54 protein-coding genes and 6 pseudogenes (1 of these 60 running past the window's edge) are annotated in these 57,671 nt (G+C 56.9%); 28 read left to right on the forward strand and 32 right to left on the reverse strand.

From position 1 onward, the window contains the following. The 18 genes and pseudogenes from AC56LV_RS22165 to AC56LV_RS22250 all read right to left on the reverse strand — a co-directional run. Positions 1-151, reverse strand: a 151-nt coding sequence (locus AC56LV_RS22165; protein ID WP_499561097.1) for a helix-turn-helix domain-containing protein, incomplete at its 3' end; no start/stop codon positions are given. A 123-nt stretch (positions 152-274) separates the two neighbouring features. Then, positions 275-430 carry a hypothetical protein gene (locus AC56LV_RS22170; protein ID WP_499560820.1) on the reverse strand — a complete coding sequence of 52 codons (156 nt, stop codon included), beginning with the start codon at positions 428-430 and terminating at the stop codon, positions 275-277. An 861-nt stretch (positions 431-1,291) separates the two neighbouring features. Next, positions 1,292-2,686 (reverse strand): hypothetical protein, encoded by a 1,395-nt coding sequence (locus AC56LV_RS22175; protein ID WP_258836733.1) that lies wholly within the window; start codon positions 2,684-2,686, stop codon positions 1,292-1,294. A 7-nt stretch (positions 2,687-2,693) separates the two neighbouring features. Then, positions 2,694-5,114, reverse strand: coding sequence for a heavy metal translocating P-type ATPase (locus AC56LV_RS22180; RefSeq protein ID WP_499560822.1), 2,421 nt, complete (start codon positions 5,112-5,114; stop codon positions 2,694-2,696). A gap of 186 nt (positions 5,115-5,300) precedes the next feature. Beyond that, positions 5,301-6,200 carry a CopD family protein gene (locus AC56LV_RS22185; RefSeq protein WP_499560824.1) on the reverse strand — a complete coding sequence of 300 codons (900 nt, stop codon included), beginning with the start codon at positions 6,198-6,200 and terminating at the stop codon, positions 5,301-5,303. Next, positions 6,201-6,569 carry a copper homeostasis periplasmic binding protein CopC gene (gene copC, locus AC56LV_RS22190; protein ID WP_499560826.1) on the reverse strand — a complete coding sequence of 123 codons (369 nt, stop codon included), beginning with the start codon at positions 6,567-6,569 and terminating at the stop codon, positions 6,201-6,203. A gap of 23 nt (positions 6,570-6,592) precedes the next feature. Then, entirely contained in the window at positions 6,593-7,021 is a 429-nt protein-coding gene (locus AC56LV_RS22195) for a YybH family protein (protein ID WP_258836737.1), read from the reverse strand. A gap of 91 nt (positions 7,022-7,112) precedes the next feature. Next, complete coding sequence (locus AC56LV_RS22200; RefSeq protein WP_499560828.1) at positions 7,113-7,733, reverse strand: DUF305 domain-containing protein; 621 nt, start codon at positions 7,731-7,733, stop codon at positions 7,113-7,115. Between the two features lie 96 nt (positions 7,734-7,829). Then, a complete protein-coding gene (locus tag AC56LV_RS22205) occupies positions 7,830-8,180 on the reverse strand; it encodes a copper-binding protein (RefSeq protein ID WP_307732431.1) in 351 nt (116 codons plus the stop codon). A gap of 96 nt (positions 8,181-8,276) precedes the next feature. Next, positions 8,277-9,668, reverse strand: coding sequence for a multicopper oxidase family protein (locus AC56LV_RS22210; RefSeq protein ID WP_343828450.1), 1,392 nt, complete (start codon positions 9,666-9,668; stop codon positions 8,277-8,279). Positions 9,669-9,681: 13 nt separating this feature from the next. Beyond that, the gene (locus AC56LV_RS22215) at positions 9,682-11,100 is read right to left on the reverse strand and encodes a TolC family protein (protein ID WP_343829148.1); all 1,419 of its coding nucleotides are present in this window, start codon (positions 11,098-11,100) and stop codon (positions 9,682-9,684) included. Next, complete coding sequence (locus AC56LV_RS22220; RefSeq protein ID WP_343829150.1) at positions 11,012-11,521, reverse strand: hypothetical protein; 510 nt, start codon at positions 11,519-11,521, stop codon at positions 11,012-11,014. The genes AC56LV_RS22215 and AC56LV_RS22220 overlap by 89 nt, the downstream gene beginning before the upstream one ends. 323 nt (positions 11,522-11,844) lie before the next feature. Further along, positions 11,845-12,282 carry a hypothetical protein gene (locus AC56LV_RS22225; RefSeq protein ID WP_499560830.1) on the reverse strand — a complete coding sequence of 146 codons (438 nt, stop codon included), beginning with the start codon at positions 12,280-12,282 and terminating at the stop codon, positions 11,845-11,847. Between the two features lie 1,665 nt (positions 12,283-13,947). Beyond that, positions 13,948-14,357, reverse strand: a pseudogene (locus tag AC56LV_RS22230) (transposase); the annotation flags it as partial. A gap of 233 nt (positions 14,358-14,590) precedes the next feature. Continuing rightward, entirely contained in the window at positions 14,591-15,019 is a 429-nt protein-coding gene (locus AC56LV_RS22235) for a type II toxin-antitoxin system VapC family toxin (protein WP_499560832.1), read from the reverse strand. Then, on the reverse strand, positions 15,016-15,270 hold the full coding sequence (locus tag AC56LV_RS22240) for a type II toxin-antitoxin system Phd/YefM family antitoxin (RefSeq protein WP_499560833.1): 255 nt from the start codon (positions 15,268-15,270) through the stop codon (positions 15,016-15,018). Before AC56LV_RS22240 ends, AC56LV_RS22235 begins: the two co-directional genes overlap by 4 nt. 261 nt (positions 15,271-15,531) lie before the next feature. Then, entirely contained in the window at positions 15,532-15,732 is a 201-nt protein-coding gene (locus AC56LV_RS22245) for a hypothetical protein (RefSeq protein ID WP_499560835.1), read from the reverse strand. A gap of 60 nt (positions 15,733-15,792) precedes the next feature. Beyond that, positions 15,793-15,959: pseudogene (locus tag AC56LV_RS22250) on the reverse strand (IS6 family transposase); the annotation flags it as partial. A gap of 220 nt (positions 15,960-16,179) precedes the next feature. On the opposite strand from AC56LV_RS22250, the gene AC56LV_RS22255 reads away from it, so the two are divergent. Beyond that, the gene (locus tag AC56LV_RS22255) at positions 16,180-16,353 is read left to right on the forward strand and encodes a hypothetical protein (RefSeq protein ID WP_258838181.1); all 174 of its coding nucleotides are present in this window, start codon (positions 16,180-16,182) and stop codon (positions 16,351-16,353) included. A 169-nt stretch (positions 16,354-16,522) separates the two neighbouring features. After that, positions 16,523-16,750 (forward strand): hypothetical protein, encoded by a 228-nt coding sequence (locus AC56LV_RS22260; RefSeq protein WP_499560837.1) that lies wholly within the window; start codon positions 16,523-16,525, stop codon positions 16,748-16,750. Positions 16,751-16,992: 242 nt separating this feature from the next. Here the strand turns inward: AC56LV_RS22260 and AC56LV_RS22265 are convergent, their stop codons facing one another. Continuing rightward, positions 16,993-17,616: a hypothetical protein gene (locus AC56LV_RS22265; RefSeq protein WP_499560839.1), complete on the reverse strand. Its 624-nt coding sequence runs from the start codon at positions 17,614-17,616 to the stop codon at positions 16,993-16,995. Between the two features lie 257 nt (positions 17,617-17,873). Here AC56LV_RS22265 and AC56LV_RS22270 point away from each other — a divergent pair. The 4 genes and pseudogenes from AC56LV_RS22270 (at position 17,874) to AC56LV_RS22285 (ending at position 20,557) form a co-directional block, all read left to right on the forward strand. Further along, a pseudogene (locus AC56LV_RS22270) lies at positions 17,874-19,050 on the forward strand (IS3 family transposase). Positions 19,051-19,120: 70 nt separating this feature from the next. Further along, positions 19,121-19,336: a hypothetical protein gene (locus AC56LV_RS22275; protein ID WP_499560841.1), complete on the forward strand. Its 216-nt coding sequence runs from the start codon at positions 19,121-19,123 to the stop codon at positions 19,334-19,336. A gap of 287 nt (positions 19,337-19,623) precedes the next feature. Further along, a complete protein-coding gene (locus AC56LV_RS22280; RefSeq protein WP_499560843.1) occupies positions 19,624-19,764 on the forward strand; it encodes a hypothetical protein in 141 nt (46 codons plus the stop codon). A gap of 211 nt (positions 19,765-19,975) precedes the next feature. After that, positions 19,976-20,557 (forward strand): hypothetical protein, encoded by a 582-nt coding sequence (locus AC56LV_RS22285; protein ID WP_499560845.1) that lies wholly within the window; start codon positions 19,976-19,978, stop codon positions 20,555-20,557. A 96-nt stretch (positions 20,558-20,653) separates the two neighbouring features. On the opposite strand, the gene AC56LV_RS22290 is transcribed toward AC56LV_RS22285, so the two are convergent. Together AC56LV_RS22290 and AC56LV_RS22295 are read right to left on the reverse strand one after the other, a co-directional pair. Beyond that, on the reverse strand, positions 20,654-20,878 hold the full coding sequence (locus AC56LV_RS22290; protein WP_499561098.1) for a YcbK family protein: 225 nt from the start codon (positions 20,876-20,878) through the stop codon (positions 20,654-20,656). A gap of 147 nt (positions 20,879-21,025) precedes the next feature. Further along, on the reverse strand, positions 21,026-21,433 hold the full coding sequence (locus tag AC56LV_RS22295) for a thioredoxin fold domain-containing protein (RefSeq protein ID WP_499560847.1): 408 nt from the start codon (positions 21,431-21,433) through the stop codon (positions 21,026-21,028). Positions 21,434-21,501: 68 nt separating this feature from the next. Here AC56LV_RS22295 and AC56LV_RS22300 point away from each other — a divergent pair, with 68 nt between their 5' ends. Beyond that, the gene (locus AC56LV_RS22300; RefSeq protein ID WP_499560849.1) at positions 21,502-21,681 is read left to right on the forward strand and encodes a hypothetical protein; all 180 of its coding nucleotides are present in this window, start codon (positions 21,502-21,504) and stop codon (positions 21,679-21,681) included. Between the two features lie 224 nt (positions 21,682-21,905). Here AC56LV_RS22300 and AC56LV_RS22305 read toward each other — a convergent pair whose 3' ends face one another. Continuing rightward, positions 21,906-22,712, reverse strand: a complete 807-nt coding sequence (locus AC56LV_RS22305; protein WP_499560851.1) for a DUF1173 family protein — start codon at positions 22,710-22,712, stop codon at positions 21,906-21,908. A 401-nt stretch (positions 22,713-23,113) separates the two neighbouring features. Between AC56LV_RS22305 and AC56LV_RS22310 the strand changes: the two genes are divergently transcribed. Further along, on the forward strand, positions 23,114-23,455 hold the full coding sequence (locus AC56LV_RS22310) for a TraR/DksA C4-type zinc finger protein (RefSeq protein ID WP_499561100.1): 342 nt from the start codon (positions 23,114-23,116) through the stop codon (positions 23,453-23,455). A 573-nt stretch (positions 23,456-24,028) separates the two neighbouring features. Here the strand turns inward: AC56LV_RS22310 and AC56LV_RS22315 are convergent. Then, positions 24,029-25,255: an integrase domain-containing protein gene (locus AC56LV_RS22315; RefSeq protein ID WP_499560853.1), complete on the reverse strand. Its 1,227-nt coding sequence runs from the start codon at positions 25,253-25,255 to the stop codon at positions 24,029-24,031. A 1,406-nt stretch (positions 25,256-26,661) separates the two neighbouring features. Here AC56LV_RS22315 and AC56LV_RS22320 point away from each other — a divergent pair. From AC56LV_RS22320 to AC56LV_RS22330, 3 genes are all read left to right on the forward strand, one after another. Continuing rightward, the gene (locus AC56LV_RS22320) at positions 26,662-27,381 is read left to right on the forward strand and encodes a nucleotide-binding protein (protein ID WP_499560855.1); all 720 of its coding nucleotides are present in this window, start codon (positions 26,662-26,664) and stop codon (positions 27,379-27,381) included. A 2-nt stretch (positions 27,382-27,383) separates the two neighbouring features. Next, positions 27,384-27,995, forward strand: a complete 612-nt coding sequence (locus AC56LV_RS22325) for a hypothetical protein (RefSeq protein WP_499560857.1) — start codon at positions 27,384-27,386, stop codon at positions 27,993-27,995. Between the two features lie 75 nt (positions 27,996-28,070). Further along, on the forward strand, positions 28,071-28,487 hold the full coding sequence (locus tag AC56LV_RS22330; protein ID WP_499560859.1) for a hypothetical protein: 417 nt from the start codon (positions 28,071-28,073) through the stop codon (positions 28,485-28,487). A 63-nt stretch (positions 28,488-28,550) separates the two neighbouring features. On the opposite strand, the gene AC56LV_RS22335 is transcribed toward AC56LV_RS22330, so the two are convergent. From AC56LV_RS22335 to AC56LV_RS22350, 4 genes are all read right to left on the reverse strand, one after another. Further along, the gene (locus AC56LV_RS22335) at positions 28,551-29,021 is read right to left on the reverse strand and encodes a lytic transglycosylase domain-containing protein (RefSeq protein WP_499560861.1); all 471 of its coding nucleotides are present in this window, start codon (positions 29,019-29,021) and stop codon (positions 28,551-28,553) included. 44 nt (positions 29,022-29,065) lie between these two features. Further along, positions 29,066-29,443: a DsbC family protein gene (locus tag AC56LV_RS22340; RefSeq protein WP_499561102.1), complete on the reverse strand. Its 378-nt coding sequence runs from the start codon at positions 29,441-29,443 to the stop codon at positions 29,066-29,068. Next, entirely contained in the window at positions 29,407-29,781 is a 375-nt protein-coding gene (locus tag AC56LV_RS22345; RefSeq protein ID WP_499560863.1) for a disulfide isomerase DsbC N-terminal domain-containing protein, read from the reverse strand. Before AC56LV_RS22345 ends, AC56LV_RS22340 begins: the two co-directional genes overlap by 37 nt. 62 nt (positions 29,782-29,843) lie before the next feature. After that, positions 29,844-30,047 (reverse strand): hypothetical protein, encoded by a 204-nt coding sequence (locus AC56LV_RS22350; RefSeq protein WP_499560865.1) that lies wholly within the window; start codon positions 30,045-30,047, stop codon positions 29,844-29,846. 255 nt (positions 30,048-30,302) lie between these two features. On the opposite strand from AC56LV_RS22350, the gene AC56LV_RS22355 reads away from it, so the two are divergent. Beyond that, on the forward strand, positions 30,303-31,358 hold the full coding sequence (locus AC56LV_RS22355; protein ID WP_499560867.1) for a CAP domain-containing protein: 1,056 nt from the start codon (positions 30,303-30,305) through the stop codon (positions 31,356-31,358). A gap of 88 nt (positions 31,359-31,446) precedes the next feature. On the opposite strand, the pseudogene AC56LV_RS22360 reads toward AC56LV_RS22355, so the two are convergent. Next, positions 31,447-31,767 (reverse strand): annotated as a pseudogene (locus AC56LV_RS22360) (transposase); the annotation flags it as partial. A 1,232-nt stretch (positions 31,768-32,999) separates the two neighbouring features. On the opposite strand from AC56LV_RS22360, the gene AC56LV_RS22365 reads away from it, so the two are divergent. After that, on the forward strand, positions 33,000-34,079 hold the full coding sequence (locus AC56LV_RS22365) for a tyrosine-type recombinase/integrase (protein WP_499560869.1): 1,080 nt from the start codon (positions 33,000-33,002) through the stop codon (positions 34,077-34,079). Then, positions 34,076-34,939, forward strand: a complete 864-nt coding sequence (locus tag AC56LV_RS22370) for a hypothetical protein (RefSeq protein WP_499560871.1) — start codon at positions 34,076-34,078, stop codon at positions 34,937-34,939. Before AC56LV_RS22365 ends, AC56LV_RS22370 begins: the two co-directional genes overlap by 4 nt. A gap of 71 nt (positions 34,940-35,010) precedes the next feature. Here AC56LV_RS22370 and AC56LV_RS22375 read toward each other — a convergent pair whose 3' ends face one another. Further along, the gene (locus AC56LV_RS22375) at positions 35,011-36,363 is read right to left on the reverse strand and encodes a replication initiation protein (protein WP_499560873.1); all 1,353 of its coding nucleotides are present in this window, start codon (positions 36,361-36,363) and stop codon (positions 35,011-35,013) included. A gap of 1,297 nt (positions 36,364-37,660) precedes the next feature. On the opposite strand from AC56LV_RS22375, the gene AC56LV_RS22380 reads away from it, so the two are divergent. From AC56LV_RS22380 to AC56LV_RS22395, 4 genes and pseudogenes are all read left to right on the forward strand, one after another. After that, a complete protein-coding gene (locus AC56LV_RS22380) occupies positions 37,661-38,866 on the forward strand; it encodes a ParA family protein (protein WP_499560875.1) in 1,206 nt (401 codons plus the stop codon). Further along, a complete protein-coding gene (locus AC56LV_RS22385; protein WP_499560877.1) occupies positions 38,866-39,927 on the forward strand; it encodes a ParB/RepB/Spo0J family partition protein in 1,062 nt (353 codons plus the stop codon). The genes AC56LV_RS22380 and AC56LV_RS22385 overlap by 1 nt, the downstream gene beginning before the upstream one ends. 448 nt (positions 39,928-40,375) lie before the next feature. Next, positions 40,376-40,837, forward strand: coding sequence for a hypothetical protein (locus tag AC56LV_RS22390; protein ID WP_499560879.1), 462 nt, complete (start codon positions 40,376-40,378; stop codon positions 40,835-40,837). 876 nt (positions 40,838-41,713) lie between these two features. Beyond that, positions 41,714-42,775, forward strand: a pseudogene (locus tag AC56LV_RS22395) (IS3 family transposase). Between the two features lie 1,481 nt (positions 42,776-44,256). On the opposite strand, the pseudogene AC56LV_RS22400 reads toward AC56LV_RS22395, so the two are convergent. Next, a pseudogene (locus AC56LV_RS22400) lies at positions 44,257-45,221 on the reverse strand (IS5 family transposase). Positions 45,222-45,539: 318 nt separating this feature from the next. On the opposite strand from AC56LV_RS22400, the gene AC56LV_RS22405 reads away from it, so the two are divergent. After that, positions 45,540-46,232, forward strand: a complete 693-nt coding sequence (locus tag AC56LV_RS22405) for an IS6 family transposase (protein WP_499560881.1) — start codon at positions 45,540-45,542, stop codon at positions 46,230-46,232. A 144-nt stretch (positions 46,233-46,376) separates the two neighbouring features. Here AC56LV_RS22405 and AC56LV_RS22410 read toward each other — a convergent pair whose 3' ends face one another. Both AC56LV_RS22410 and AC56LV_RS22415 read right to left on the reverse strand, forming a co-directional pair. After that, a complete protein-coding gene (locus AC56LV_RS22410) occupies positions 46,377-46,760 on the reverse strand; it encodes a VOC family protein (protein WP_499560883.1) in 384 nt (127 codons plus the stop codon). Positions 46,761-46,797: 37 nt separating this feature from the next. Continuing rightward, on the reverse strand, positions 46,798-48,429 hold the full coding sequence (locus AC56LV_RS22415; RefSeq protein WP_499560885.1) for an ATP-dependent acyl-CoA ligase: 1,632 nt from the start codon (positions 48,427-48,429) through the stop codon (positions 46,798-46,800). Positions 48,430-48,622: 193 nt separating this feature from the next. Between AC56LV_RS22415 and AC56LV_RS22420 the strand changes: the two genes are divergently transcribed. From AC56LV_RS22420 to AC56LV_RS22460, 9 genes are all read left to right on the forward strand, one after another. Beyond that, positions 48,623-49,534: a TetR/AcrR family transcriptional regulator gene (locus AC56LV_RS22420; RefSeq protein WP_499560887.1), complete on the forward strand. Its 912-nt coding sequence runs from the start codon at positions 48,623-48,625 to the stop codon at positions 49,532-49,534. A gap of 377 nt (positions 49,535-49,911) precedes the next feature. After that, positions 49,912-50,346: a carboxymuconolactone decarboxylase family protein gene (locus tag AC56LV_RS22425; protein ID WP_499560889.1), complete on the forward strand. Its 435-nt coding sequence runs from the start codon at positions 49,912-49,914 to the stop codon at positions 50,344-50,346. Positions 50,347-50,394: 48 nt separating this feature from the next. Then, the gene (locus tag AC56LV_RS22430; RefSeq protein ID WP_499560891.1) at positions 50,395-51,576 is read left to right on the forward strand and encodes an MFS transporter; all 1,182 of its coding nucleotides are present in this window, start codon (positions 50,395-50,397) and stop codon (positions 51,574-51,576) included. Between the two features lie 114 nt (positions 51,577-51,690). Next, entirely contained in the window at positions 51,691-52,977 is a 1,287-nt protein-coding gene (locus AC56LV_RS22435; protein WP_499560893.1) for a cytochrome P450, read from the forward strand. A 122-nt stretch (positions 52,978-53,099) separates the two neighbouring features. After that, a complete protein-coding gene (locus AC56LV_RS22440; protein WP_499560895.1) occupies positions 53,100-54,407 on the forward strand; it encodes an amidohydrolase family protein in 1,308 nt (435 codons plus the stop codon). A gap of 120 nt (positions 54,408-54,527) precedes the next feature. After that, on the forward strand, positions 54,528-55,673 hold the full coding sequence (locus tag AC56LV_RS22445; RefSeq protein ID WP_499560897.1) for an acyl-CoA dehydrogenase family protein: 1,146 nt from the start codon (positions 54,528-54,530) through the stop codon (positions 55,671-55,673). Positions 55,674-55,684: 11 nt separating this feature from the next. Then, positions 55,685-56,731, forward strand: coding sequence for an acyl-CoA dehydrogenase family protein (locus AC56LV_RS22450; protein ID WP_499560899.1), 1,047 nt, complete (start codon positions 55,685-55,687; stop codon positions 56,729-56,731). After that, the gene (locus tag AC56LV_RS22455; protein WP_499560901.1) at positions 56,728-57,528 is read left to right on the forward strand and encodes a crotonase/enoyl-CoA hydratase family protein; all 801 of its coding nucleotides are present in this window, start codon (positions 56,728-56,730) and stop codon (positions 57,526-57,528) included. The genes AC56LV_RS22450 and AC56LV_RS22455 overlap by 4 nt, the downstream gene beginning before the upstream one ends. Positions 57,529-57,557: 29 nt before the next feature. Beyond that, positions 57,558-57,671, forward strand: partial view of an acyl-CoA dehydrogenase family protein gene (locus tag AC56LV_RS22460; RefSeq protein WP_499560903.1) — the beginning only. The gene runs 1,011 nt beyond the window's last position; only the first 114 of its 1,125 coding nucleotides appear in the window; it begins with the start codon at positions 57,558-57,560; the stop codon falls past the right edge of the window.

Genomic DNA, 57,671 nt, shown 5'->3' on the forward strand with positions numbered 1-57,671 from the left:
TGCCACCAGACTCGGCAAGGATTCGCTGTACAGATGAGTGATTTCGGTCGAACAACTGGGCAATTTGCTGGAGTGATTCGCCCTTTTTCCAGTGCTCCCACATCAACGCCTTCTGGGCTTCCGTATAGTAAATCCTTGCTCTCTGCTTCATCCATAACACTCCTTCTGCTTATCCAGAGTTTAGTGTGTTGCGTCGATCGGTTGAATCCAAGACCCAAAGCCGACATCCGGTCTTGAAGCTAAGTCATTTGAGCACGTTTCACTGTTTCAGGTTTTAGTGTGTGAAATAATAAAACGCGCGTCCAACTGTTTCGCCAACTTTGACTGCCAAATTTAGCACTACAACGATGATTGTGGCGTGGACCAGCACGCGGCCGGACAGCGGGAGTGTCTTGTAATACAGCGTTGCTTCTTGAACGATCTTGTTCACAACTAGGCTTTCCTAAAGAGTGGAAAATGGCGTAACAGCCAATAAGACTGACATAGGTATTTCATCTTTGCAACATACAGGATCAAGGCTGTGGGTCGGGGCTGCGAGAGGCCGGTACCGACCCAAAGCGGTCTTCGCACTAACAACCTGCTGGGCGAATTGCCCGGCTCTCCCGGGTGGGATCGTGCGACCGGCAATAGCCAGCGTGATTCACGATACCCGCAGCTCTACCTTCTGCGTTAATGGTCACGGTCACGGTGAACTGATCACCCCATTGCGGCTTGTAGTAGATGATCCTAGGCCAAGGTGGAGGTGCGAAGTCGAGTGTGATGTGTGCTGACGTGATCTCCTCAAATGGAACATGCGAGAGGTCTGTCAACTTTGCAAGGAGGCCGCGATAGTGAGCCAATACAGGCGCGAGCTCAGACGACGACGGCTGAGTGGATGATGCCAACAAGTCGAGTAATACCGTGGTCTGACCATTCCGTTCGGCCAGCGAACGTAGCTTGCCGATTGCCCAGTAACCATCCAGATCGTTGTTCCGGCTAGCGAATGAGCCGCACAAATTACTGGCGACGTTTGTCAGGTGCGCCCCTCTAGGCATGTGTCATCCCTTGTTCAATTAGTTTGGTACACAACGTCGAGCCGTGACCGAGCTATTTTTGCCAACCTAGGCCGTTCGCGTCAGCTTGGCAGGGTTCCCGGCCTGAAGAGTCACTGACTGTTTCGACCGGCAGCTGTCGACCAGAACCTGACGTCTAGCAGATTAAGCTAACAGAGCGCTACGCTGGTCTCTAGCGCTTCACTTTTTGCTCAGATATTTGGCAATCCATTTTTGCTTCAACAGACGGGTACGCTCAGTCATTTGCAGTCATTAGCGCAGCAGCTCCTGCTGCTTGTTGCCTCACTGATGGCCTTCAACTCGGCAGTCACTTCTTCATCCCCCAGACTGTACACGGGTGCGAATCCGCCGCCTGGAGTCCTGAAGTTCGTGGTCTGACCTTGATAGACGCGCGCGGCTGTCCACTGGACTCGGCTGTTGTATACGTAGCTGCGCAAGTCAAACTTCAAAGTTTCAGGACTGTCAGCCGTACCGGAAACCCGAACGCCAGGAGCGACAACTCGCTGAGCGATGTATTCGCCCAACAAGATTTCTTGCCAAACCCGCTTCGTTACCTTGTCGCCCCGGTAGGCCGCTCTGCCTCCGTATCCAGCGACAGGCTTGAAAAACAGATTGCCTCGCTCGTTCCACAATCGTTCCGCGTTATTGGTCGTGACGCTCTCGGTGAAAGGCACGTTGGCAACCAATATGTCGATAGTAGCTTGGGGGACTCCCAACCCTTTGAGCGCTGTGGCGTCACTTAGTATGGTGAGATTGTGCTTGTTCGCGTAAAGCGCATGAGCTTGAGGATGCGGGGTGAGTACAAACGCGTCTTCGCAGTACGCGTCGTGCAGAGCGCGCGACTCAGGCGCCTCAAGCATGAAGTCGGTAAGCCGATTGTAGACCAAGTCAATCTTAAGCTTAGCAAACCACAGCGCGCCGTCTCTAAAAGTAAGTTCCCTCGGGTCTGCGATGATGGCGTTGATGTCGTTCTTGGCGAACAGCCGCTGAAACAGGAGGAATTCAGGGTAGAGGAACTGTTGCTGAGGTTGCGTGTCGACTATTGCTATCGTCCGCAGAGGCGCAGTTTGTCCTGCTGCTGCCCATTCTGCCCAGAACATCTGCACTATCTCGTCCTCGAACATAGCGCCGGAAAGGACAGCTTGTGCCAGCTGGTTATCGTCCAGACAACAGGTTCGATGTGCCCTTGCCATAGCAGCGTTAAGCATCGCACCTCCAGCGTTTGTGTTTATTTCGATGAGGCCGAGATTCTCGCCGTCCGGGTGGAAGTCATATCCGAAAAACACACCTCGCGCACCGCCGGCTCCACTCTTGGCAATATCGGGCGCATCGGCCAGTACAAGCTCTCGGTATGAGGGGAGCTCAATGACAGACTCTAGTGCACGTACCACCTCCTCGATTCTGTCCGCCTGCGTACTGGAGATGAAAACGGGCCGTGCAGAGAACAGGTATGGGCATCGTTCCTCTATCAGTTCAAATAGCATATCGTCATGCACTTCACCGGACAGCGCCGACTTCAAGGCAGTCTTGTCCAAGCTGCTGCAAAAGCAGGAACTGTTGAGCTGTTCTGCTGGCAACCTGGTCGAGTCATAGTTGCTTGCCGGGTTGTCAGTAACGATGTCGGAATTTCGCATACGGTTCCTATCCTTGGTGCGAGCTTATGGCTCGGGTACTCCGCGCCGCCTGCCCGCGAAGGCGTAACGCGTTAGTAATTACGGAGACGGAGCTAAGGCTCATGGCAAGGGCGGCAACCATGGGAGACAGGAGCTGTCCTGTGAAGGGATACAGCACCCCGGCCGCCAGGGGTATCCCAAGCGCGTTGTAGACAAATGCAAATCCGAGGTTTTGCCACATGTTTCGCACCGTCTGGACAGAAATGGAGCGAGCGACCGCAATGCCGCGTAGGTCTCCCTTCACGAGGGTGATATGGGCACTATTGATGGCCACGTCCGTTCCGGTACCCATGGCTACGCCAACGTTTGCTTTGGCGAGCGCCGGCGCATCGTTGATACCGTCGCCAGCCATTGCGACAACCCGCCCCTCTTTCTGCAATTTGTCTACCAATGCAAGCTTGTCCTGCGGTTTCACCTCGCCATAGAACTCGTCTATCCCTAGTTTGGAAGCAACCGAGCGCGCCGTCGTGGTTCCATCCCCGGTAGCCATAACGACAGTAATTCCATCGTTACGGAGGGTCGTCAGCGCCTCTATTGTCGTGGCTTTGATAGGGTCAGATACTGCCAAGATGCCTACTAGTGCGCCTCCCTCGGCGAGGTACATTACGCTGGCACCCTCAGCTCTCAAACTCTCAGCAGGCCCCGTGAGGGCGTGCCAGTCGACACTCAAAGACTCCATCAATGCAGTATTTCCTAGTGCAACCCGTTTTCCGTCTACGATACCGGTCACCCCAATACCACTGGCAGACTCGAAGGTTTCGGGCTTCGATAGCAAAATACCTCTCGTCTTTGCCTCGGCTACGATAGCGTGAGCCAACGGGTGTTCGCTGCCTTGGTCAAGGCTGGCGGCGAGCTGAAGGACGTACTCGTCGTTGTACCCTGGCGCCGCGACAACGGTGTTGAACGCCGGCTTTCCTTCCGTTAGCGTGCCCGTCTTGTCGACGATAAGGGTATTAACCTTTCGAAGGTCTTCGATAGCTGCAGCGTCGCGGAATAACACACCCTGCGTTGCCGCACGGCCGGTTGCAGCCATGATGGACATAGGCGTGGCTAAGCCGAGCGCACAGGGGCATGCAATGATAAGCACTGCCACCGCGTTAACGAACCCAAAGACCCAGCTTGGTTCCGGGCCGAACAGTCCCCAGACCACAAGGGTCAGAAGCGCGATTGCCGCGACAACAACTACGAAGTACCCCGCCACGGAGTCAGCCAGGCGCTGCATTGGCGCGCGCGAACGTTGAGCCTGCGAGACCATTTGCACAATCTGGGACAGCATTGTTTCTGACCCAACCTTCTCTGCGGTCATCACGAGGCTTCCGCTTGTGTTAATCGTTGCGCCTATTAGCCGGTCGCCAGGTCGTTTTGTTACCGGCACGGGCTCGCCTGTAAGCATCGACTCGTCGACCGCGCTTTTCCCTTCCGACACCATTCCGTCTACCGGGACCTTTTCGCCTGGGCGAACTCTAAGGGAATCTCCGACGTGTACATGGGTTAGGGGAACATCTTCTTCGCTCCCGTCTGCGGCAATACGTCGCGCCGTCTTGGGCGCCAGACCCAGCAACGATTTGATGGCAGCAGAGGTTTGCGAGCGCGCACGCAGTTCGAGGATTTGGCCAAGCAGCGTCAGGGAAACGATTACTGCCGCCGCTTCGAAATAGACACCGATACGACCGTGGCTTGCAAAAGTGACCGGGAAAGCGTTCGGGGCTAACGTGGCTACGACGCTGTAGCCATACGCAGCCATGACCCCTGAGCCAATGAGCGTCCACATATTCGGGCTCATGCGCATGAGGGACTGGAACCATCGCACGAAGAATGGCCAGCCGGCCCAGAGAACGACCGGTGTGCTTAGCGCTAACTCAATCCAGTTTTGCCCAGCTACGCCTGCCTGGAAAAGGACATGACCGAACATTGCCAGCGCAAATACAACTGCTGTCAGAGGTAGGGTCCACCAGAAGCGCCGACGGAAGTCGACTAGTTCGGGGTTTTCTTCGTCGTCCAAGGAAGGAAGTTCAGGCTCCAACGCCATGCCACAAATTGGGCAGTTACCTGGCACGGCCTGTCGAATCTCGGGGTGCATCGGACAGGTGTACATCGTCCCTGTAGGAGCGTCCGTTGAACGAACTTCTGCCGGTTTCGCGGCGGCCAAATAACTCTCCGGCGCAGCTCTGAACTTCTCCATGCACTTTGGGCTGCAGAAGTGATAGACCTCGCCCCCAAACGTAATTTCTCGCTCAGGGTTTGGACCAACCTTCATCCCGCATACAGGGTCGATGAACGGTTTTGAATTCGCTGGTTGCTCTGGATGGTGCACGGAGTCCGCACCGTGGGCATGGTGATGATTTCCGTGTCCCGCCGCGTGGTCGTGTGTACCCTTGCTCTCAGTCATGGTCGCCCTCCCAGGGTCGTAATGTCACATCAAAACTGCAGCGCTACCGATAAAAGATGCGGCACAGTTGCTTGTCTATCCATTCACTAGTCATGACTTACTCTAAACGTTCCCTTAATGGGAAGGTCAAGCACATTCCTGCTGTTCAGAGCCCGCACCAACGTGCGGTCTCTGAACAGTCGGCTACTACATTGCAGCCGGCGGCTGCTGCGAAGTCAAAACCGCAGCTGCAAACAGCACAACAAGTAAGACAATGCTCTCCACCTTTAGCACGAACTTCACGCGCTCAAGACCATGCACTGAGCCTCGGGCAAGGGCAAGTCCGACAAACTTGTTGTACCCGCCGAGAATGAGCGCAGCGCCTACCAGCCCGACCTTTATCAACAATGCAGTTGTGTAGATGCTGTTGCCAAATAAGTTGTCTACGGTTCCAACCCTGTTCCATGCATTGAACAGCCCAGTTATGAAGACTGCTCCGACTGCGACCATGGCCGCTGCAGACATCGAATCGAGGTAGCGAGCCAGGCGATTCAGGTCAGGCTGGCCTGCGTCCGTAGGCATCGACTTCCATGCAGAGACAGCAACTAAGCCAGTCCATGCGCCCATCGCAGTCAGGTGGATTACCTCCGCGGCGAAAGGCAGAGTCCAGTAACCGTTTTCGCCGGCATGCCCCATTGACGCGCGCACAAACGCGAAGAGACCTAGGGCCACCAGCACCGTCCACTCGCGCCACACTGCAGTCGAACGAAGTGCTCGAATCACCAATACCAGGGTAATCGCAAAAAACGAGATATAGCCGGCCCGCCCAATACTTGTCATGGTCAACATCTGCCAGACTACATCTTTGGCTTCTTGTAAGCTAACGCCCCCCATTACGGCGGCGGATGCCCACAACATTGTGACTGTCGCTAGGACGCCGAGTGTAGCCGCGACAATATCTCCCGCGCGCAGCAGGGCTTCAGCGTCTGCGCGAGGGACACCTGAGGCCAACAGCCAACGGCGGGCCAGCCAGGAGCCGACAAGCCACGCGAACGCAGCGTTTAAGGCAACGACTGACCCAACTTGAAGGCCCAGGACGCTATCCACTTATTTCACCGAGAACGAAAACGTGCCCGTACGGCGGTGACCGTCATGGCCGGCGACAGCCCATTTAACGGTATAAGTGCCTGTGGACAGACCTTTGGTTTGTAGGCGCACCATTGTCGGGTTGGCGGCATCGACCTTCGCCTTCTCGGTCTCGACGACCTTACCGTCGGTGTAAGTCAACGTAACGGTGCTAAACGCTTGCTCGACTTTCTCGTTGAAGGTCAGGGAAATTTCGGTCGGCGCCGCTTCCAAAACGGCTCCTGGTGTCGGGTTCGAAGCTGCAAGCTTCGCGTGTGCCATCGCGAGTGGGGCTGCGATGGTAGCTGCTGAAAAAACGCAGGCTGCTGCGATTTTTTGGATAGATTTCATATTCAACCTCTAGTAGTTATTGATTACTTAGCTTTACGGGAGGACCAGTGGACGTGCGTGATGAGCCACTTGTCGCCCTGCTTTTCTAGTACGGCAGTCTCTGTTCCAAACGAGTGGACGTTCGTTCCTTTGAACTTGCCTTTTGTCTCCGTTTCGCGCGTGACGATGGCGATATTTCCTTCCACTCGCTCGTTCTGGCGAATGACCGTCTGGCTCGTCGCTTTAGCAAAGGCCATGTCACTGGGGAGATGGTGACCAGCATATTCATCACGTGAGCGCTCAACATAACCAGACTCGAAAATCTGGATAGTTGGGGAGAGGAAGACGGTAGCTGCGTCGGCCGTCCCCGCCGACAACGCTTCATGAAACGCAGAGACGGTTTCGAGCGGAGTCGCGGCGAGTGCCTGGAAGGACGCGGCAGAGAGCGCAATGGCAAAAAGTGTTTGGCGCATAGATTTTTATATGTCTGTAATGGTCGGGGACAGCCGACAAGCCGATTTTCGATTACTAGACTTGTCGTGCTCTTAACTGCTCTCGAACTACTTACTTCGTCGGCGTTGCCCAGGATTTTTTCATCTCGGCCATGTGCGCCACTTCCTTCTTCTGCATTTCGACGAGTCTGTTCGCGAACTCCTTAACTTCGGCGTGCTGGAGCTTTGGAGCTGCAGTCTGCGCCATCTTGATGGCGCCTTTGTGGTGCTGGCTCATCATGTCTACAAACATGCGGTCAAACTGCTCACCCTTGGCTGACATCAGCTTGTCACCGCTCATGCCTTTCATTGACTCGGGCATCCCAGGCATTTTCATGTTCATCGCTTCTGGCTTCCCGGCATACCACTGTTCTTTCCACCCTTTGAGCTGGGCAATCTCTTTTTCCTGCTCGGCCATCATCTTCTTGGCCATATCCTTAAGTTCTTGGTTGGCTGAGCGACTTTCAACCAAGCTGGCCATATGCATTGCCATCTGATGATGCATAGTCATGGTGTCCAGGAACTGCTGTTCATAGGGCGCTTTTGCGGCGTTCGGTGAACTCTTGTGCATCGACTGCATGTTTGCCATGTCGTGCCCGGCGGCGCCGTGCGAGCCACTTTGATGCTGTGGCATAGCACTTGCGGACACAGCTACGAACGCGAACGAAGCGAGTGCGATTTTCGAGATTTTCATATTTACTCCTTGGTTGGTTGCAAACATACTCATCACATCTCATTGCTGCCGGCATCGACGCTGAGTTCGGACGACGACGCCTTCTACTGCTCTAACTTAGTCTTGAACTGCCAACTGCGTGACAACGTATCGTCCCTCAAGCTTTTCGGCGACAAACTTGATTTTGTCGCCTGCCTTGAGTACATCGAGAGCTGACACATCCTTCACACCAAACACCATCGTCATGCCTGGCATGCCCAAGTTTTCAAGCGGGCCATGTTTGATAGTGAGGCGACCGGTGTCTTTGTCTACTTTCTTAATTTCGCCATCGGACATAGCTGTCTCCTGGCCAGCGACGGCAGTCTCTGCATGATTTCCGTGGTCATGCGATTGGGCCATAGCGCTATTAACAGTGATGAGCGCAAACGTAGCTGCTGCGATGTGGGCGACGATTTTTGCGATTTTCATTTGGTATCTTTTCTTTCAAATTAGATTAGCTGTCGTTTTCTGACCGCTAGTGACGACTTCCGATTCGGTTACCTTACTTAGCAACCCTAATTACGGTCAGTGCCCGGAGTGGCCCGACGGTTTGCGGACGTTAAACTCTACGTTCTGCGCTGGCTTCGGCGCAGGCATAGACTGCCCACCGGCCGACGTACTCCTGACCGCTTCAAGCGGAGCGCCACTCCATTCGTAGGCCAGGGCACCGGCTGGGTGCTTGTACCAACCCGGGTCGCTGTAATCGCCTCGCTTTTGGTCTTTACGAACCTTCATCACGGTGAACATGCCTCCCATTTCCACTCCGCCGAAGGGGCCTTGGCCGCCCATCATCGGAAGAGTGTTTTCTGGCAGCGGCATCTCCATTTCACCCATCGAGCCGCCCGTAGAGCCCATTGCCATATAGTCTGGAATGATTGAACTAATCTTCTTCGCAGCGTCACGCTGGGAGACGCCAATCATGTTGGGAACGTCGTGACCCATTGCGTTCATGGTGTGGTGGGACTTATGGCAGTGGAATGCCCAGTCACCTGGGTTGTCCGCGACAAACTCGATGGCACGCATCTGGCCGACGGCAACATCAACGGTCACTTCTGGCCAACGCGATTCCGGTCGGGTCCAACCTCCGTCGGTACCGGTAACTTCAAACTCGTGCCCGTGTAGATGAATCGGGTGATTGGTCATCGTCAAGTTGCCGAAGCGAATACGCACACGCTCGCCCTGGCGCGCTACCATCGTGTCGATACCTGGGAAGACGCGACTGTTGAACGTGAACAGATTGAAGTCCAGCATGGTCGAGGTCTTTGGGACGAAGCTTCCCGGCTCAATGTCGTAGCTACCAAGCAGAAATACGTAATCGCGGTCGACTTTCATGAAGTTGGGATTTTTCGGGTGGGTAACCCAGAAGCCCATCATCCCCATGGCCATCTGCACCATTTCGTCGGCATGCGGGTGATACATGAACGTACCGGGCCGCTTAGCCTCGAACTCATACACCATCGTCTTGCCGGGCTGGATGCCTTTTTGCGTCAAACCGGTAACACCATCCATACCATTCGGTAGTGGTTGACCATGCCAGTGGATGCTGGTGTGCTCTGGCAGGCGGTTAGTCACGAAAATACGAACACGGTCACCTTCAACCACTTCGATGGTCGGCCCTGGTGATGCGCCGTTATACCCCCAAAGGTTTGCTTTCATGCCAGGCGCAAATTCACGCACAACCGGCTCAGCAACCAGGTGGAACTCCTTGACTCCGTTGTTCATGCGCCATGGGAGCGACCACCCGTTAAGAGTCACGACTGGGTTGTAAGGGCGGCCGTTCGGTGGCGGCGGTGGAACCTGGGTCGCGGCGCTCTGCATGATTACTGCTTCTGGGAGGGATGCTGCGCCCACTCGGCTGACTACCCCCGCCCCAATTAGCGCCGCAGCACCGGTGAACAAATCTCTACGTGAAACCATCTCAATTCTCCAATTAATGTTCAGCTGCTGGCGCAGAGCCCGACGCTGCAATGGTTGCGCTCGAAACGGCTCCGCCGCTGCCGTTTATTGCTGTCTGTAGTTCGGTCTCTGCAATCCAAAAATCGCGTTGCGCTTCAATAGCGCCGTTGACGCTCGTGATTTGGTCGCGCGAGTCGGCCAGCAGCTCGAAAACGCTGGCAAGCATCCCGTTGTACCGGAGGAGGACCTCTTCCGAAATCTGCTTCCTTAGCGGGACCACCTCGTCGCGATAGTGTTTGGCGACGTCATACGTAGTTCGGTAGGCCGAGTACGCTTCGCGCACTTCTGAGCGCACGCGAACAGCCGTATCGGCGGTACGATTGACAGCGAGCATGTACGTTGCCTTCGCACGAGCACGTCGAGACCCACCCCAGTCGAAGATAGGCAGTTCCAGCGATATTTCGTAGCCGTTCTCACGAGGCGCCCCGGTAGTGCTCTTGTTGGCGTATCCAGCGTCCAAAACGTTAATGAAGCCTGTGGCGTTTGTAAGACCCAGCGACCGAGCGGTAGCGTCAACGTCCCGCTTGGCAATTTGGATGTCGAGTCTCTGCTCCATCGCAAGAGCCTCGAGCGCTCCCGGCTCATTCGGCTTTTGTGGGAGGTCTGGCAGGCGGTCGGGTATCTTGAAGTCGACGTTCGAACCCCAGAGGCCTAGTAACCTGACAAGTTGCTCACGCGCTGCCGTAGCCGAGTGGCGGGCGCGGGCATACTGCGTAGTCGCCTCCGCGTAGAAAGCCTGCTCACGTGCCCTGTCCAGTTTGCTCCAGTTGCCAACCTTGGCTTGCTCCTGCGCGAGCTGGGCTCCAGCCTCGGCTGACGTCACAACCTGACTCAAGAATTTCTCTGTCTGAGCAGCTGCGACGGCGCTGAAGTACGAACGACGGGTTTCGCTAGCCAAGCGGACTGCTTCGGATGCTGCGGTCAGCTTGGCTTGTTCAAACCGGCTACTTTCAATAGTGCTGCGCAGTGGAATAGTGAGCAGACCAATCAGGTCAAACATCACGCTACGTTCAATTTCAACCTCGTCACCGCCACGCATCCGGCTAAATGAAAAGCCCGGATTGCGTATACGGCCGGCTTGGACAAAGTCGGCTTCGGACACGCCAAGCTCTGCTAGCGAAGCCTGGAGGCCGCGGTTGTTGAGCAATGCAATCTGCACCGCAGAGTCAGGCGTCAGAGGTGCCGACAGGAGCTTGGAGACTTGGGCAGAGCTAGCCTGCGCGTCACTGTCGTTCCTTTCGCCCGTCACGCCGAAGCCGGTACGGGGCTGCGTCAGCTTTGAGACGTCGCCCGCTGCGCCGTCGTTAGACAGCGTCGAGCATCCGGCTAGAACCGATACGGCCAGTAAAAGACTGGAAGTCTTCAGTAATGGTGTGAAAACGATAGGCCTCATTTCTTCGCCTCTTTTGCTTGTTGCTGATGCTGTTCGTGTGCCGCTTCACTCGCTGCACCATTTGCAGGGACCGGGCGAGAAATTGTGGCCGGTTTTTTTTCCTGGCCCATCTTATGTCCTGCGTGTGGGTCGGGCTTTGACACCGGCGCCATTTGATGACCCGCGTGCGGGTCTGACTTTGGAGCCGGTGCCATTTGATGACCTGTGTGTGCCGTCGGCGAAGGTTGGCCAGTACGGGCCGCCCGAGCGACAGCTTGAGCTGGCATCTGATGCCCTGCATGCGACGCCTGACCAGCTGGTTCAGCTGGTGTTCCGTGGCCAGAAGGGGTGCCTGGATTTGCGCCTTGGGTCGGCATCGCGTGCCCAGCGTGACCGCTAGCATCTTGGGCTGCCGGCGTGTGACCGGCGTGAGCGCCGCCATGCATACCCTCGTTCGCAACCGTAGCGTTAGCTTCTTTCCACACTTTGTCGGGCGAGACAGTGGTGTCCTGAGCGACCCTGTAAGTCGAAAAAACTGAGGTATAGGTTGTTTGTGGAACGTGAGCAGCCGGGTCGGCGGCTTTGAGAGAAGCTGGTGACTCGCCCGCGATGGACGCGAACGAGGTCAGGGCTACCGCACTGGCGGCAGCAAAACTTTTAGAGAACATAGTTGTCCCAAAATCGAAAGTAGACGCGCAGCAGTAGTGCGCGACAAAAACACGACGGAATACAAGCGAATACGCGCGTCGTTGCTACCGAAAACGATTAAGCGGCGAGATGTCGAGGGGGACGTTCGAGACTGTCTGGGATGAAACCAGCAACGAGAGTAGAGCCGAAGGTCAGATAGACCTCAGCGCTATTGAAGGAAGGCTTGAAGGTCAACAATTGCGGCGGTGCAACGGCGCAAACAAAGCACGCAGCACAAGCGCTGCATGACCCGTGCTTGAACGATTTGGACGTATCGTTATTTCGGTCGTCTGAGGACGCCATTTCTGGGCAATCTTCCTCATCACCTGACTGCTGGTCCATCACGGCATCGTGTGAACTTGCCGATGCGTCACCGTGGTCCATCAAGGTGGCTGCGACCATAGTCATACCCTGATGACCAGAACTGCACGCGCGCAGCATATTTGCCGCAAATGCCTGGAAGGGCATCACGGCAATCAGCAGCCACAGCAGATAGGTTTTCAGGGTGCGATTCATTGGTTGAGAGTGTAGCACGGACGTCTATGTCGTCAAGACGACCTGAATCGAACGATACAGGTTCCCACAAGGGGAAGGTCAAGAAAAGTCGTAGACTCCCCGAAAAAATGCATACATTCTGCTACAGGCCAACCAAAGTTGTCATAAGTGCAAACAAAGTAATAGTGTTAAGCAACATCATGTTGCGCTTGCACTTAATTGCAACTTCTCCCCACTCCCCGACTAATGAACCTCTTCCGCCTTTTGCTTTCAATGCTGCTTCTTGTGTCCGCACACGCGGGTGCCCAGGATGCAAAACTCAGCCAAAACTATCGCTTCTGCGAAGCTGGCTATTCGAACTGTGACGCATCCCTCCTGAGCGCGTCACAGCTCGAGCAAGTGCACCGAGCCACACTAAAGCGAAATTTCCGGGCTTGCGACAGCGGGTGAGCACTTCATTTAGCATCCGTCTTGATGGAGATACTGACTTAACGTTACCGAGCGACGTCCGCTAACACGACGCTACGTTTTTACACAGCCTAGGTCGGTTTCAGTCAGTCCAATTAGCGACTGCGGCCTCGCGGTCAGCGTATGGGTAGTGGCATTTTTGCTGCGCGCGTCGTGGCATTTTTGCTTCAACGGACGGCTGCAAACAAGGAGGTTCATAGACATTTGGACATTGAAAAATTGCATCCTAGCAGGTACGGCATCTTAGAAATACGTGAATTTCCACAATGCCGAACTTCCGCTTTTGGCCGAATTTAGCCGTTCAACTGAGCATATCAGGTCACGGAGGCGGAATAGTCGCGGACTGTCACGTCGGGCAGGAACCCACCCGAAGCGGCTCTCGCTATGCTGAAGATTACAAGCAGATGGCTACTGTTGCGATGTTGACTTTTTCGCTCTTGTTTTATTAGTTCATGTACCAGCGATCGCTGGGAGCACGAGGCGTGTGGCGCCATATTAATCGCGCAAGCGAAAGAGGGATCACTGCCAGCACGATCCATAGAGCACATAGGCCAACTGCGCCAAAGTAGGTGTACAGAAGCTCGCGAAGCAGACCGCTTATTCCCCGACCAAATGAGCCGGTCTGCTCCGAAGTTAGCTCATCGATTCCAAGTCCAACCAATGCTATCGCCGCCAAGATACTTATGCGCACCATTCTTCTAGCCGTACGCAGTTCATTCGAAAACCCATTCATCTACGTTACCTTCCTTGCCTGACCAATCTGTCCTCAAAAAATGCGGGATTGTCCGTGTCGCTGACTCAGAATGCGAGACTCGTCAGAAGTCCGCTTTGGGCGACTACAGCCGGTCGGACCAGAACAGCAAGTTGCCGGGTTGAAAATCCAGTGACCATCGCGACAGGCAGGAATCGACCCAAACCGGACGTTGATAGAAGACAGCCGTTGTGACAGGCGACAAGGGCAAGGCAATATGCTAAAAGTTAGAATTTCGCTAAAGCACGACTCAAGTCCAGCTGCAGCAGTACCCAATTCGCATGGATGCACGCGAAGCAGGAAAGCATCGGGTCTAGCTCGTCAAGATAGTCGGCGCTGGGAATGGCGTGGCAAGCACCATAACCAGATTGCATGTTAATACCTTGAACGGCGTCTACTCGGCCCACGCCGACTTCGCGGGCCTATTCCAGCGTGTTCGCTTTAATACCCTTCTGCGACATGACGTTTGCCACGACCGTATCAGAGAACAGATCCAGCTGCTGGCACAGCGCGACAAACTGCGACACACATTGCGGATCGCTTTTCCATTATCTTTGGGGAAGTTCGCGATCGTCTTAAAGTCGGGCGCCAAGCGTTGCGTCAACCACATCAGCTCGACATTGCGCTGCGCTTCGCGCTCGAGCCGACGGCTCGACTGGATGCGGTTGAGGTAGCCATAGATGTAGAGCTTAAGGAGCACGGCTGGATGGTAAGCCGGCCGGCCCGTCTTTGCTGGTTGCACCCGCGTGAAGCCCAGGAAGGCAAGGTCAAGCTCATCCACGAATACATCAACTACCCGCACCGGATTATCCTCGGTCACGTAGTCGTCCAAGAGTTCGGGCAACAGCGTGCCTTGGTCACGGTCTTCGCCTTCGATAAAGCGCTTCGTTGAGCATCCGTCTTGATGAGATACTGGCTCAACGCGTACCGAGCCACGTCCGTTTACACGACGCTACGTCTTTACACAGCCTGGACCGAAAGCGGAAGTTTCTGGTAACTCGTCTGCCTCGGTCTCTTGTGTCAAACATTATTGTTCGTGTCCGAGTTATTGTCCGTCCACGGTTTTCCGTAATCCCTAAAGTTTCGGTTTAACCGCCGAACGTTTTTCGATCACTGCGATACCTGCCACGGATCAATGAGGGATACCCCCGTTGGCACAAAATCAGCGGTGTTGCGGGTAACCACCGTCATTCCATGCACAAGGGCGGTTGCAGCGATGAGCGCATCGCGCTCGCTACGCTTGTCGGGTACATGCAGCCGGGCGCAGCGTTGCGCCACGGCGGTATCAACAGGCAGCGTACGTCTAGCGAATTCGGGCAATACCTGCTGTTCGAGCCAAGAACGCAACATGGCCCCTTGGGTGGCATCCTTTCTCTCAATCGACAGAACGCCGAACTCCAGTTCCATAATGGTGATAGCGGACACAAACAGGTCAGCGGCGTCAACGCTCTCTGCCCATGCCGTTACGTTCATATTGGCCTTGCCAAGCCGCACTTTGCGGAGTTCGGAAACCACGTTTGTATCGAGAACAAACATCATGAGAAATCAGGCGCCCGTGTTCCGATGGTCACACGCGGAGGCTCAAAATCGATGTCAGCGATACCCGGCATAGCCAGCGCATCAGCAATGTTGCGCCGCTGCTTTGTAAGTCGCTGATAGTCCTCAAAGCTCATCAGTACATGGGCAGGCCGGCCCCGATCTGTGATGAACACCGGTCCATTGGTTGCGGCCCGTTTAGCCTCGCTCGCTCCTTGATTGAACTCGCGGCTGGATATGGTGGTAATGGTCATGGCAACCTCTCTTGTGCTTGCTTTATGTAGTTATGTTACTACATGTCGCAAGTGAGTACAAGCGGAATGGACAAATCCCCAGTGTGGTCACAGAACCCCCGCGTAGTGTTCTCCTTGCCTATCTCATTTGTGCTGAAAGCTGTCGAGCTACCGCTTCATATCCCTCATGCGGGTAGCACGGCCAGCCTACTGGCATGCAGGAGCCCGGCCGCCTGTCGACATCAACAAAATTAGCGTGACGATTTGCAAGTTGCCGATTAGCTAGTCCAGGCCGCGCCGGTGCCACGCGCGTTGACGAGTGCAGCCTTCCATCAGCTGGCCAACATGCCACCGGCGTTGACCTTGTTCGCCAACATCGACAACTGACAGACGCGCCAAGCCTACCAGAATGATTTCGAGGAATTCATGCGCGACGCCGGCATCACTGATCCCCCAGCGTTTCGCGATGTGGCGCTTGCGCACGTGCTGGCCTGGATCTGCGCGATCTCATCGGTGCCACCATCCGTCGCAAGCTGGCAGCCCTGGCAAGAAGCGGATTGCGGATCTGTTAATCGTCGAATGGTCAACCGACACGCACGTTCTTCCATCATCTCCTTAAGGTGCCGGTAACTCAGCGGATAAGCGGCGTCCCAGCGGATGAAGACCAGAATCACGTCTATCGGAAAGCGCATATCTTTGAACTTGAGCATGTGGGTCGTTGTAGATTGGGGCAGTACAGTTTGCCCGACCGGCCGCCGTGTCCGCTAATGCGACGGAACCCCAGCGCCGCTCGATCCCCTTTTGCTGTCATAGCTAACAACCTTCATCGACTAAGCGAATGTTGACTTGCGAGATGAAATTCACGCTTTATTATAGATAAGTCGGCTAAATGTCGGCAGGCCTATTTTCAACAAACTCGGAAGAATAATAATGGAATTTATAACTGCAATTATGGATTTATCCTTGGCTCAAATCTTCGTCGCAGGCGCTACCCTGCTCATTATCTTTGGCGACAATTCGGCTGTCATCGAAGAAGAAGAAGATGGCAACAGCGATTACGAGAACGCGAGCTGGAACCCTTCTAGCGTCAATTACAATGAGTGATCTATGCTTGCTGTTTGATACGCCTAGAATTAATGCTCTCGTGAAAATCAGGCAATGCCCTGCATTCCTGGTCCATAATTATTCGCAAGAGCGAAATTCGAAGCTGCACTAGGATCCATGACCTCGATCGGTCCCATGGCTTAATACTTTATATGGATTGGAGGTAAAAATGTCCCTTATTTCTCGATTGAAACGCATCGGGCGGCTGGCGATCGCGCTTTTTAGAGGATTCTTCACTTGGAAATCAACGATCGGCCCTAGCCCTCGTTTTGATCCTGTGCACACCACTTTGCTGACCCACTTGAAAAAAGTTGCACGCTACGACACAAACCTGTTTTTCGAGCCTTTTACTCTTGCAGTTAAAGAGTTCGAGAAAGAACGAGCGAAACCTTACTAGGAAATGCGCTGTTGACTGCCTAGTGGACAGCGCAAGATAAAGTAATTTTCCAATTGCGGCCCCCAATTGCTTCTGGATTGGGGGCTGTGGTTATATAAAGTTTTTTGGACGGGTGCTTGGCCCGGGTCTTGAAAGAAGCTACTGCATCGCGTAAGATCCCCAATCCGCGAACTGGGCAGGACGTGCGTCCAGTATCACTGTCTTCACCCTTCTAAATCGACGCTTAAGGTCATCTACTACTTCTACCAGACACGTTGCGCCCAACTCTTTTGCCGTACTTCGCGGCGCTCCCACCGCCATACAAAAGCCAAATCACTTTGGTCGATGACTTGAGATGAATCCTCGTGCTCGTCAAGAAAAGATTGGACCTGTAAAACATCATCATCTGCCATCGAATCGGGGGCAAATATCAGGTCGTCTTTGTCTCCTGTCGGTGTTTCCTTGACCCGATCGAAGACATATACCATCCCGCATGCAGCAGCGTCATGCTGGCTAGCGCCTGCCAGAGTCAACTTAGACATCCATTCATACGCTGTCACCGCACACGCAACCTCGTCATATTTAGCGACGCGGATTTCCACTGAATACTCGTAGTAGGTGATCATATGGGTAGGGAGCTGGTGCCCGAACCCACTGTACGACTTCGCTTCTACCAATGAAAACTGCGCGACCTTCGGCGGCCTGATAAAAAACGAGAGCAGCGTTCGATCTGCTAAGGTCCGTGTCATTGTCTCCATAAGCACCATGGACACTTTCTCTACACGGTCTGGGTGCGCCATTGTTTCGCCCCAGGTTTCCCACGAGTCAGCGCTTACCTCGGCAAACGCCTGCTCTAAAGAGGGAGGTTCGTGGCGATCAATTGCCACTTCCCGTGCAAGCGGTGCGACTGCCGCAGTACAGAATCGTTACGAAGCATCGAGGCATTCACTTCTGTGCGACCGTTGACATCAGAGCGTAGCGTTTGGAATTCACTGAACTTCATTTTGAAATCTCTAAGGTCGGGAAGTGAAGGAGTCCGGACGCCAGTCTGCGCTCCGAGCTAATCACGAGCGGCGACGTTTGTAGTGGTCTAATGTCCCCGGACACTTCGATAGGTGGATAATTCACCTTCGAAGGAGTTTACATGACCAGGCAGCGCCGCAATTTTGACCCCAGCTTCAAGCTCGAGGTCGTCCGTATGATTACAAAACAAGGCCTCAGTATCTCGCACGTCAGCCAGACAATGGATATCGGCGTGACGGCGATCCGTCGCTGGATGTAGCAGTACGAGGCCGAGCAAAAAGGCCAGCCCGGCATCGGCAAACCATTGACGGCTGAGCAGCAAGGCATTCGCCAGCTGGAGCAGGAAAACCAGCAGCTTCGTAGTGATGTGGATGTGTTAAAAAAGGCATCGGCCTTCTTTGCACGCGAGCTCAAGTGAGCTACCGACTCATCGACGAGCTGCAAATGAAGGCCGTTCCTATCGCACAAACCTGTCGCCTGCTCGGCGTAAGCCGGGGCGGATTCTACTAAGCGAAGCACCGTACTGCCAAGCCGGTTCTTTGCAAAGCGAGCGTGCATCTGCGTGCCGCGTTCATGAGCAGTGGTCAGAGCTACGGTAGCCGCCGGCTTGTCACGGCGCTGGCCAGTAGCGGCCTCCAGGTCGGCCGTTACAAAGTGCGCCGCATGATGCAACAGGCCGGCCTGAAGCCAGTATGGAAGCGTAAGTTCGTGCACACGACTAACAGCAAGCATGCACTGCCAATTGCATCGAATGTGCTTGCCCGGCAATTCAACCCGGCGGCGCCGAACGTGGCTTACGCCTTGGATAACACGTACATTCGGACCGGCGCCGGCTGGCTTTATTTGGCTGTCGTGCTCGACCTGTTCTCGCGCAGAGTTGTGGGCTGGGCGATGGCGCCGAGCATGCCGGCGACCCTGGTCTGCGATGCTCTGCGCATGGCAATCCACGCGCGTCGCCCAGCAGCCGGACTGTCGTCCATTCCGACCGCGGCAGCCAGTACGCGAGCGACCAGTACCAAGCCCTGCTCGACGAACATGGCTTCGTCTGCAGCATGAGCCGCAAGGGCAACTGCTGGGATAACGCTGTTGCTGAGCGCTTCTTCCTGAACCTGAACATGGAACGTGTCTGGCAACGCAATTACGCGAACCATGCAGAGGCCAAGCTCGACGTGGCCAATTACGTCGCCGGCTTCTACAGCTGCGAGCGCCTGCATTCTGTATTGGGCAATCTGCCGCCCAGCGTCTATGAACGCACAATGGCAGAGAAAGGACCTCTCACCGTGTCCGAAATTACTTGACCACTACAGCCTGGAAGATCTTGCACGCCCTTACGAACTGCCCGAGGCTACTCCAGCGGCGACTTGCACGATGCGGATCATTTCGGATGAGGCCGACTTACTTTTCGACGCCCTTATCACCGCCGACCGCGCACTGTACAAGCTCATGCACAGTCCCATGGCCGAAGTAGCAGAGGAAAACATGGGCCCGTTCCTACGTTCGTTCACCATACTGCGCAAGGAAGTGTTCGGCTTTCAGGGCGACAAGCGCCAGCCCTCGCTAGGCTCGACTGACACCGGCGATTAAGCTGAGTGGAGTCTGGTTGCGTGGCCGATGCTTACTCGAGCGCTGTCAACGATGGACACGGTGTCCATCACTCTAATCGGCTAAGTTTTTGATTCCATTCAAAACACGTACCCCTGTCAAGCAATTTCGGGGTCGAGTTTTAGCTGCTCGCGCAGTTTCATCGCTTGCCAAACTTCATTGGCGCTGTACCTACTCGTATATCAATCAGGAGCGCCTTCATGCACAACATGGATTAGCTGGAAGCCGACTTCACCGCAACGATCAATCCTGACGTCCTCAAAGACGCCATGAAGGCCGCCGGCGCCGGCTCCAGGGAGCTCTGGAAACTACCAGTGGAACAACTGCGGATTATTGGAGGCTTCAATATCCGCGTCCACAATGACGCATACCAAGCCAAGATCGACGAATACGCCGAATCGCTCTTCTAAGAAGGCTGGATCCCTCACAAACCGATGTCGGGCACCGTCCAGTGGGACGAAGCTTCGGACAAGACCTAATCTACATTTTCGATGGACATACCCGGCTCCTGGCGATTCCGATCGCAAACGCCCGCAGGGTGGCGGCAGCCCTGCCTCCGATCACTGAAGTAACTGTGATCGTGATCCCATCGAAGAAGGAGAAAGGCAAGAGCCTATTGACATGGAAGACCTGACAGTTGCCATGGTTCAGGGCAATAAGAGCAATCCACACTCAGCCTATGAGTACGCTATCGCGTGCAAACGGCCGGCCGATAAAGGCAGGCCAAATAGTGAGATCGCGCGTCGCTTGGCGTTGTCCGGTGAATGGGGCAAAAGTCTCCTGCTGCTGATGGCGGCCCCAAAGGAGCTGCGCGGTCGGGTGGCCAATGATGCTTTGACAGTCACGCTCGCGGTTCAGCTGTTGAAAGAGCATGGCAGCGAAGAGGCCGCAGAGATGATTGAGGAAGCGGAATCCGAGAAGGAGGCCCAAGGCAAGCCGGTCAAGCTTACCCGCAAGAACATTAAGCCCAACAACCCGTTCACGAAGGAGGTCAAACGTTCGGCGCCAGCGATGTATGACGCGCTTGCGAACGTCAAGAAGGACCCGGCTTTCGCGAAACTGAACGCGGCCAGCCGCGAAAAGCTGCTGGAAATCATGGTGACGCTGGAGAAGGCGAAGGACGACGGCGCGGTCGACCATTCGAAGCAGACGACCATCTTCGACGCAGCGGCTGCTCACGACCCAGCAAAAACTGCTGCCTAATTTTTGTTGGGCCCGAAGCGACGGTGGCCCTTACCTATGACAGGTAAGGGCCACTTTGCTTTTTTATCCACAATAACTGTGGATATCTTTTTGTTCTCAGCCTACCCAGCTCCTGATGCGCCCTCGGTCCAGGTGCGTAAAACCTTTTGATGGATAGTACCGCACCCCTCCCCCTGCCAGGTATCGACCGAACCTGCTCAGGGCGGCAGGGCTGACCCCTTCGATCCGTAGGGCCAATGCCGCAGCCTGCATATGGAGACTGTTGCGCTTCGCACCTTCCCTTGCGTTCGTCTTTGGACGAACCCCACGGGGCGTTGTCAGCGCATTGCTGACTTAGAAATGCGGCTGGCAATCTCGACGGACGAAAGCATTCCAGTAGAGACGTGCCCATCTTTGTACACAATGCTCGGGGTCGTAGTCAATTCCAAACGCCGCGCCAGCAGCAGATTTTTTTCCAAGGCAGTGTCATCACATTTCGCAAAGCTTGATGGTCTGCCTGCCGCGATTTCCTTCCACTCCTTCACTCGATCGGCCGCACACCGCACACCGGACGTTCACGGCCAAGCGGCGGCTTGACTCGGTGGTGCCAGGAAGCATGTGCCTGTACACGGTGACGTTGTCGAGCTGATCCAGTTCATGCTCGATCTGCCGGCAGAATGGACACTCAGTGCTCAGGAAAACGTGTATAGCTCGCGATCCGTTGCCCAGGGTGGTCTTGAATGTGGCATCGGTCGTGATTGCGCTCAACGCCGACGCATCGAGCTGCGTTTCCGTTGCCGGGCTCAAAAGTAAGTTGACACAGAAGGTTGCGGCAACCAGGACTCCAACACGAGCGGCCAGCTTCTTCACGTTGCTCGGTTTGTTGGCTTGCGCCATGAAGTTTGAGGGTTACTATAGACATATAGATCGTACTTTACCGAACAGCATTTCTGGAGCACTAAGTGATGGAATTTTTTAACACTCTCATGAATACCAACCCGATCCACATCCTTCTGGCTGTGGGCGTACTCTTCATTATGTGCAACGGCAGTTCGAGCAGTAGCGTTGAAGACGATGAAGCCATCGACGATAGCGATTACCAGAACGCGAGCTGGAACCCAAGCAGCGTTAATTACAATGGCTGATCCGCGTCCTCTAACGGGGACGTCGCGAATACGCACTGGCGCTTTCCTGGTAATCGAAAAAAAGCCCGAGCGAATGTCGGGCTTTTTTCTATGTGTGCACGAGGCCAATAGTTGAAAAGACGGATCATGGGGGTGTATCGCATCCTGGGAGTAACTTGCAAGTAGTCGGGCAAGGAACCGGGCTTCGTTTTCCAGATTCTATTGCAGTTGCTTCCCTGGCGCTGCTAATCAGCCTTGTCGCCGTATTTCCCACTTGATCCACGCGCAGGTGGGAATGAGGGCACGTTCGACACGTTGCCGCCATGGGAAGCCGCATCCCAAATCCACCACCCTGATTTTCCGTATTGTTCGTCGTAGTGCGCGCTCTTCTCTTCTTTGCGCTGGAGGTACCGCGCGTCGTCACGACCAAAGACCTCCATTGGTACTTCCCGAAGCGTATCCGTCAAAATAAAGTCCGGCAGCACCAGGTCGGTGCTGGCCTGGTAGCACAGTGGTTTCATGAATGAGCGGCCCTGCATCACCAGGAAATCGGCCACTATGCGTTCATAACTCGACTCTACTGGAAAGAACTCGGCCGTAATACTCATGAGCGCCATGTCGATAACGAAGGCATACACGCCCTTTCCGCCCTGTCTCAGTTCTACCTGCGCGATCGCAACTGGTCCACGTCCGCCGCGCCACGCCGCTATTGCATTCGGGAACCGTCGGACAGTGCTGTCCCACAGGCCATTCTGCATGAACGTCATAGGAATCCCGTGGAAGCCTCCAATCTTCAACTGTCGAGCCATTGCATCAAAGTGCTCCTGCGTGAAACTGGCCAGCGGTGCGATTACAAGCATTCGATGTTTGGCCTGCAACGCCAAAGCAGCGCGCGTGCGATTGCGCTCCGCCTCACGTGCATCCGCACCAAATGCCGGCAACAGCAACTGGTCGACCAGCTTTACCTGCCCCCCTAGACATTGTCGGCTGCATTGTTGATCCACCTGTAGGACAGCGAGGCCCTTCGCTTTCCCGCGAACGCTGGCTTCCACTAGTTCAGGCCGGCTTCTTCCCACAGATAGTAGAGCAACCCGAGCAGCTTCATTGACGACTGCTTGACCGAAGGAACGCTGTCCGTTGGCGCCCCGGTGGGTCCGGCCGGCCCGGCAGCATCACCACGCTCGAGCATCCCGATTTCCAGGCGGATCTTGACTGAGCCATCGGGTTGCTGATCGATTACTCCGAAGTTATCCCCGCCTCCGCGACTCTGCGCAGGATTCGCGCGTAGTACTGGCAATCAGCAGCATGCTGCCCTCCGATCAGACTGAATCGTGCGAGCGAGAATAGATCACTCCCCTCGTGATATTTCACCGTTAGGCGCCTCGAACCTTTTCCCTTGCATCCGCAGCGCAAATCTGCGCGGTCGTAGGCTGTTTTCAATACGGATTGCCAGCTGTGCGAGGCGCAGAAGCGATGCTTCCACGGATTGCTGATGGCCCTTGAAGAGTCGCTACAGTCCAGGGCCAAGTTGTCCGCGGCCGAGATCAGGGACAGCAACGCGGGTGCGGATCCGATCGATCGTGCAAGCGCCGAGGAAGAGCACCAACTCGCGATTGCTGCCCGGGTTCGTGACGCGGCGCAGCTGCTCGACGTTCGCGCAGCGCTCAAGCGGATCGAGGCTGACGAGTTTGGATGGTGCGCCGAAACAGGCGAGATGATCGGCGTTGGCCGCCTACTCATCTGTCCAACGACGACACTCTGCGTCGAAGCGCGAGAGCAAGAAAACTCGCTATAAGAGCTGATATGTATATGTTCACTCACGAGGCGGTGCAACCAGACAATCCGCACTACAATCCCACACTACTTCTGGATACCCTCATGCAACTGCTGGGTGCCCGTAACGATCGGCAGCTCGCGACGAGACTTGACGTTAATCCCTAGCAAATTTGCAAGGTCCGGAAGTGTCGGCTTTCCGTGGCGCCGGCCTTGCTTATTAGTATGCACGAGGAGACTGGCCTGCCCCTGCCGCTGCCCCTGTCCCTGCGCCAGTTGCGGGCTCTGATGGGCGACTATCGCGAGCATACCGGCGCCAGTTCCAAGCACCCTGCCGTGCCGCAGCTTCAATATTTCAATGGTATCCGCGCATTTCAGGCGCTACAGTCACAAATAAATGGGACTGGTAGCCTTGAAGCATGAAGGCCCTAGTCAACCCCGGCTAGCGAATGCTGACCAACGCGCAAATCAGCCTCAAGGACGCGCAGAGCGCCACGACCGACCGGCTAACCTCTCATACCCTACTGAGTGACTGTAACTGAATCAAGCAAGAAGAAAAATGCCTGGTCAACCCCAGGCATTTTTGCTTGAGGCCTTAACGAGCGGTAGCGAAATGATTGGCGGCCGCTTCGAGAGCCGCGATGTTATGCACTCCCGGCACCAGCCAATTCGTGCAATGCCGGCTGCTGTGATGCTCCCAAAGCGCTTGCGTCACACTCGGCTCGACAAATGCGCTGGCCGTCATCAGTTCCGCGGTAAGACGAATGCAATCATTCATCCGATCCTGCGGAACGCTTTTCAGCTTCTCCGCAGGAATCAATGGGACGGCAGCCGAGATAGCATCCTTAGTACGGCCTGGAGCGTCATGACCATTGTCTCGCCCGAAAGTGCCGTAATAAGCACCGGTTACGCTCTTTCGGGAGTGGCCAAGCAATTCGCTCACCTGGACTCGTTTGACGTCTAGAACCTCTCTGGGCATCTGTCCGCCCGACCCGCCCAGCGTAGGCGGAATCATGTCGGCAATTAGAGCAGCGTTCTCAGCATACTGCGCGCGCAGTCCATGACCTGTGCAATTGCTTGCCTGCTTTGTTATTCCGATTTTGGCCAGCATCTTATTCCATTTCGCAAGTGAATATTTCAGACTGGCTTTACTGCCATCGCATTGCGTGAGCCAACCCATTCGTTCGTTCGGCTTTAGCAAAGCCTTGACATGGTCGAGCACTTTTCGCTGTTCGTTGGTATCGATATAAATATCGCGTGGGCGGCCACCCTTAGTTTTATAGGCCGCAAACTTGTTCACGCGATCTACCTTCCATGGAACGCATTGAACGACTTCCATACGGCGCAGACCAAATGCGACTGCCATTCTAAGCATCACCCCGAATCGCCAATCTATGGCATCGGCCTCGCGTACCTTCTCGGCTACGTCAATTCCATTGGCAGCCCAGCTTTTGCTTTTCTCCGCGGTGGTCTTCACACGCAATTCTTCCCGAGGGACATCAGGCAGGTAATGCGCCGCATCCTTCACCATTTCGCCTTTTCCGATCCAGCGGCAGAAGATGCGCAGCTGAGACAGGTTCCCTTGGATTGTCTTTGGCTTGTATCCATTCTCGTGCCAAAAATTGCACAGCGCCTGAATGTGCTTCTCCCCTAAGTTTTCCGGGTTTTGGAGGCGAAACCCAAGTTTGACCAAGCGGGCGAAACTCGCATGCAATGAATCACGGGCAGCTTCGCTTGTTCGATCGCTGGCGACCGAGCCATTTACGCGCGTCCCAGCATGCTTCGCCAGAATAGCGTCCAGTTGTGTTTTGAGCGAGTCCATTGATATCTCCAGTCTAAGAAAAAGATGCGTTCGGGAAGCCGCATCTCATTGCGCATTTCGCTACGCACAAGGAGATACGGCATCTTAACAAAATACTAATTATTAATTATTGCCGGGGAGAGGGACCCAAACGTAAGAACCTTGATTTCGCCTTGTCTCCCCTCTTGGCAAAGAGACAATACGCCGGCACCTTTCGGTTACCGATCGCCTGACTTGCTGCTGCCAGGCCCTGAACTCTCACGTGGTTTCTCACGTAGCGCTTCCCGCCCGTAGGCAGGTCTGTGGTGGCGCTCGCACCCGATGGTCTTACTCACACCCGTAGGTGTCGCGGAGGCTGCATTAGCACCGGCCACAGGGCCAGCGATTCATGCGTCGGGGAGCATTCCCGATATCCGCCTTTCTTCGTCTCTTGATATTGATGCGGTCCAGACCCGGACCATGGGCGCAGCTGCTGTCGAGCTGCTGTTGCTAGAACACTGAGAACCCTTGAAATGTGCCTCCCAAGTGAGTGGCAGTTCCAATCTGTGGGAAATCTGTGTTCCTAAATGTCTCGAAACGCTGATGTAGCCTAGCTTTCGTCGACACTCTGTGTTCCACCGTATTTCCTGCACTGTGCCAAAAAAAAGTGGCAAGAGAGCCACGGGCGTACAAGGATATGGAGGGATTGCCTTATTAGTGCCAGGCCGAACTTCCCTGGTCAGGAGATGTGCCGCTAAGGCGGCGTACTAATTGGTGCTTTTCGATTCAACAGAACGGAAAAGGGGAGGTTTACAACAATGCCGCATAGCGACGAAAGGAATTCTATAGGTAGCGGCGACGAAAGTGCAAGCTAATCCTTGCGAAAAACATGGCGCTTTCGTCGTAAAGTTATATCGTTCGCTGTGTAAAGTAGCAACCAATCCGTATATAGCACTAAGGTAGCAATGCGATAGCGTCGGTATGGCATCTTGGGAGCATTGGGGTAGCATTTTCAATTCTGTGCCCCACAACGTCATCGTTCAAATCAAGCAGCTTAACGGCATCAAATAATGACACGTCTTTCCATTTCTCTAACTAAACCATTGCCGAAGGTGAAATCAAAATCTGCACAAATCACCGATCTGCTCCCGGAGATTGAGGCAGCCCTCTCGGCTGGGCACAGCCATACAGCAATTTTCGAAAACATCAAAAATACGATAGGACTCGACCTTACATTTGGATATTACAAAAATACAATACACCGGATCAGACGGAGACGCGATGTGAAGAATATAACTGTAGAAGTTCCTCTACCACTCTATAGATCGAAGCAGGTTAAGGGTGCCGTAGGGTCCGTCAAAGTAGTACCAACCATCGCCGCGCCAATGAGTAAAGCGCAAAAGATTTTACTCGGGCCGATAGACGATTTTTTTTCATAAGGATGAGCAATGAATACTATTCACTTCGTAATGATGGGCAAAGGCGGCGTCGGTAAGTCACTAATCGCCGTGACGTTGGCGCAGTATTTGGCTAAGCTAGAACGTCCTTTGAATTGCGTCGACCTCGATCCGACCAGTCCAACCTTCAAGCAGTTCGGCGCTCTTAATGTCGAGCACATCAGCATTGCCGACAACGAAGCCAATATTGACCCAACTCGTTTCGATGTCTTGATGGAAAATATTTTGAAGTCGGACACGGATTGGGTAATCGACACTGGCGCACCTACGTTTTTGCCGCTGGTGAATTACCTTGCCGCGAACGAAGTGTTCTCATTCCTGGTCGAGTCGGGCCGCCGCGTCGTAATTCACTCGCCACTTGTTGGTGGCGTTGCAATGCATGAGACCGTCAGCGGACTAAAGGCACTCCTGCAAATGAGCGATTGTCCGATCGTGGTTTGGGAAAATGAATTTTTTGGCCCTGTTGCCTTGAACGGGAAGCGCTTCCTCCAAACTACCGGGTACGAGCAGTTTAAAAGCCGTGTGCTTGGCGTAGTGTTACTGGAGAAGAAAGATCACAAAACTGCGGAAGCCGATTTGCGTTCGATGCATGCCCGCCGATTGACTTGGAACGAAGCAGATGAGGACGACGGATTTATGACGATGCAACGTAACCGCCTGAAGATCATGCGTCGCGATATCGATGGCCAACTCGACAAGATCGATCTGTAACGATGGGTGATCTCGCGATCCGCAAAGCGATCGTCCTAGAGCTGTTCACAGCGACTGGCGAAAGCATTCCAGAAGACGATCCCATCGTCACGGGGGCAATCCTTTTTTCCCACAAGCTTAATGAGGTTGCCCGCCTGTCGGCGGAGGAAATGCAATCGGCTGGTAGGCTCGCAGCTGCCGCAGTGGATGAAGCCGGACGTAATGCCTCGCTGGTTCTCACCCAGGCCGGCGAGCGCTGCGCTTCCGAATCACTTGCGGTCGCTGCGAGAGCGGATGCCGCAGCACGCGCTGCAGCGGTGCAGCTCGAACTCCAAACGGCTGAGCGAGCCCATTTGTTGAAGGCCATCGACGCTCAGGTATCTAAGAGTGTGAAACTCGCGAACGCTAGCATGTCGGGTCCTGCCGTCCTCCGATACGTTCCTGCGTGGTATGCGGTTGTCGGTGCGTTGATTGGAGCGGTGGCGCTGGCGGCAGCGTGGAAGATTGGAATTGATCAGGGAACAGCCCGCTCTGAAGAGGCGGCAGTAGGCCGGGCATTCTCGCGTGTCGTCCCGTCACTTGATCCAAAGCTACGCGAGCATTTGATGGAACATCTGAGGAAGAGAGCTGGATAACCCTGGCGTCGCAAACCCGACTTGGGCCGCCACTTTCCGTTGCTACTCTTGGCTTAACCACCGAAGGAGTACAGCATGTTTAACCGGAAGTCCAACAACGCCGACATCCACCAGCATGATTTGGCCCGCCGCGACCGCGCCACCTTGCTCAGTTCCCTACACGCTGGCTGTGCGCCGGAGGCGCCAGCCACTACCTCGAGCGGTTGGGGCGCCGACGTCGCTAAGATAAACCCACGCTTGGTTCAGGCATACCTTGCTGGTACGGGTGATCTCCGCGCTACCTGGTGGAACCTATACAGCTCGGTCTACATGGCCACAGTGCCGGGCGCTACGCTTGAACTTGCGATGATTTCATTCCATCGCCTTTACCATGCGCTGACTCTTTCCAGACTCGGTTTTGCGCAGTCGGTAGCGAGAGCAGCTGCAGATATCGAGGAGAAAGGTGTGCTTGTAGCTGCCTATAATTCGGTACTGCGAGAGATGAAACGCTAGAGCGCGTGTAGGAATACAGAACGGAAAACACGCTGTCTTCCCTTTTTTCGTCGTAGTATTTGCCTACCGGGGAATGATGCCCCGCTCAATCCAGAAGTTGATAATGTGCTGGATCTTTGCAGCATAAGCATCACGTTTGCTCGGGGTCTTTCTGTGATAGGTTCCGATCCCCTGCCAGTCATTACCCCGTTCATTGATCCTGTTTCGTAGGTGCCAAGCTCCCAAAAATACAAACTTGCAACCATCGCGCATGTCGCCGGTGCTAACGTCGTACCGAGCAAGGTCTGGCCCGTGCACGCTGTTAATTCCCATCATGCCTTCGTCTACCAACCCGTCTATATTGCGCGGGTGCTTGGCGGCTGGATTGAAATTGGATTCGACTGCAGCAATCGCGCGAAGAATCCACGGGTTGACATTGTAAAACCGGGCTGCGTCGTCGAAAGAGTCGGCCGCCGCAGGGATCGGGGCAAGAAGCGCCAACACCAGGGCGGCACCGGCGGTGAACGTTGGATGTATGTTGCGGTCGGAGAGCATTGCTTCTTCGGGCGGGAGCTTAATGCGTTATTTCTTGACTTGGCCTAGATGACGTTGGCCGTGACGTAGCCAGGTGTCTTGCTGTTGTCCGGGAAGAAAACGGCCGGTGTGCCAGTAATGCGCTGCTTCTCTTGCAGCGCGGTGTTGCGCTCGAATGGGGTTTCGCAACGCCCTGCCGGCGCTGCCGGTAGCGGCGCCTTACCGGTCATGAAACCATTGCAAGCAGCAGACTGGTCCTTCGCGCACCAAATCGCAGTGGACTTAACCATCGAATCGGACTCCAGGATCGGGATCAGGAAAGTGTATATCGTCACGTTGTCCAGCTTTTCCACCTCGGTCATCTGCTTGCGGCAGAAACTGCAGTTGGGGTCTTCAAACGTGGCGATTACACGCGACCCGTTACCCTTGACCATCTTGATGATGTCTTGAAAGGCAGGCCCTTAAAAACAAACTTGCTGAATTCCTGTAGTCGCTTTTCGGTCAGGTTGACTTTTGTGGCAGTGGCCACAATTAGACCGAAGCTCACGAACGAAGCCGTTTTGTCGGTGTAGACAATGCCTGGGTGCGTAAGCACTTCGTATAGTCCTGCGTGAGCAGAAGGCATGACCTTCTCGACCATCTTGGGTCCAAGAATTGGTTCTAGCTTAGGAGCGAGCTGCTGGGTTAGCGTACCAGGCGCTGCGTGCGCGGGGAAGACCGTAGCTACGCTGCCGATCAACATGGCCACTGCCGACACGCTATACAAAAGGGGCATACGCATACTCGGAATCTCTCAATAAAAAAAGGCCTGCGCGTTTCGGCGCAGGCCTTGGTACAGCTGGATTAACGCACTTCGACGAGGATGTTCACGGAAGTACCGTTCGCATCACTGTAGCTGAAGAATTTTTGTGCGCCACCGCCGATGCTGAATTCCGCAATCGTTCCGAGCGTTACCGTCACCGCGGAACCCGCATCCGTGAACAGGGCGACTCCAGGTTTTTCGTTGACTGTGTTACCGCTGCCACCACCACGCGCGGAGACTGCCAAAGCGGTTGTAACAGCTGCTGCAATGGCAGCTCATCGGGTTGCGGTTGAAATGATGGTACGGCTCATCAGGACACTCCAATCGGAGAGGATATGCTGCACTGTCCCAATATCGAAGGTTTCTCAGTTCATGAAAGCGGCTCAGAAATCGATGGGATTTCCGGCTCAATTGTCGGCTTGCATGTATCGGAAGCTGCCATATCATGGTTATAAGTTTCATCAAAGAAACGTACTCAACTTCTCACTAAAGGCAAGACCATGATGAAATTCAAAACTTCCGTTACCGCTGTCGCTATCGCTCTGACCCTCGTTGCGTGCGGTGGCGGCGGTGGAAGCAACGCTCCTGTGACTCCTCCGGTTGCGGTGATCCCTCCTGTGTGGACGCCTGCGCCAGCGCCGGTTCCGACGGTTACGCCTTCGGACATTCAAACCAGTGTCCCGGCTTTTTCCTATGCAGTTGCAAGCGAGGAGTACGTTTTCGTCACCGCGCTCAACGAATTCCGCTCTGATATCGGCCTAGGCTTGTTGGCGCAAAACACGTTGCTGGATACCGTAGCGGCGAAGCACTTGGACTACGTTCTTAAGAATGACATTCTGAACGGCGGCACTGTCAACATGCGTACCAATGACGCAGCAACTGGTCGGTCAATGTTCCACATCGAGCAGGGAGACAAACTGCTGTTCACTGGTATTCAGGAACTCGATCGTGCAAAGTTCGCTGGTTACGCCGGCTCCTATGTTGGCGAGGAACTTGCCTTCGCCGGCGGTAGGGGAGCCCAAGTAGCTTTTGATGGACTCGCTTCGACCGTGTATCACCGCGCAGGACTCATGATGCAAAGCGTCAATGATATCGGCGTCGCTGTTGGTAAAGACCGTTCGCAAACGGTAGTGATGGAAATAGGCACCACTAAGGCGCAGAGGCAAGCGGGCGATTTCGTCGGCTTGTGCCCTGCAGCAAACCAAACTGCCGTCGGACTGCATGCGGGCGTCGAAACTCCGAACCCATTCCCAGAGCTGTCGACGGCCAATGCCGACTTTCCGACCAAAACAGGTTATCCAGTTAGCGTCCTTGGCAAAGAAGGAGCGACTGTTGAAGTCGTCACCTTCACGCTCACGGAGGCTGGCGCGGCCGAGCCAATGGATGCTCGTATCGTGACCAAGGACAACGATCCTAACCGCTATCTGTCGTCAAACGTCGCGTTTTTAATCGCTAAATCGCCGCTGAAAGCAGGCACGGTTTATACCGCCAAATTCTCAGGCCGCGTCAACAACGTGGTAGTTAACAAAGAGTGGAAATTCACGACTCGTTCATGAGTGAATCTTTGCACGACGCGCAAATAGCCAGGTAGAGCGGCAGCAACAAAAGAAAACGCCCGGAGTTATCCGGGCGTTTTTCATTACGAAGGTGGACCTTGCGCCACTGGCGACGATAGTCGGCCCCATGCTTTTTGGTCTTCCACTCGCCTTCCCCCAGCATCTTGATGCCCGGCTGTCGATCAGGAGGTGCAATCCCGTTGTCGTCGGCTGCACTCCGACCGTCACCGAAAGATACTTCTGGCGCCGGCTAATGGTACTGAAGTCGGGTACCTGCCGGTCCAGGCCAGCAAGCTTGAACAGGCTTTGCGCCATGCCCATCGCCTGGCGCAGGGCCAAGTTGAACAAGCCCTTGATCGTCGCCAAGCAGAACTAGGATCGCCGCCTTACTGTACTTCGGGCGCCGGCCCCCGCGTGCCACTGGAACATGCACTACTCCTAATAAATTCCGAGTAGCGGGTTAAAAAAGGAGTCGGTGACTGGGGCGTCACTTGTCTATGCGTACATAGAGAAGCGGTAGCGGGTACAAAAATGCCGGATGCCGACAGCGTTAATTTAAGCAACTTTCTTGACCTATCTAGCATGTCGTTGTGGAATATCACGAGCAGCTAAAACTCGACCCCGTTTTTGCTGCACGTGTCCCCGTGATTCTTGCGTTAACAACGACTTAGCCGGTGGCAATGATGGACACTGTGTCCATCGTGTGAGATCAGAGCGATGGGACTTTCACCCTTTGGCCGGTTCAGTCCGGCTTACAAAGCTAGTTGTAGTGTCGTTGATATATCGGACAGGAAGCCGGCGGAAAAAATAGCCAGGACGGAGAAGCCAATTCGCTGGACCTTCCGAGTTTCGAGCAACGTGACGTCGCCGTGGTTGATCACTAGGGCACAGAAGAGCAAATAGCTATCTATGACGCTGCCGGTAATGCCCCTGATAAGGCCTTCGACGTGGGCGAAAGCGGTCCCTTTTTGCAGATCGAATGCGCCTCGGGATGGCAATGAGTGTGCCGACGCCGAAGTAGAAATTTAGATGGACGCTCTTGAGGAACAACTTCATTTCAGATTTCCTGATTCCAGTAGGGATCATGTTCGCGGTGAGGTTGCGAGAGATGCCGCGCAAGGTGGATACCGTGCCGGTTGTTCTGGCCGTTGCAACAAAACGAGACCTGCCAACATCTAACGATTATATCTTGCTGAAAAGCAACGACTAACTCAAATTCGGTCTAATGTTGGCCAGCTTTCAACCAGCGCGTGTGGAGATAATCGGAGTAAAATTCGGTTGCCATCACCGCAGACGGGTGAGAAGGCAGCATGAAAAGTAATAAACCCACCGTTAGAAACCGTATTTGTTCCCCTCCAGACACACTTCGAGCGTCAGCCGCATTTGAAACTAACGCACAGAAGAAGTTGGATCAAAGCATCCCTCCAGACACACTGCGGACTATTCAAACTCAACCGTTCGCCTGCTCGCCCCTCGTCGGGTGCTAAAAAAGTGAAAAGAACAAAAAGAGCAAAGAGAGTCCAGAGAGTCCCCCCGGCTCGGGCCGAAGCCAGTGGCAGTCGCATCCCTTTGGGATTGAACAACTTGCCTGTCCGTTAGTTTCAGTTATGGTATCCTTGGCGTACTCCACACCGAAAAACCATGACGGTTCGCGCCTCCGGCGCCGACCGTCCGGCGGCCGCGGTGAACGCAAACAACGAGGTACTTATGCCTGACTTGAAAACGTGGGACGACGATCCCCTTGCCGCCTTCACAGCCTTCGTGACGACGCCAGCTTTCGCCAGCACCAGCCGGCGACTTGGCGAAGCCGAGCCCGAGGCAATCTCCACGACTTCGGCAGCGGTCTACACCTTCATGTTTCGCAAGTTCGCGGCCTGGCTCGCCGGCCAGAACCGCCGCTTTTCGCAGGTAGAGGAACGCGACCTGGTGCGCTTCATCAGCCAGCTGCGCCGGCGCGGTGAGCAGAACAGCGGGATCACCGAACGGTATCTGCGCCTGCTCGAGCGCTGCTACAGCCACGTGCAGATCGCGCCGAACCCGGCAACGTCCGCCACCAAGCTGGCCACGGACAACCACTACCTCGCGCAGAACGTCGGCACTGAAGCTCTGGACTCTGAACAGGTAGCCGCTTTCGTGTCCGCCCTGCCTCCGCTCGACCCGCCTGGGGCTAACCGGGCCGGGCGACTACCCAAAGCGTGGAAGCGCCGGCGCGACCATGCCGTACAGGCGACGCTGCTGTTCGGAGGGCTGAAGGTAGCCGAAGCGATCGGCCTGCATCTGGGCGAGGTCGAGGACTCGTTTAGCCCCCTACCGATCCGGTTGAAAATCAATCCAGAAGATAAGCACGCCACCAGCTATGAGCACGAAACCATCGTCCACGGCTACGGCGCCGACGCGCTGCGCTACTGGCTCATCGAACGGCTGGCCGAGGATAGTAAGGGGCAGCGCCTGTTAAAAGGCGACTTGGTCTTCCCCGGCGACGCCGAGGGCAAGCCAATGTCGAAGGTAACGCTCTGGCGCCAGGTGAAAGCGACGTTCTCCCGAGCAGGCATCGACGTCAACCGGAGCGGCGGCCGCACTTTGCGGAACACATTCGCCGCGCAACAATTGAACGAACACGGCCGCACGAAACACGACGTCAAAGGCTATCTTGGCCTTGCGTTGGAACGGTCAGCCGAGATTTACGAAACAGCCAAACCGAGAAAGAAAGGTACCCGATGAAGCTCTCGGAAATCACAAACATCCTGGCCGCGGCCGGATTGCCTGCGCTCTCGCGCGACCAGCTGCTCGAGCTGGCCAGCTCCGGCGCGGGCAAACGGTTTGAAGCGGCCCTCCTTGCCTTCGCTGCCGGCGATCGCCAGCAGCGCGACGAGCTCGAGCCAACTGTCCGCGTGCTAGATGCAACGACGCGGACGACTCTGCAACGCATCGGTAACCAGTTACCCGTTGACGAACTCGTGACGTTGGCGCTCAATGACCGACACAAGTTCTTCGACGCTATCGACGCGATCGCCTCACGCACGTCACGCGCTGCGGCCGCGCGGAGCTATCTGGCCGTGCTGGGCGCAGCAGCTGCGGTCGCCGACAATACCCCGGCACCAGTAGCGGATCCGCCGTACTACAGCTTTAAGATTTTTTCCTCTGCGGCGGCGCTATGCATCGCTGAAGCTACGACCAGGGCGGAGCGCAAACACACCATCAACATCGAGGGCGCCGTGGCGCTCGCCGGCGGCGGCGCTCGCAAGACGTTCGACTGGCCGAACAAGATCGTGGTGCAACTGACGGTGCAGGAAGCCTACCAGGTACTGGCTCTTCTGGAGAATAAGATCCGTTCGCTCCGCTTCGACGGTCATGGCCGCGAACACGACAAGTCGCTCCAGATCGAGTTTCAGGACTCGCACTACTATTTCCGGTTAATCCAGCGCGGGCGGGCTGCAGTAGCGGTTCAGGTACGTGCGGTCGACTCGTTCCAGATTGTCTCATTGCTCTACAAACAACTCTTGCGAAACGAAAGTCATTTGCAAATTGCCGACATCCGAGAGATGGTCGACCGCATGGTCATGATGATCACTGTTAGGTAGCCAGATAGCGGCCAGAACCGGCGGCCTAAGTGCACGCCCGGCCGACCTGTATGGATTGAGCTACGCACCTACTAGGACCGATCCTGGCCTGCGAAGTTCGACAGCTCCTCGACGCCCGGCTCGCCCCACAGGGCCTGTGCATACCACAGACCAAGTGAGGTCCTCGTCACGCCCGAATCAAGCACCTTGCCGATGGCTACGGGCTTCAGCGTAGACTGGGCTTGGAACTGGGCATATATCTCTGCGCGCTGCTGTTCATCCATCTCTCTGAATACGTCGAGTGCGGTCTTGGCGCGCTCTGCACGGAAACGCTCCAGCAGCGTCGGCGCCGCCGGCGCTGGATCCTGTTTCTGCTTGCCCGCGACCTTCGGCGCCGGCGCTTTGATGTCGTTGTTGAGCGCCCATCGGAAGTAGGCCGGCTTCGATCCAATCGGCGCGCCCGTCTTAACCAGTAACCGTGCCTCGACCACATTCAAGGCTTCGCTAACCTTGTCTGCCGGATGCTGAGCCAAGATATCGGACGCTTCATGCTGGTTCAAACCAAGCTTCATTAGCCGTTCGAGTAGCGTGATGTCAATGACCGGAGACGAATCGGCTTCCACCTGCGGTTCCTTCGACAGTTCCACCCTGAACTGGAGATACTCGACGCGCAGGCCTTTTTTGTGTTCGATCAGTTCGACGTCAATGTCAGTGACCGCGTTGAGTTCGGCAATGGCGCGCTTGAGCACATCGCGCTTGAAATACTTGTATTCCGGCAGACTGCTCGTGTCATCCGGCACCGGATTACCGGTCAGGACGCCATACCAGTGCACATATGTCTCGACATAGGTGACCTTCGACGGATTGGTCGCGTAGCGTCGGCACACTTCGTACAGTGCAAGTGATGGTCCGCCGCGCAGCATGCCCTGGTAGTAAATGCTCAGGCGGGTGTAGGTGTGCGGCTGCATCACGCTCTCATGCACCTCGGGCGGAAATGCAAAGCCGACCCAGACCTGTCCGGTCTTGCTGCGCAGTCCTTTCGGATTGACAAACGTGACCGAGGCGATCAGGCGCTCGCTGGTCCACTGGCGGTCCGTCTCCAGGCGCAGCTTGATGTCCTGCATGCGCTCGATCTGCTCACGCAGGAACTGCATGTCCTTGCTGTCGTAATGAGCGTCCCTGGCCAGTTCAGACAAGGGAACCCAAAAGTATTTCTTGGATGATGGCGTATCGACCGGGGCCCGCTGTCCGAGCGAGCCGATCTTTTGCGCATGATGAACCAAAACGTTAAATACCTTGCGGTTCAGCAATGTGAGGGAGCCTTCGACGACCCGCAGTCCAATAGCCTCGTTCGACTTGTTAAATTCGAGTGAAGGTCGCGTAATGACGGTGACAAGGGCGCCTTCCGCAACACTGGTCGGTTTTTCTCTGGGTTTGCGCGGCAACGGTGATTGCTCCTCAGGTCATGCTGGGTAGAATCGGTTGAAGTGCGTGAATTATGGCACTGTCATCTTAGGTGAGGAAGTCTTTTTCACCAATTTATTTTTAGGTGAATTTTAAAAATTCACCTTCCATGCCCCAGTACTTTCTCACCATAGAGAACCAGTAGGTGTTTAGACTCCCTGTTAAATCTCACCTAACCTTCCTGTCGAGGAAAACCGTCCCTGTAGAAGCTCACCTAAAACGCCTTCAGAGCGACCAGGCTCCCTGTACGCTCTCACCGTGAACACCAGTTTCCCGTATTAGGGCCGCCTTGGTAGCCTGAAAATACCCAATGGTGACAACGAACCCGCCTTAGTAACGTTGCAGGTGCCCACGTGACCCCCTGCATCGTCTCACCTTTAGCCAAATATACCCAGTTCTCCCTGTAGAGCCTCACCTTCACAGCATCGAAGAACTTTTACTCCGCGTGTTGTCTCACCTCGGAAGGTCTTACCGCGCGTACAGTATCGTACACCAGCATTTTACTCCCTGTATTACCTCACCTTTAGGTACCGAATGTGCTTGACGGAAACAAATTCCGGTGATGAGGTCAACCACGATCAGGAAATACTTGCCAAATGGAAGATATAAAGGGAATCAGCTGGTGGAATCTATGCGGGACAATGGCATTAATTTCATTTTGGCATCGAAAGCACGATACGTCATCTATATCGCACGACGACACCCTGTAAAAGCTCACCTACGGAGGAGAATTGGCACCTTATAATCCGGCACTAGGTCATCACTCCCCGCAAACACTCACGCAATGTAGGGTCATGTCCCTGTACAGACTCACCCAAGAAGTCCCTACACCCTGTATGCACTCACCTAAGGTACCTGTGGATTCTCACCGATTTCGAGCTTACTCCCCGTAGCGGCTCACGAAAGCCCCTGTAGAGTCTCACCGTACTCCCCGCACGATCTCACCGTTAACCCTTGAAACCCGCATGGCTGCTGAGTTTGCGCGCAGGTAAACAGGTGTTAACGGGTTAACTTTGTTATTCAAATAAACCTCTCAATAGCGCGGGAAACCAAATTGTCCAGAAAAAGACCGAAAACGACGGCAATGGCTCCTGTATTAGGGATAGTGAGCTCTTTGCTAGCACGGAACTCGAAGTATCGAAAAGTGCTGCTGGTAAGAAGTTTCACTCCCTGCGGGATCTCACCTTCCAATCGCGACATATCGAACTGTACTGGCTACCACCACCATTGCGGAGTACCTTTTTATGTAAAACTCGATTCTGAGACGCTGTAAGCTAATTGTTCATCAATGAGGTGTATGCAAGGCTGAAAGGCATTTATGGCAAAATATCCTTGCATCGATACTTTGCTTCTGCGAGAATAATTGCAGATTACATCACGGAGCTTATAGTGGCGCAACGACCCGTTGTTGAAAAGACGTTCAAAGTGCAGGCAGTAGCAACCATGCTCGGCATCAGTGCCGACACTGTACGCCGCGATTCTGACGAAGCCGATATCAAAGTACAGCGACAGGGTGGCGAAGGGCCCAAGACTCGCCTGTTCACTATCGAGAATGTGTTCGAGCTGGCAGCGCACCGGCGTCGCAAGAACGGCCTAATTAAACGCAGTCCCCTGATCATTACCGTTTATGCTGCTAAAGGTGGTGTCGGTAAGACGACGTCGGCTGCCAACATTGGGGCCGCCTTTGCCTTGCGCGGCCTGCGTGTGCTATTAGTCGACCTGGACTTCCAGGCCAACCTGACAATGGCGTTCGGCTACGATCCGGAAGTGACGCAGGAGGAGGCTAATGAACTAGGCATGGATCCGGAAGCAGTCGTGAAGTACCATTTCGGGAATCTACTGCCGCAATGGAGCAAGGACGGCAGCGTCGAACCGCTCGCCACGGTTATCAAGAAGCCGTATGGTGAGCATGGGCCTCACCTGATTCCGTCGGAACTTGGGTTCGACGACCTCGAAGCGATTTTCACGCTCGAACGGCTGATGGAGAGAAAACCGGAACTAGCGATTGCAACCTGGCTACAAAAAGGACTCTCCGGAGAAAATGCCAACGTGGATCTATCGCAATATGACGTCATCTTGTTTGACGCGCCGCCGGCAAAGAATCAGGCGACACGCGGTGCGATGCTCGGCAGTGATTTCGTAGTCACCCCCGTGTCGATGGAGCGCTTTAGCACAAAATCGGTGTCGTACCTAGCCAAGGTTCTGGGCGAGCTCCAGCGTGATCATGGGCGGTTTCCGCGCATGATTACGCTGGCAAATTTCTACGACATGCGGCGCGCCCGTGTTGCGGCCCAAGTGGTGGCGCTGACGACCAAGTATCCAGATGCCTGGCTTGAAAAACAGATCGCTACCAGCGAGGAGTTCCGCAAGGCGCTGTCGGATGACGTGATCATGCCTGTCATTCTCTCTAGGCCAAGCAGCGGTCCAGCGGAGGAGCTTCGCGCCGTGGCCAATGCATTACTAGAGAAGATGGAGGCGGCGTAATGGCGAACTCTTCCAATAGCCGTTCCCAGGCGGACTTGACGGCTGAACTGCAAGCGCGGCTGCGCCAGACCGGCAGCGCGACGGCCACGCCGATTGCGCCTGCAGCGCCGGCGAGGCCAGGCAATATGCACATGAATGATGCTCCCAGCGGTCCGTCGCGTTCCCTGCAAGACTTGGTGGGCGCACAGCCAGCCGCGGGCCACACTGGCGCCGCGTCAAAGGTAATGCAAGATGTGAACGTGCCGGTCGATCTGGGCGAGATCGACGATTCTCCCTATCAGCCCCGCACCCGTTACGACGAGACGGAGCTGCTGCTACTAGGCGAGCAGCTGCGCATGCAGGGACAGGATGAGCCGGTACGCGTGCGTCGCCTGGCAAATGGCCGCTACCAGCTCATCTCTGGACACAGACGCGTGCGCGCGGCACGACTGATCGGCTGGGCCACTATCGTCGCCAGGATCCTCGCGCTCGAGGATCGTGAGGCGGAAATAGCCACACTTACGAGCAACGAGTCGCACGTCGGATTGAGCGACTTTGAACGGGGTTGTGCCTATCAGCTCGCGCTCGACAAGGGATTTGCGACGACCCAGAAGGACGTGGCGCGCCTGTTTGCCTGCTCCCAAGGCCGCGTCTCTCAATGTTTGTCGGTGGCGCGCCTGCCTCCGCCGCTTGTTGCGATGCTTGGGGACTATCCGTCGCTGCTGACCTACCGGCACGCAAAAGTCGTGCGCGAAGTCCTCGACCATGACCCGGAAAGCTTGCCGGCTGTAATGGCTGCCGTCGAAACGATGATTGACGAGCCGGACCTGGAGCCGGAACAGCTGCGTGTACGCTGCACCACAAAGAAGGTCGGGATGCGCCCGCGCGCCAAAGTCGCAATACAAAAGACAGTACCTGACCGCAGTGGCGAATCGGTCTTCACGGTGCGCTCGAACAATCGCAACCTGGTCGTGAACTTCAACGACCGACTATCTCCCGAGCAAAAAGCCGAGGCCGAAAAGCAGATTCTGGCAGCGCTGAAGGGCGTCGTCGAGAGTCTTGAGGTGCCTGGCAATGCATGAGCTGCCGGGCGCTGTTGTACAGTGCCAAGGTCGCGATGAAAAAGTTCTTGGGAGGCTAGGGGGCAGGCGTACATTCCGGCTTTCTTGCACCACCTAGGTTGGCGTCCCGACGACTCCCGGGAGGCTAGCAGAACAATGCGTTGGATCCTTTGCAATCACGCAGTTAAATCTGTAAGCGTGCCATTATCCTGGCGCAATTTCAGCGCTTGGCTTGGCCAGCTAAAGTCCGGAACTAAGATAGGCGTTTCTTTCGCTTGAGCAGATAAGATTGGATATCGATCCCGTCAGTCGGGATCACTGATGCCATAGCCATCAAGAAGTTTTCGCGCGAACGCCGGTCATGTCGGTTCTGCCAACGCTCCAGCAGATGGCGAACGTTAGCAAGTAGTGGCCCTATCTGGCATCCTCGATGGTTCTATCGCGATGTTGAGCAAACGACAGAATTTCCTTGAACCGCAATTTACGGCTCAAACCGAACGGGCTATTCCTGCCAACGCAAAAAATTGGTCAGCGAACGCCATGGGCATTAACGCCCGTCGATCACGAACTGGCCGTCGCGGATCATGTGCATCAGCTCAATGCCGGCGAGTACGATGCCAGTGGCTCGGCACGATTTCAAGTTGAGCATCGGGCTGGTCACCGGCTTGATGGCGCGATGATCCTGCTCGAGGACGTTCTCGAGGAACTCAACCTACATCACAAGGAGCGGCACGTGGCGGCCGGCGTTGACTGTATCCATGGCCGTGTTGTTGGCTCTGCTTTTGTTCATCGCGACTTTGTTTGGATCGCCGTTCGCTCCGATTGTCTTGTAGAAGAAGCGCTTCGCTGCGGCCATGTCGCGCTTGTCCGTCAGCAGGAAGTCGAGGGCTTACGCTGCTTGTCGATGAAGTCGTGCCGGTCCTCCTGTTGATGTGCGTTCAAATGAAGCACCATCGCTTGCCTTTTGGGTTGCGTAGAAGATCGGTGGTGCAGGTTCTACAGTGGCTGATGGTCTTACCACTTTGTTAGCAATGAATAATTCGCTTTTGCAGACACTCGTATTGCCGTTTCGCTACGTATGCTGACGCGCGCTTTATTAGCAGCTAATAATTTTGGCATCTTGGGCTCGCGCCTCGAAAATGAAATCTGGGGACGTTATCAGGATGTGATAGGCGTAGGTTCATCCCTGCGTTGGCATTGCTAAGCCTGCTGCAGTCATGCACACACTAAGAGCATTTATTATCCAGGTATCTAGGTGATCGTAGAGAAAGCCTTCTGCATCGGGTGGAAAATTTCCCGGTAGACACCTTGGCATCGCATTGGCATATATGTTCTTAGTTGTGCAACCCCGAATCAGGGCAGGCCGTTGGCACCGGCTTATTAGCAGCTAATAGTGTAGTCGCACCATTCTCATGCGGCAGGTAGCGTGAGCACGCATTCATGCTCTGCTGAAGTTCAGTAGCAAAGCTACTCAACGACGCTTAAAAGCAGTCGTCGTTACATTGGTCGCGTGTCCGCAAAAACCAAGACTCTGTTCGCTACTTGACGGGTGAATGGTATGTGAGACAGAGTCCACCAAAATCGCGCTAGGACAATGACCGGTAGCCTGCCCTAAGCCACGAGGTGATGTTGCATGCATTAACGAATCCATAACGATTCCGGCATTTGGTCAGGCACTCATACGAATAGGCCATGGGCAGCCTACCGGCCTTAATACCCATTCGCAGAAGCTGATAATGGGTATTTGGCCTTCCCCCACCGCGACGGACACTTTCGATAACTATGTCGTTCCTATAGGAGGTATTACATGGCACGTGAAAGACGGTTGTTCTCAGAAGAGTTTAAGCGCGAGGCAGGCAAACCGGTAGGTCAGCCTGGCGCAAGCAAGGGGGCAATAGCCCGTGACCTTGGCATCGGTGCCAATTTGCTGGGGCGATGGTGCAGAGAAGCTAACGTGGATGCAGAGGTTCCAGGCGGTCACGAGAAGGTATCGCCTCAGGACTACGAGCGCATGCAACGCGAGCTGGCGAAGGTCAAGACGGAGCACGACATATTAAAAAAAGCGCTCGGCTATTTCGCAGCCGACCTAAAGTGAAGTACGGCTTCATCGCCAAATATCGAACCATCTGGCCGACGCGAACGATGTGCCGTCTGCTTGGCGTATCGAGCAGTGGTTTCTACGACTGGCTTGGCCGGCCAGTAAGTGCGCATGAACCTGAGAATGCCTAGTTCCTTAACTCAATCAAGCACAGCCACGAGGCCAGCGATGGCACATATGGTTCGCCGCGCATAGTGCGAGACCTTATCGACGCTGGTTTCTCCTGCAGCGAGAACCGCGTGGCACGACTGATGAAAGCCGTCGGCATCAAGCGCGTCACAAGCAACGCCGGGCGCCAAGGCAGCTCGGTTCGCCAGTTCACGCCATCGCGCCGAATTTATTGGACCGGCAGTTTGAAGCGACAGGCCCAAATCAGAAACTGGCGGCCGACCTTACCTACGTATGGACTGGTGAGGGCTGGCTGTTTATTGCTGTTGTCCTGGACCTGTACTCGCGGCGTGTGGTCGGCTGTCAATGCAACCGACGATGACCGCGCGGTTAGTGATGGATGCCCTGCTAATGGCTATCTTCCGTCGCGGCCGGCCTTGCGCGGTACGGCATGATTCGGACCAGGGCTCCCAGTACACGAGCGAGGACTTCCAGCGTCTGCTTGAATCGCACCGCATTGTTTGCAGCATGAGCCGTCGTGGCAACTGCTGGGACAACGCTGCAATGGAGAGCTTCTTCTCGACGCTAAAGACCGAGCGCCTGAGCAAAAAGCATTACCAGACCAGAGATGATTTACGCGCTGACTTTGCAGGTAATCAATAACTCCTCCGAGAGGGGCAGAGTAGTTTCGTGAAGGCCCACATGGCTCAGTCCTTATTAGCCGCTAATAACCTAGGCGTCTGCGCGAGACTCACTCACACGTGATCGACGACGCATCAACGACGCGTTTAACATTGATGTATTCCGGTATAGCTCAGTGCCACGCTAACGGTTCGGTTGCTAATAGTGGCAGCAAATATCTATAAGCGTAGACGAGAAGAGCAGTAGATCGCGCCTGTGGCGTACCGGAGATCCTCATGTCCTCTAGGCACGAACTCTCGTACTTCGGAACACACACGATCTCAAACAGGACCCCAGCGTGGCATTATTAGCAGCTAATAATCCGTCGTCAATTATCTGGTAACCCTGTTTGGCGGCCATCGGTACGATGATGACGTTTGGAACGTGGGCCTGCTGTACCTGCTCGCGGCGCCGGTGACGTCGCTCATTTTGCTGGGCATGCGCGCAGGACTGGTGATGCTAGCGCTCAGTGCCATATCAGTGACGCTGCTCTGCATGACAGGCTAGAGTTACTTTCGCATACAAAACGCTAATCCCAATTCGTTCGGCAGGGTCGCCATTTTCACGCTGAACTACGCCTGCGTGGGCGCATTCATCACGCTCACCTGCGGCAGGTTGCTCAAGAGCCTGTGCGCATCCCTAGGCGACCAGCGCTTAGTGGCCGAAGCCCTGGCCGACCGCCAGGCCGCACTGAACGTCTAATCAGTACCGTGGAGCGAGCTTCTAATCGCAAACTTTGCTCAGTAACAGAAATAGATACGTTCATCAGCGGTTTGACTAGCTAGCAAAGCTACGGGCATCGGCGATGATCCCCCAGTCATCCGTGGAGGTCCGGTGTTGGCGCAGGCTGTCTAAAAACGCGAGAAAAATCGTCGAACAAAAAAATCGACCTCTCAGAACGACGCAACGCGATTTTCTCGAGGTCAGGAATGATAAAGGGATCCCTGAAATACATTGATCGCGCGTTTTCACACAACCTTGGCCTATAGCAGACGGGCCGCTTAGCCCGAGTGTACAACCTCGTTGCCCAACTCGATATTAGAGTTATATTGTCGAGTTAGATCGCCAAGGCGGATAAGTGAGGTACTGATGGCAGAATAACTTTGCTGCTTCTATTATTTGTACATGCCCCGGTCAAATGTGATGGAAGCACTACCGTTCAAGTTCGCTTCAACGTCATATACGACAGTAAGGTTGGAAATCAAATTGTCGAGATATTGAGAGTACAGATTGAAACAAACCTTCGGTTGACGGTTACGCCAAGGGCGCCGAATCTCAGGGGGCACGACCGTCCGGCACGATTCGCAAAGGAAGCGCTGATCAATTGATAGTTTATGAGTGCAGCCCATCTTTGGGCAAGGAAGCGGCCGCACGCTGTCGAAGTACGATTTTTTGGTGCCGCAACCGGTCGTTTTCATCGAATTGAACGAATTCCCTGCGCCTTTCGGCGCTCAGGACGCACTTTAGGGTTCAGTGATCGTAAATAGCCGGCCAGTGAGCGCCAGACTGGCAAACCCAAACAGGGTAAACAGTTGAGCCGTATTTTTGGCCAAGCCGCCATAGCGCGTCTTCCGCTGGCGAAACAGGTTCTTGGTGACGTGGAACGGATGCTCGACCTTCGCCGCACCCTCGCATTGAGGTGCTCGAATTTTTCGAGCATGCGCCCCAGTTTGTCCTTCGCAGCGCTTGCGCTTGGAGCGCTTCATCGCCACGTGCCAAGTCACCGATTTCCCCAGGCTCTTTGCACGTTTTTCAACGCCCTTGTAACCGGCATCGCCAAGCAGCCGTCCCATCGCCGTGCAGCAGCGCGCCTGCTTGCGTCACGTCCGAGACATTGCCGGCGTGCTGGTCAGTGTGTGCACCAGGCCCGAAGCAGCATCCACGCCGACATGCGCTTTCATCCCGAAGTGCCAGTCATTGCCCTTCTTAGATTGATGCAATTCCGGGTCGCGCTCGTCGTCCTTGTTCTTCGTTGAAGGGGCGTGGCAATCAAGGTGGCGTCGACGATGGTACCTTCTCGCATCATCAAGCCCTTCTCTGCCAAGTGTTTATTGATGGTGTCGAAAATCTGGCGCGTGATGCCTTTTGCTTCGAGCAAATGACGAAACTTGAGCAGTGTCGTCGCGTCTGGCGCCGACTCGCGGTTGAGGTCGATACGACGAAGCCACGGATTGCCTGGCTGTCGTAAATTGCATCCTTAATGCCTTCATGGGACAAGCCAAAGCACTGCTGAGCCACGTACATGCGCAGCATGCGGAGCAAGGCCGATCGGCGGACGTCCAGGGCCGCTGGCCTTCGGATAGTGCGGTTCAATCAACCTGTGCAGTTGACCTCAGGGCGTCGCGCTGTCGATCTCAGCGAGGAAGCGATCGCGTCGGGTCAGCTTCTTCTTGGCGGCGTACTCGAGGTCGGGAAAACTTCTCTGCATGATCGTATGGGTACCGATGAACGTGCCGATATTGTCTCAGGTCAGACGGGCCGGCGAAACGGTAGACAGGGAATAAATCAGCGCTTCCCTAATTCTACAGTGTATGTATATCCGCCCTCAGAAGGCCGTTGGCGATCTATTACCGTTCCAGTGCTGCTCCGTCACCGTAAGTACCAGCCGCGCTGCTTGGTAATTCTTCGGTGCAGGTTAGCGCGGCATGTGAAAGATATAGGGTATGCAGAAAAACTGGTTTTGTCGCGTTAGCCGAGCGGTTGCCCAGATCGGGTAGACTGCAACGCCGCACATTGACGATCCGACATGCTCAGCTTCAAAGGAATGCGTTTCCCGATTGACGTAGTCCTGGTCTGCATCCGATGGTACGTGGCCTACCCGCTCAGCTACCGGCACATCGAAGAGCTCATGGAAGAGCGGGGCGTGTCAGTCGACCATTCGACGATCAACCGTTGGGCGATTCGTTTCCTGCCGTTGATTGAAACACAGTCACGAAAGCATAAGCGTTGGGTCGGCGCTAGCTGGCGAATGGACGAAACGTACGTCAAGGTCAAGGGCGTCTGGAAGTATCTCTACCGTGCAGTCGACAAGGAAGGAAAGACCGTCGATTTCCTGCTAACGGCACATCGCGACACGGCGGCCGCTAAGCGTTTCTTTGAGAAAGCCATGCGGGAGAACGGTGTGCCGGAGAAAATCGCGATGGACAAGAGCGGAGCCAACAAGGCCGCGATCGACGAAATTAACGGCGCGATGGCTGTCCCGGTCACCGTACGGCAGGTCAAATACCTCAACAATATAGTTGAGCAGGACCACCGCGCGATCAAACGCGTGACCAGGCCGATGCTGGGATTCAAGTCCTTTCATGCAGCGGCCAACGTGCTCGCCGGCATCGAGCTCATGCACATGATCCGCAAGGACCAGTTCAGCATTGAAGGCGTTGCTCGCACATCGTTCGCCGACCAATTTTATGCGTTGGCAGGACAAATCCGTCCAGTTTGAAAGCGGCAAACTCCTCGCCAGCACATCTGAGCCTCAAATCGCTAACGCGATACAACCGCCGTTTTTTATGGGTGTGACAATGCCGTTATGCGACGGGTATGGTTATACATGCCGGTGCTAAGCCTTCATCGGAAGCGGATTTACTTATTCTGGATTACGGCATGAGGCGGCGAGCTTGTTGCCGTCTGGGTCTCGGATGTAGGCCGCGTAGGCGTTGGGGGCGAACGGGCGCGGGCCCGGCGCACCTTCGTCCGTGGCGCCGAGTTCGATGGCACGGCGGTGGAATTCGTCGATCGCTGCGCGGCTCGGCGCGGCCAGGCCGATAGTGAAGCCGTTGCTGGCCGTGGCCGGATCGCCGTTGCGCGGGTAGCCCACCATGAACTGGGGTGCGCCGATGCCCCAGCCGCAGATTCTTCCGCCGATGCCGAGCAGGCGCGCAAAGCCAAGCGGCTCGAGTACGTGGTCGTAGAAGGCCTTGGCGCGTTCGAGGTCGGTCGTGCCCAGGGTAATGTGGGTCAGTATCGTCATGCCGGTATCTCCAGGTGGACAGAAAAGGGCTGCGCGATCAACGCTTGCTGACTTTGATGTCGGTGCGCTCCAGATCCCAGGTAGTGGCGGTGCAGCCTTCCTCGCGCAGCTGGTACTTGAGGACGCGGCCCTGGGGATTTTTCGGCATCGCATCGCGAAACTCGATGTAGCGGGGCAGGGCGTAGTACGGCACCGCATCGACCGCCCAGTGGAACAGGGCTTCCGGTTGCAGGGTGCAGCCCGGCTTGAGGATCGCGGTGACCTTGACGTCGTCCTCGCCCCGCTCGGACGGGACCGCATGCACCGCCACTTCCTCGATATCGGGGTGAATGGCGAATGCCGACTCCATTTCGAAACTGGAGATGTTCTCGCCGCGACGGCGCAGATAGTCCTTCTTGCGGTCGACGAAGTAGAAGAAGCCCTCTTCGTCGAACCTGCCGATGTCGCCGCTGTGGAACCACATGTTGCGCATCACTTTCATGGTGTCGGCCGGGCGCCCCCAGTAGCCCATGAACATGATGTCGGGCCGCAGCGGGCGCACGACGATTTCGCCCGGCGTGTTGGCCGGCAGTTCGCGGTCCAGGTCGTCCACGATGCGCACATCGAAATCCGGGATGCGCTTGCCGGACGAGCCGGGCGCCGCATACTCTCCGACGGCGAGCGAGGTGATGACGCTCGCTTCGGTCAGGCCATAGCCGTTGCCGCCGACCTGGCGGGCGCCGAAACGCTCGCGCCAGATTTGCTTCGTTTCCTCGGTAAAGGGATTGCCGCGGACGGTATGGATCTGGCCGACGCAGCGCTGCATCGCCTCGCTGTCGGGCGCCTGAGACAGCAGGCCGCCCATGCCGCCGAGGATCGAGGCGATGGTCGCGCCGCTGCGCTCCACCTCGGGCCAGAAATTCGATACCGAAAAGCGCGGGACGATGGCCACGCGCGCACCGACCATGATGTTCGACAGCACGCCCACGCACATCGCATTCATGTGGAACAAGGGCAGTGGTGTGATCGTCACGTCCTTGTCGGTCGCCGGTCCGGCGCGCAGCTGCAGGCGCGCCAGGTTGCACATGTAGTTATAACTGAGCATGCAACCCTTGGACGGGCCGGTGGTGCCCGAAGTGTAGACGATGCAGGCCAGGTCCGACGGCGAGGGTTTTGTAGCGATGGGCTCCGGGCACCCGCCGCGGTATTCCTCGAGCGGGGCGATCCGCACGGGGCAGGCCGGGCGGCTCGCCAGCGCTCCGCGGTACAGGATCAGGGTGACCTCAGGCAGGCCTTCGGCCACCTGGGCAATGCGCTCGACATAATCGGCCTCGCAGATGACGATGCCGGCGCGCGCATCGGCGATTTGGTGGCGCAGGAACTCTCCGCGCAGCGCGGTGTTCACTGGAACACTGACCGCGCATAGCTTGTTGGCGGCGATCCAGCCGGTGACGGCGTCGATATTATTGTCGAGCATGGTCAGGATCGTTTCGCCCGCCTTCAGCCCGAGCGCCGCCAGCGAATGCGCGAGGCGGGTCGACAGTTGATCAAATTCGCCATAGGTGGTCAGCTCGCCACCGAAATCGAAGAGCACACGCTCGGGATGGGCCGCAACGGCCCGGTCAAGCGCCGCAATGACAGTGTCCTGCTGTCCCAGCGACCAGGTCTCGGGATTGCCCATTCCAACCATTTTGCCTCCTGTTTTGAGGATCCCGGCGAATGGCCCGGCAGGATCCCATGCGTTTAATTGTTCGTCGAATATAAACATAATCGGAAAAAGTGTCAAAGTATCTCGATGACTTGCGCTAAAGTGAACGACTGTCGTCGGGATGCTTACGCTACAATTCCGACTTGAGAAAAAAACCGCATACCGGAGTAAATCGATGACGGCTGCCGTCAAACCAAAGAAGCCGGCGATTACGCCGAAAGCCACGCGTCCCCGCGCAACCGACGCTTCCGCCGCGCCGGTTGCGCGCACCCCTGCCAAGGTCATTGCAGTGCGGGTGGCGAAGCCCGCGGTCCAGGTTACCAAGACGTCCGACACGACGAAGGAAGCCAAGGCGGCCACTACCGGCAAGGCAGCGCCGGTCGTGGCTGCAAAGCAGGCAGTCACGCGCGCGAAAGCGGCTGCTGCACCTGCACCTGCGCCTGTTGCAAAGCCGAAGCCGAAATTAAAAGCGCTCGCTACCCCGCGCGCCAGCGCAACGCCGGCCAAACTGAACAAGCGCTCGGGCGACACGATCGCCAAGATCCTTGCGACGACGGAAGAGATCATCCTGCAGTCAGGAGCCGAGCGCATCTCGATCCTGGATGTGTGCCACGAGAGCGGTATTTCGCGCGGCACCTTCTACCGTTACTTCTCTTCGCAGGACGACCTGCTCGACGCATTCTCGCGTCACAAGCGCGACCAGTTCCATACGCGCCTGATCGAAGCGACGGCTGCCTATCCCGATCCCGACGAGCGCTTCCAGGCGGTGCTGCGCTTCATCGACGATTACCTGGAGCGTAGCCGCGCGCGGCGGCTGTTGCTGGTGGCGCCGGATTACGCCACACGCTGGTTCCAGCGCATCTTCCACGACTCGGTGCACCGCTTCCAGGAGGTGCTGACGCCGGTGTTCGATTCCTGGGAGGAGCGCCGTGGCATCGTGCTCGACCGCGAACTGATTGGCGAGCTGATCGTGCGCTTCATCCTGAGCGACGTGCTGGTCCCGACCGGCGCCGACCGGCGCAACCTGATGCGGCGCATGGAGCGTTTCGTGATCATGCTGCTGTCGGGCCGCGTCGCGCGCCGCTGAGCGGCAATGCTTTACCTCAGATAAAACTGTTCCTCGGCCGCTCCCCGGCCCCGTGCTTAAGTTCGGCGAATTGAAAGCAAAACCGGACCTGACTCCCGACGCGCCTCAGTATCTCGTCCGTCCCCGCGCGTTCAGACCAAGAACAGACAAGGTCGACATTTTTCGGGAATGACATTATATTGAACATAAGCGAAGCTATTGTTTGATAAATTGTTTTCGTTTCGGAGCTTGCAAAACGGCGCGGCGAAGGAGATATGGATGACGGGCAATGAAGAACGTCAGGGCGGGTGGCGCGCGTGACGCGGCTGCCGGCTGTTCCCCTTGCGGACCTCCCTCCATCGCTCTCCGACGCGGTTGAGCGGGGGCAGGCATCAAGAATGCTCAGCTCGACCGTACCGGTCCAGGTATGGGCCCACCGTCCGGAAGTGGCGGAGGGCTGGCTGGCCACGCTCGAGGCGATGCATCTGCGCGGCGTGCTCCCGGGTCGCCTCAAGGAGCTGGTTCGCCTGAAGATCGCTTCCATCACCAGGTGCAATGCTTGCCAGCTCGCCCGCAAAGACGACGCGGTGAGTGAGGACGACATCGCCTGCCTGGCGCACGACGACCCCCGCTTCAGCCCTGCAGAGCAGGCGGCGCTGCACTACGCGACACTCTTCGCCGCCGACTACATGGCCATCGATGACTCCCTGTTCGACACGCTCAAGCGCCACTTCACCGTACCCGAAATCGTCGAGCTGAATATGTTCTGCGCACTGATGCTCGCAGGTGGGCGCATGACGTATGTGCAGCAGGCCTATGAGGCGGATCGGTAGTGGGCAGTCCAACCGCCCGGAACCACTGCACCAGTGTCGAGCAGGCGCGTGCATAGCAATGCAGCGCCGGCACGGTCGATGCACGCCGCGCTGGTGGCGATGGTCGCGTGCCAGGTCGGCCTGCACGCCTGCGCCCAGGGTGTGCGGCTTGCCGCGCCCCTGGGGGTGCTGGCGACTGGCCGCTCAGCCTGGTCGGTTGGCCTTGTGATGGCCATGTTCGCCGTGTTTCCGGCTTTGCTGGCCTTGCCGGCCGGGCGCTTGGCCGACCGGCGTGGTTACCACCTGCCGGTGCGCCTCGCCGCCGGTTGCGCACTTGCCGGGACCTTGCTCGCGGCCGTGACGCAGAACATGTTTACGCTGTGCGCCGCAGCCGCGCTCAGCGGCGCCGGTTCCGGCTTCGGCATGATCGCGATCGGGCGCAGCGCCGGTCGACTCGCTTCCAGCGACAGCGAGCGCCTGCGGGTATTCAGTGCGATCGCGCTCGCGCCGGCCGTCGCCGGACTGTTCGGTCCGATGCTGGCGGGCGTGCTGATCGACCATGCCGGTTTCTCGTGGGCATTCCTTGCGCTGGCGCTTCTGCCCGCCGCGACCCTGCTTGCGGCGCAGGCGGTACCAGTCGAGGCGCCGCGCCCGGCGTCAACGCCCACTGCGCGGCCCGCGTCGGCCTGGGGGCTGCTGCGGCTGGCGCCATTTCGGCGCCTGTTGTTCGTCAGCTGGCTGGTGTCGGTTAGCTGGGACGTGCATGGCTTCGCGCTGCCCCTGCTCGGCGTCGAGCGCGGCCTCTCCGCCTCTGCGCTGGGCGGCGTCCTCGCCGCCTATGCCGTGGCCTCGATGTCGGTGCGCCTGCTGATGCCGCTGCTTGCAGCTCGACTGGCACGCCGCACGCTGCTGGTGGGAGCGATGCTGCTCGCCTGTGCGGTATTCGCGGCCTATCCGCTGCTGCGCAGCGCCTGGGCCCTGGCGGCTTGCGCGGCCGGCCTCGGCATCGCGCTCGGCATGGTGCAGCCCGCGATCATGGCAAGCCTGCACGACGTCACGCCGCCAGAACGGCACGGCGAAGCGCTGGCGCTGCGCTCGATGGCGATCCACGCCTCGATGGCGGCGATGCCGCTGTTGTTCGGTGCGCTCGGCACGGCTGCCGGCGCCACCGCGCTGTTCTGGCTGATGTCCGCCGCGCTCGGCGCCGGCAGCCTGCAGGCAGGGCGCCTGCGCCCTCACACGGACCGATGATCCGGCGGCCGTACGCGTATTGCTTGGCAATCCCCGGGAAATAGAGCACTATCTGCAAAAGTGTTCAACTAAAGGCCCGCGCGTCGCCAGGCCACATAACCGGAGGATGACAGCATGATTGACAGCACGAACAACAGGAAGGAAGTAAGTCTCGAGAGCGCCTATTCGGGCGTGGCCGATAATTACCGAGGCGAGAATGTCGAGCTGCACGCGATCTACCGCGACATGCGGAAAAATTCGCCAATCATCGCGGAGAACTTCATGGGCAAGCTCGGCGTGCCGAGTATCGCAGGTCTCGACGCGAACAGGCCGACCTTTACCGTGTTCAAGTACAAGGAAACCATGGCGGTGCTGCGCGACGCCACCAATTACACCAGCGGCTTCATTGCCGAAGGCTTGGGCTCCTTCTTCGATGGACTTATCCTGACCGGCATGGATGGCGACGCGCACAAGAAAGCGCGGGCGCTGCTGCAGCCCATCTTCATGCCGGAAGTCGTCAACAGCTGGCGCGACTCGAAGATGGATCCGATCCTGCGCAACGAGTTTCTGGCGGCGCTGGTGCCGAAGAAGAAGGCTGACCTGATGGAATTCGGCCTCTATTTTCCGATCCGGCTGATTTACGCACTGATCGGTTTCCCGGGAAGCGAGCCGGAAAAGATCCAGCAGTACGCGGCCTGGGCGCTGGCGATCCTAGCCGGTCCCCAGGTCGACGCGGAGAAGGCTGCGCTGGCCCGCAAGGCTGCCATGGAGGCGGCCAAGTCGCTGTACGACGCGACCCACGAAGCAGTGATCGAGGTGCGCAGGAACGGTGCCCAGGGCGACGACCTGATCAGCCGCCTGATCCGCGCCGAGAGCGACGGCCGGAAGTTCGACGACCACGAAGTGACGACCTTCGTGCGCTCGCTGCTGCCGGCGGCAGCGGAAACTACCACACGCACTTTCGGCACCCTGATGACGCTGCTGCTCGAGCGCCCGGCGCTGCTCGAGCGGGTTCGACAGGACCGCAGCCTGGTGCCGAAGGCGATCGACGAGGCGATCCGCTTCGAGCCGGTTGCCACCTTCAAGGTGCGCCAGGCCGCGCAGGACCTCGAGCTTGCCGGCATGGCGATCCCGAAAGGGGCCATGGTCCAGTGCATCGTCAGTTCCGCGAACCGCGACGAGGAAGCGTTCGAGAATAGCGAAGAGTTTGACATCGACCGCAAGCCGAAGCCCTCGTTCGGTTTCGGTTTCGGCCCGCATATGTGCATCGGCCAGTTCATTGCCAAGACCGAACTGCAGGTAGCGGTCAACGCCATCTTCGACCTGATGCCGAATCTGCGCCTCGACCCGAGCATGCCCGCACCGCTCATCACCGGCGCCCAGTTGCGCGGGCCGAAGCACGTGCACGTGCTGTGGGACTGAAATTTCGCGTTCTTATGAACAGAAAACGAAAAAGTGTTTAGTAAATTTCGATTTCTGTTCTAGAATTGAACCCAGAACAAAACCATTCGCTGCTTGTACGAATCACATTCTCGGAGACAACGATGAAATATGAAGACCTGATCCTGGTTAGCGTGGACGACCACGTGATCGAGCCGCGCAACGCATTCGACCGCCACATGCCGGCCAAATTCAAGGGCCGCCAGCCGAAAGTCGAGTCTATCAAGGGCCGCGACGTCTGGGTGTTCGAAGACCGCGCTACCGGTTACATGGGGCTCAATTCTGTGGTCGGCCGTCCGAAGGACGAATACGGCATGGAGCCGCTCTCGTACGAGCAGATGCGCCGGGGCACCTGGGATGTCAAGGCACGCGTCGACGACATGAACGCCAACGGCGTGCTCGGGTCGCTGTGCTTCCCGACTTTCCCGGGCTTCGCCGGCCAGCGCTTCCAGGTGATGAACGACCGCGAGGTGAGCCTGGCCGCCATCCAGGCCTACAACGACTGGCACCTGCACGACTGGTGCAACGCCGCGCCGGGCCGCTTCATCCCGCTCATGATGGTTCCCTGGTGGGACATGCAGGCCGCAGCCGCCGAGGTCAAGCGCCTTGCTGACCAGGGCGTGCATGCACTCACCCTTTCCGACAACCCGACCGTGCACGGTTACCCGTCGATCCATAACGCACACTGGGACCCGTTGTGGAAGGCCTGCGCCGATAACAACGTCGTCATCTGCTGCCACATCGGCACCGGCGTCAAGGCGGCCCATGCGTCCGACGAGTCGCCGATCGATGCCTGGATCACCTCGATGCCGATCTCGATCTCCAACTCGGCCGCCGACTGGATCTGGGCGCCGATGTGGAAAAAGTTCCCGAAGCTGCGCATGGCATTGTCCGAAGGCGGCATCGGCTGGATTCCCTACCTGCTCGAGCGCGCCGACTTCACGCACAGCCACCACCACGAGTGGACTAATTCGAACTTCGGCGACAAGAAGCCGAGCGACATCTTCAATGAACACATCATCACCTGCTTCATCGAGGATGCGTTCGGCCTGAAGAACCTCGACTCGATTAATGTCGACAAGGTCACCTGGGAATGCGATTACCCGCACTCCGACTGCACCTGGCCGAATTCGGCAAACGTATTCTGGAGCCAGGCCCAGCATCTATCGGACGAGGTCATCAGCAAGATCACGCACCTAAATGCGATGCACGAGTTCTCCTACGATCCGTTCCCGATCCTAGGGCGCGAGAACTGCACCGTCGGCGCGCTGAAGGCGCAGGCCACACACGTGAGCATCGAGCCGGCCCTCGGCCTGGGCGGCGCCGCGCCGGAGCGCGACGCGAGTCGTCCGGTCACGTCGGGCGACATCAACAAGATGTTCGCCGCTGCCGACGCCCAGACCGCGCTCTGAGCCTGGTACTAATGACCTAGTGACGGGAGGGTCGACCCTTCCCGGGACCTGGCCGCCTAATGCCGGCCAGGAATCGATTCCAACGCATGACCGCCCATGGCCCCATGGCCCCATGTTCCAATGTCCCTTGATCAGTTCACATTCAGTCCCATCCCGCCCGAGGCAGAGGCCATTCGTGCCGAAGTGCGCGCCTTCCTGGCCGATGCGCTGGCAGATTACCCGCCAACCCGGCGTGCCGAATCCTGGATGGGATTCGACGCGCAGTTCAGCCGGCGGCTCGGCGCGCGCGGCTGGGTCGGGATGGCGCTGCCGAAACGCTATGGCGGGGCCGACGCCAGCCCGTTCGCCCGCTATGTGGTGATCGAGGAGCTGCTCGCTGCCGGCGCGCCGGTGTCGGCGCACTGGTTCGCCGATCGCCAGAGCGGCCCGCAAATCCTGCATTACGGGACGGACGCGCAGAAGGACTTTCACCTGCCCGCGATCTGCCGCGGCGAGCAATTTTTCTGCATCGGCATGAGCGAGCCGAATTCCGGCTCGGACCTTGCTTCCATCAAGACGAGCGCGCGCCGCACCGGCGACAAGTGGGTCGTCAACGGGCAGAAGGTGTGGACGACGAATGCCCACCGCTCGCACTACATGATTGCGCTGGTACGCACCGGTACCGACAGCAAGCGCAACGAAGGACTATCCCAATTCATCATCGACCTGTCGCTGCCGGGGATCACGATCCGGCCGATCAAGGACCTGACGGGGGCCACGCATTTCAACGAAGTGTTTTTCGATGACTTGACGCTCGATGCCGATGCCCTGATCGGCATCGAAGGGCAGGGCTGGGCGCAGGTGACCGCCGAACTGGCATTCGAACGCAGCGGACCGGAACGCTTCCTGAGCTCGATCGCGTTGCTGCATACGCTGATCCAGGCGATCGGCAACGAGCCCGACGCTCACCAGGCGCGCGAGATCGGACGCCTGACAGCACGCCTCATCACGCTGCGCCAGATGTCGCTCGCAGTCACTGCGCAACTGGCGGCGGGGCAGAACCCGGCCTGGGAGGCGTCGGTGGTCAAGGACCTCGGCACCATGTTCGAGCAGGAACTGCCGGAACTGGCCCAGTCGCTGCTCGATGCTGTACCAAGCTCGCGTGGAGGCACTGAGCACGCGCGGGTGCTGGCCTACCTGACCCAGGAGGCCCCTTCATTTTCACTGCGCGGTGGCACTCGCGAAATACTCCGCGGCATCATCGCGCGCGGTTTGGGAATGCGTTAATCATGAGACAAATGTTCGATTCAACGGTCGAGCGCCTGTTCGCCGACCTGGCCAGCCCCGCCGCGGTGCTGGCGTGCGAAGGTGGCACCTGGCCGCATGCCATGTGGGAGCAAGTCGAGGAGTCCGGTTTTCCGCTGGCGCTCGCACCCGAGGCACTTGGCGGGGCCGGTGCGTCGTGGGCGGACGTTTGCGGCGTGATCCGGCTTGCCGGCCGCTTCAACCTGCCATTGCCACTGCCTGAGGCTATCCTGGCCAACTGGCTGCTTGGCGCCGCGGGCCTGGCGCCAACGTCGGGGGCGGTCAGCGTGGCGGGTTCCGGCAGCTTGCGCCTGCAAGGCGGAACGGTCAGTGGCGAGGCGATCGAGGTCCCCTGGGGCGGCATGGTGCCCTTCGTGGTCGCAGTGACGGGCGGCGACGAGCCGTCGGTGGTCTTGCTGCCGACCGAAGCGGCGCGCCGCGAGCACAGCGCCAACATCGCAGCCGAACCACGCACTACTCTCATGTTCCAGGATGTGGCGCCAGTCGCTCACGCGCCGCTGCTGGCAGGCTGGCCGACCGATGTTCTGCTCCTTGGTGGCGCCATGGTGCGCGCTGCGCAGATCGCTGGCGCCATGGAAGCGGTCCTAGCGATGGCGACCCAGTATGCCGGCGAACGAGTCCAGTTCGGCAAGCCGATCGGCAGTTTTCAGGCGATCCAGCACCAGGTGGCGGTACTCGCCGAACAAACGGCCGCCGCTGTCATGGCGTCCGAAGCCGCTTTCGCAGCGGCTGAGACGCGCATCGTCCGCCTGCAGGCAATCGCGGCCAAGATCTGCGCTTCGGAAGCCGCCGGCGTTGGTGCCAGCATCGCCCACGCGGTGCACGGCGCTATCGGCTTCACGCACGAGCATTCGCTGCACCTGACGACGCGCCGCCTGTGGTCCTGGCGCAGCGAATTCGGCTCGGCCACGGCCTGGTCTCAGCGCCTCGGCAGGGCGGTGTGCGCCTCCGGCCCACACGGATTCTGGCCCGGGATCACGGCGGGCCGCTTCGATACTTTGCAGGAGCATCGGGCATGAAGCCTTTCCTCGCAATCGAACGCGATGGCGCAATCCTCACCGTGCGTATGGACAATCCCGAGACTCGCAACGCCTTGAGCTTGCCGTCGCAGATGCAGGAATTCGTCGACATGTGCGCGCTGGTCCGTGCCGACCGCGGCATCAAGGTCGTGGTGCTGACCGGGAACGGGCCGGCCTTCTGCGCCGGGGGTAATGTCAAGGACATGGCCGAGCGGGGCGGTATTTTCGCCGGCTCGCCCTATGAAGTCAGCGAAAGCTACCGCAACGGCATCCAGCGTATTCCGCTATGTCTCTACAGCCTCGAGGTGCCCGTGATTGCCGCCCTGAACGGTCCGGCCATCGGCGCAGGGCTGGACCTTGCATGCATGTGCGACGTGCGGGTGTCGGCGGACACTGCGAAGTTTGCGGAGAGCTTCGTCAAGCTGGGCATCGTGCCGGGTGACGGCGGCGCCTGGCTGCTGCCGCGCATCGTGGGCATGCCGAAGGCAAGCCTCATGGCGCTGACCGGTGACACCATCGACGCCCCGACCGCGCTGGCCTGGGGACTGGTGACGGAAGTGGTGCCGGTTGGCGAAGTCATGGATGCGGCGCTGGCGATCGCGCGGCGCATGGCGGTTAACCCGTCGCATGGCCTGCGCCTGACTAAGCGGCTGCTGCGCGAAGGCCAACACATGCGGCTCGATTCGCTGCTGGAGATGTCGGCCGCCTTCCAGGCGCTGGCGCACCATACCGAGGACCATGCCGAGGCGGTGTCGGCCTTCCTCGGCAAGCGCGAACCGCAGTACCAGGGCCGTTAGAGCCCGGCATTTCATCAGGAGAGACAACAATGCGCAGCGTATTCCAGGAAGACCATCACATGTTCCGCGAGATGGCACGACGGTTCATCGACAACGAAATCGTGCCGCACCTGGCCGAGTGGGAGCACGCGGGCATCGTGCCG

Source organism: Telluria sp. RB2R28, from assembly GCF_059685835.1.

Excerpts from the sequence above, each read along its gene's own strand:
- AC56LV_RS22175 (WP_258836733.1), bottom strand. The coding sequence starts at position 2,686 with ATGCGAAATTCCGACATCGTTACTGACAACCCGGCAAGCAACTATGAC.
- AC56LV_RS22180 (WP_499560822.1), bottom strand. The coding sequence starts at position 5,114 with ATGACTGAGAGCAAGGGTACACACGACCACGCGGCGGGACACGGAAAT.
- copC (WP_499560826.1), bottom strand. The coding sequence starts at position 6,569 with ATGAAATCTATCCAAAAAATCGCAGCAGCCTGCGTTTTTTCAGCAGCT.
- AC56LV_RS22195 (WP_258836737.1), bottom strand. The coding sequence starts at position 7,021 with ATGCGCCAAACACTTTTTGCCATTGCGCTCTCTGCCGCGTCCTTCCAG.
- AC56LV_RS22200 (WP_499560828.1), bottom strand. The coding sequence starts at position 7,733 with ATGAAAATCTCGAAAATCGCACTCGCTTCGTTCGCGTTCGTAGCTGTG.
- AC56LV_RS22205 (WP_307732431.1), bottom strand. The coding sequence starts at position 8,180 with ATGAAAATCGCAAAAATCGTCGCCCACATCGCAGCAGCTACGTTTGCG.
- AC56LV_RS22210 (WP_343828450.1), bottom strand. The coding sequence starts at position 9,668 with ATGGTTTCACGTAGAGATTTGTTCACCGGTGCTGCGGCGCTAATTGGG.
- AC56LV_RS22215 (WP_343829148.1), bottom strand. The coding sequence starts at position 11,100 with ATGAGGCCTATCGTTTTCACACCATTACTGAAGACTTCCAGTCTTTTA.
- AC56LV_RS22220 (WP_343829150.1), bottom strand. The coding sequence starts at position 11,521 with ATGGCGGCGCTCACGCCGGTCACACGCCGGCAGCCCAAGATGCTAGCG.
- AC56LV_RS22225 (WP_499560830.1), bottom strand. The coding sequence starts at position 12,282 with ATGAATCGCACCCTGAAAACCTATCTGCTGTGGCTGCTGATTGCCGTG.
- AC56LV_RS22235 (WP_499560832.1), bottom strand. The coding sequence starts at position 15,019 with ATGATGTTTGTTCTCGATACAAACGTGGTTTCCGAACTCCGCAAAGTG.
- AC56LV_RS22240 (WP_499560833.1), bottom strand. The coding sequence starts at position 15,270 with ATGACCATTACCACCATATCCAGCCGCGAGTTCAATCAAGGAGCGAGC.
- AC56LV_RS22255 (WP_258838181.1), top strand. The coding sequence starts at position 16,180 with ATGGAATTTATAACTGCAATTATGGATTTATCCTTGGCTCAAATCTTC.
- AC56LV_RS22260 (WP_499560837.1), top strand. The coding sequence starts at position 16,523 with ATGTCCCTTATTTCTCGATTGAAACGCATCGGGCGGCTGGCGATCGCG.
- AC56LV_RS22275 (WP_499560841.1), top strand. The coding sequence starts at position 19,121 with ATGCGGATCATTTCGGATGAGGCCGACTTACTTTTCGACGCCCTTATC.
- AC56LV_RS22280 (WP_499560843.1), top strand. The coding sequence starts at position 19,624 with ATGAAGGCCGCCGGCGCCGGCTCCAGGGAGCTCTGGAAACTACCAGTG.
- AC56LV_RS22285 (WP_499560845.1), top strand. The coding sequence starts at position 19,976 with ATGGAAGACCTGACAGTTGCCATGGTTCAGGGCAATAAGAGCAATCCA.
- AC56LV_RS22295 (WP_499560847.1), bottom strand. The coding sequence starts at position 21,433 with ATGGCGCAAGCCAACAAACCGAGCAACGTGAAGAAGCTGGCCGCTCGT.
- AC56LV_RS22300 (WP_499560849.1), top strand. The coding sequence starts at position 21,502 with ATGGAATTTTTTAACACTCTCATGAATACCAACCCGATCCACATCCTT.
- AC56LV_RS22315 (WP_499560853.1), bottom strand. The coding sequence starts at position 25,255 with ATGGACTCGCTCAAAACACAACTGGACGCTATTCTGGCGAAGCATGCT.
- AC56LV_RS22320 (WP_499560855.1), top strand. The coding sequence starts at position 26,662 with ATGAATACTATTCACTTCGTAATGATGGGCAAAGGCGGCGTCGGTAAG.
- AC56LV_RS22325 (WP_499560857.1), top strand. The coding sequence starts at position 27,384 with ATGGGTGATCTCGCGATCCGCAAAGCGATCGTCCTAGAGCTGTTCACA.
- AC56LV_RS22330 (WP_499560859.1), top strand. The coding sequence starts at position 28,071 with ATGTTTAACCGGAAGTCCAACAACGCCGACATCCACCAGCATGATTTG.
- AC56LV_RS22335 (WP_499560861.1), bottom strand. The coding sequence starts at position 29,021 with ATGCTCTCCGACCGCAACATACATCCAACGTTCACCGCCGGTGCCGCC.
- AC56LV_RS22345 (WP_499560863.1), bottom strand. The coding sequence starts at position 29,781 with ATGCGTATGCCCCTTTTGTATAGCGTGTCGGCAGTGGCCATGTTGATC.
- AC56LV_RS22355 (WP_499560867.1), top strand. The coding sequence starts at position 30,303 with ATGATGAAATTCAAAACTTCCGTTACCGCTGTCGCTATCGCTCTGACC.
- AC56LV_RS22365 (WP_499560869.1), top strand. The coding sequence starts at position 33,000 with ATGACGGTTCGCGCCTCCGGCGCCGACCGTCCGGCGGCCGCGGTGAAC.
- AC56LV_RS22370 (WP_499560871.1), top strand. The coding sequence starts at position 34,076 with ATGAAGCTCTCGGAAATCACAAACATCCTGGCCGCGGCCGGATTGCCT.
- AC56LV_RS22385 (WP_499560877.1), top strand. The coding sequence starts at position 38,866 with ATGGCGAACTCTTCCAATAGCCGTTCCCAGGCGGACTTGACGGCTGAA.
- AC56LV_RS22405 (WP_499560881.1), top strand. The coding sequence starts at position 45,540 with ATGCTCAGCTTCAAAGGAATGCGTTTCCCGATTGACGTAGTCCTGGTC.
- AC56LV_RS22410 (WP_499560883.1), bottom strand. The coding sequence starts at position 46,760 with ATGACGATACTGACCCACATTACCCTGGGCACGACCGACCTCGAACGC.
- AC56LV_RS22415 (WP_499560885.1), bottom strand. The coding sequence starts at position 48,429 with ATGGTTGGAATGGGCAATCCCGAGACCTGGTCGCTGGGACAGCAGGAC.
- AC56LV_RS22420 (WP_499560887.1), top strand. The coding sequence starts at position 48,623 with ATGACGGCTGCCGTCAAACCAAAGAAGCCGGCGATTACGCCGAAAGCC.
- AC56LV_RS22425 (WP_499560889.1), top strand. The coding sequence starts at position 49,912 with ATGCTCAGCTCGACCGTACCGGTCCAGGTATGGGCCCACCGTCCGGAA.
- AC56LV_RS22435 (WP_499560893.1), top strand. The coding sequence starts at position 51,691 with ATGATTGACAGCACGAACAACAGGAAGGAAGTAAGTCTCGAGAGCGCC.
- AC56LV_RS22440 (WP_499560895.1), top strand. The coding sequence starts at position 53,100 with ATGAAATATGAAGACCTGATCCTGGTTAGCGTGGACGACCACGTGATC.
- AC56LV_RS22445 (WP_499560897.1), top strand. The coding sequence starts at position 54,528 with ATGTCCCTTGATCAGTTCACATTCAGTCCCATCCCGCCCGAGGCAGAG.
- AC56LV_RS22450 (WP_499560899.1), top strand. The coding sequence starts at position 55,685 with ATGTTCGATTCAACGGTCGAGCGCCTGTTCGCCGACCTGGCCAGCCCC.
- AC56LV_RS22455 (WP_499560901.1), top strand. The coding sequence starts at position 56,728 with ATGAAGCCTTTCCTCGCAATCGAACGCGATGGCGCAATCCTCACCGTG.